The organism is Aquabacterium sp. (assembly GCF_041915145.1).
Taxonomy (GTDB): domain Bacteria; phylum Pseudomonadota; class Gammaproteobacteria; order Burkholderiales; family Burkholderiaceae_C; genus Aquabacterium.
In genome coordinates this window covers 1-47,802 of record NZ_JAYSBZ010000018.1, presented here as the reverse complement: position 1 = coordinate 47,802, position 47,802 = coordinate 1, and the positions used below count along the sequence as shown (strand labels likewise).

The following is a 47,802-nucleotide window of genomic DNA, read 5'->3' as shown; positions in this document are numbered from 1 at the left end:
GCGCCATCGCACCAAGAACCAGCCACCACCAGCTTCAAGCAACGAGATCAAGTAATCTTCAACCCGGACTTCCGCCTCAGTGGTACGGCGGGAGGGGGCAGGTCACAACCAAAAGGTGAAATCCGCTGCAAGTTGGCTACATGAGCGCAGAAAAACAAAAAGGGTTAGCAAGCGCGAACCTGCTAACCCTTGTGTTTCTTGGTGCCGGAGAAAGGAATCGAACCCTCGACCTTCTCATTACGAATGAGCTGCTCTACCGACTGAGCTACACCGGCAACCGAAGCGCGCATTCTATTCTAAAAACGGGGCATTCGACCGCCCCGATTCTTCGATCAAAGCGTGAGCAGATATTGCACCAGCGCTGACACGTCACCGCTGCTCTTTGCGCACCAGGGGTGCGGTGTGGCGGGCAGCCCGATCGGAGCATTCGAGCCCATTTCGGCCGGGCCATATTCGCGACGCATTTTCTGGTAGTCCCAGTAGTAGTTGTCGGCGTCCCAGCTGACCTTGACGAAGTACTTGTGCCGCTCGACGAACCGGTTGCGCGCCGGAGCAGTCGTGTAGTCCAGCAGCGAGTTCTTCGACACCGGCACGCGGAACACATCGCCCTTGCGGTTCAGGTCGGGCACCGGCGTCGGCTGATCGGGCGTGCCGGCTGCCGGCCGCACCGGGGCGTGCAGCGTGTAGTACTGGTTGTAGAGCCCCGAGCCTTCAACGCAGCGATCCGGGTTGACCAGATCTTCGAGGTTGCGCACGTGGCCGTCGCTCAGCAGCCCCCGCGAGCTGACCCAGTAGAGGTCGCGCAGGAAGGTGGCGCGGATCGACTGCTGCTTGCGCTGGAAGTCGGTCGGCGCGAAGAAGCGCCCCACTTGGTCGAGGCGGATCATGCGCTCGTTGGTGTTGGCGCCCACCTGATCGCTGTGGCAGCTGGCACATGCCTGTGTGAACAAGGCCTTGCCTTGCGCCACCACGGCGCTGACCGCCGGGTAGCTTTGCCAACCGCTTTGCACGAAGGCCCCTTCGGTCGTGGCGCTGCTGCCGGTCTGCGTGGCGAGCTTGCCGTTGGTCTTGAGCCAGCGATAGAGACCCACGTTGCGCAAGTCATCGTCATTGGCGTCGAGCGTGGACATGTAGGCCGTGAGCGCCTTCAGCGAATTGGCGTCCATCGAGCCCATGGCACCGTCGGGCTCCTCGGCGTGGATGTACGAGCCTTCGAAGCCCACATACGACTCGGTGTGCGACAACGCGCGCCGAATCGGCAGATGGTTGGTCACGTTGGGGATGGCGACCGGGCTGAAGACGTAATCGTTGTCATACAACCCGCCCTCGCCCGCGGTGCGTATCAACTTGGCCTCGGCCGCGCCGGCCGGCATGTGGTAGATGAGCGAGGTCTTGTCGACCGCGGCGGTACCCGGCGCCCAGGCTGGCCCCGGCTCGTTGCCCGTGATGAACGAGAAGTTCGCGGTGGTGGTGAGCAGGTAGTTGGTGCCCAGCACCGACCATTTCATCGACCACAGCGGGTTGGGCAGCCCCGGAAACACCTTGGTCACGGTGGAACTGCCCTTGCCGTAGCTGATGCGATAGCCGTGGCACGACGCACAGTTGAAACCCACCCACTTGCCGTTGCCCAAAATGGGGTGCGACGACTCGGCATAACGGTAGCCCACCCAGCCGCTCGAACTGGTGTTGCCCTTGGTGAGCTGCGGCGCCAGCGTCAGGAACCCCGGTGTGGGATTGAGCTGCGGGTAAGGGTCGAAGTAGACGTCGGTGTAGGCCTCGGCCGGCACTTCCGACGCGTTGATCTTGTAGGCACCGAACAGCGCCGTCGGGTCGGCGGCCTTGCGGGTGTACGGGTCAGTGGCGCCGTAACTCAGGATGGCGTTCCAGTCGAGATTCTTGAACTTGTGGCTCAACCCCAGGTTGAAGTCATACGACCAGAAGATCTGCCGCCCGAGCGTCACCATGCTGCTGAAGCTGGGGTTGCTCACCGCCACCGGGATGCTCACGCCCTTGGTGATCTCAGACAAGGTGGACACCACATCGCAGTTCGCACTCGCGGGTGCTGGCACCCGGTAGACCTGCGCGTCGATCACGTTGTGCGGCCCCGACTTGAGCAGCGACAGGTTGTAGCCGGTGCGCTTTTGCACTTGCAGCTTGAGCGGTCCCTTGCTGGCATGCGCGGGCACGCGGAAGGTCACCTGCGTGTCAAACCAGCTCAGCACGTCTTTCGGCCAACTGCTGCGTACCGCGCCGGTTTCGTAATTCACCGTCGAGGTCAGATCGAGCTTTTGCTCGTACATCACCAGGTCGGTTTCGAGCACGCGCGAGTTGCCCACCATGATCTTGCTGAAGTCGATATCGGTGCCGGCACCAAAGCCGCTGCCGTTGAGCGTCACGATATCGCCCGGCTTGAGCGTGGGCGCTGCGCTGCTGCCGGCAGCCCAGACCTGTGCGCCGTTGACGATGATGCTCTGCACTACCGGATCGGCAAAGTTGGCCGCCGACGCCAAACGCTGTTGCTCACGCGCCGCGTTGAACGTGCAGATGGTTTCCTGGTTCGGAAAAGTCGGTGCCGCCGCCAACCCGGCCATCGGCCAGGCCACGCCCAGCACTACGGCGCCGCTGATCACTTGCGCGCTTATCTTCATGGGAGTCTCCTCGTGGTGGTCTGAAGCTGCGCAATATTGATGATGCGCAATCCACCCATCTGTCGCCAGTGCGACAAACACGGGATAGCCCTAGGGCTGCGGCCCGTTCAAGGGATCAAAACAAGCCCGGACGACTCTGCGTGAGCGCTTCTTCGTGCGCCGACACGCCGCCGAGTTGTTTGAGTTTGGCCAGATCGAGCACCTCGATATGGCCGTAGTGCACCCGCACGGCACCGTCTTGCTCAAAGCCTTTGAGGATCTTGTTGGCTGTCTGGCGCGACAGCGCGAGCATCAAGGCCAACTGCTCTTGGCTCACATCGATGCCCACCGGCACCGCTGCCGCTCTTTGCGGCATCCGCCCTTGAGCCAAATACACCAAACGCCGCGCCATGCGCGCATCAGCCGAGAGCAGCGAGAGATCTTCGATGCCGATAAAGGCCAACCGCAGCTTGAGCGCCATCAACAGCCCGAACTCGCGCCAATATTCAGGGCATTGAGCGAGGATCGCATCAAGCGCGGGCTGCGGCACGTGCAGCAAAACTGCCGCCCCCTCGGCCACCACATCGTGGGTACGCGGCAGGCCATCGAAAAGGGCAATTTCACCAAACCAGGCCAGCGGCTGCAGCAGAGTCAAGATGGCCTCTTTGCCAGCATCGGTGAGCCCGGTTACCCGCATGCCGCCTTCGAGCACGCAATACAAGCCGCTGGGCGCATCGCCGCGCAAAAACAGGGACTGCTTATCGACCAAACGGCGCAACTCTGCGTTGCGCAACATCTGATCTGTCAAACGCCTGGGCAGGCGACCGAACCACAGATCGCGCTCAAGCGCCAAGAGGTAATGCTGAAAACCGTCCGTGGCAAACATGCCCGCGATGGTCGAAGGCATGCCGGCACGGCACCATCGGGCCCAACCCGAGGGTGTCTCGTGCCCTACGAAATCATCAAACCTCGCGGTGATACGCCGTCACGCGATCCACCTCGTTTTTAGAGCCCAGCACCACGCTCACGCGCTCGTGCAGCTTGGTGGGCTGGATATCGAGAATGCGCTGCGTGCCGTTGGTGGCCGCGCCCCCGGCTTGCTCGACGAGGAAGCTCATCGGGTTGGCCTCGTACATCAGGCGCAGCTTGCCGGGCTTGTCGGGCTCGCGCTTGTCCCAGGGGTACATGAAGATGCCGCCACGGGTCAGGATGCGATGCACGTCGGCCACCATCGAGGCCACCCAGCGCATGTTGAAGTCCTTGCCGCGCGGGCCTTCCTTGCCTTGCAGGCACTCGTCGATGTAGCGCTTCACGGGCGGGGCCCAGTGGCGCATGTTCGACATGTTGATGGCGAACTCCTTGGTGTCTTCCGGGATCTTCACGCCGTCTTGCGTGAGCACCCACGAGCCCTGCTCGCGGTCGAGCGTGAACATCGCTACGCCGTTGCCCACGGTCAGCACCAGCGTGGTCTGCGGGCCGTAGACGCAATAGCCCGCGGCCACTTGCGCCACCCCGGGCTGCAAGAAGCTGTTGGCCGACACCGCGCAGCCATCGCAGTGCTTGAGCACCGAGAAGATGGTGCCGATGCTCACGTTCACGTCGATGTTGCTCGAACCATCGAGCGGATCGAACAGCAGCAGGTATTCGCCCTGCGGATAGCGATTGGGCACGGCGTAGATGTCGTCCATCTCTTCAGACGCCATCGCGGCCAAATGACCGCCCCACTCGTTGGCCTCGATCAGCACCTCGTTGGCGATCACATCCAGCTTCTTCTGGACTTCGCCCTGCACGTTCTCGGTGCCGGCGGTGCCCAGCACATCGCCCAGGGCGCCCTTGTTGACGTTGATGGCGATGCGCTTGCAGGCGCGGGCCACCACTTCGATCAGCAGACGCAGTTGCGACGGGATCCGCCCCTCCTCACGCTGCTGCTCGATCAGGTATTGGGTCAGACTGACTTGTTTGCTCATGTTCGACTCACTCTTGAAAACTCAATCTTGCAGGGCGCGCGTGACGATCTCGCGCACGTCGTCCGACAACTCGCTGCGCGCCGCCACGCGGGCGATTGCCTCGCGGGCCGCCGTGCGGTAGGGCTCGGCGAGCTGCTTCCAGCGGTCGAGCGCGCGCGCCAGGCGAGCCGCCAGTTGCGGGTTGATGGCATCGATCTCGATGACGCGCTCGGCCCAGAACACATAGCCAGCGGCATCGGTGCGATGGAAGGCGGCCGGGTTCATCAGGCACAGCCCCATCAGCAAGCTGCGAGCGCGGTTGGGCGTGCGCAGCGTGAAGTCGGGGTGCTGCAGCAGCGCCTTGGCACGCGCAAACACCTGCCCGTCGCGCTCGGACGCCGTGGCCTGCAAGGCAAACCACTTGTCGATCACCAGCTCTTCGCCGCGGAACATCTCGCGGAAGCGCTCCAGCGCCGGAGCCGCCAGCTCGGCGTGTGCATGCACCAGTGCCGACAGCGCACCGAGGCGATCCGTCATGTTGGTGGCATCCTTGAAGCGCTGATAGGCGCGGCCGGGCCACAGCGGGTTGGCGCGCAAGGTGCCATCGAGCGTCAGGTTCGCAAGTGCCAAGTTGGCCAGCGCGCGGCGGCCAGCGCTGACCGGGTCGGGCGAGTAGCCGCTGTGGATCTGGTTGGCCTCGAAGGCCACCACCCAGTCGTCGTGCAGGGCATGCGCCAGCTGCTGCTTGAGCGCCTCGCGCACTTGGTGAATGCGCTGCGGGTCGACCACGTCAAGCTGCTCGGCCAGATAGCTTTCAGACGGCAACGTGAGCAGCAGCTCTTTGAAGGCCGCATCCAATTCGTGGTGGCGCAGCACGTGGCGCAGCGCATCGACGTAGCGGGCGTCCAGATCGACGTGACCCGAGCCCTTGACCGCGGCCAGCATGCGGCGCTGCGCCAGTTGCTGGGCCGCTTCCCACCGATTGAACGGATCTTCGTCGTGCGCCAGCAGGGTGAAGAGCGCGTCGTCGTCGAGTTCGCATTCGAGCACCACCGGCGCCGAGAATCCGCGCAACAGCGAAGGCACCGGCTCGCCGGGCACGTGGACGAAGGTGAAGCTCTGCTCGGCCTCGGTGAGCACCAGCACGCGCTGGCTGGTGCCCGGCAGCAACTCACCGGCCATGTGCAGCAGGTGGTTCTTGCCGTCGTGCGTGAGCAGCCCCACCGACACCGGAATCACGAACGGCAGCTTGGCGGGCTGGCCCGGCGTGGCCGCGCAGCTCTGGCTGAGATGCAGCGTGTAGGTGCGCTCTTGTGCGTTGTACTCGCCGCGAGCCTTCACGCGCGGGGTGCCGGCCTGCGCATACCAGCGCTTGAAGCCGTCGAGGTGACGCGCCAGTTCGCTGTCGGGGTTGGCGTCGGCAATCGCCTGGGCGAAGTCGTCGCACGTCACCGCCTGGCCGTCGTGGCGCTCGAAATAGAGCTTCATGCCGTTGGCAAAGCCGTCGCGGCCCACCAGGGTGTGCATCATGCGCACGACCTCGGCGCCCTTTTCGTACACCGTCGCGGTGTAGAAGTTGTCGATGGCGAGATAGCTGTCGGGGCGCACCGGGTGGGCCATCGGGCCCGCGTCTTCGGGGAACTGGAACTGGCGCAGCTGGCGCACGTCTTCGATGCGCTTGACGGCGCGCGCCGAGGGGCTGCCGGCCATGTCCTGGCTGAACTCCTGATCGCGGAAGACCGTGAGGCCTTCTTTGAGCGAGAGCTGGAACCAGTCGCGGCAGGTCACGCGGTTGCCCGTCCAGTTGTGGAAGTACTCGTGGCCGACCACGCTCTCGATGTTGGCGTAGTCCACGTCGGTGGCCGTGGCCGGATTGGCCAGAACGTACTTCGTGTTGAAGATGTTCAGGCCCTTGTTTTCCATCGCGCCCATGTTGAAGTCGCTCACGGCGACGATCATGAAGCGCTCCAGATCGAGCGGCAGGCCGAAGCGTGCTTCGTCCCAAATGAGCGACGCGATGAGCGAGTTCATCGCGTGCTCGGTCTTGTCGAGATCGCCCCGGCGCACGTAAACCTGCAGCAAGTGGTCTTTGCCCGAGCGCGTGCACACATGCTGCTCACGCGCCACCAGGTCGGCCGCCACCAGCGCAAACAGGTAGCAGGGCTTCGGGTGCGGGTCGTGCCACTTGGCGTAGTGGCGGCCGCCGTCGATGTCGCCGCCTTCCATCAGATTGCCGTTGGACAGCAGCACCGGGTACTTGGCCTTGTCGGCCTTGAGCGTGACGCTGAACGTGGCCATCACGTCCGGACGATCCAGGAAGTACGTGATGCGGCGGAAGCCCTGCGCCTCGCACTGCGTGAAGAAGCCGCCGCTCGACGTGTACAAGCCCGAGAGCTGCGTGTTCTTCTCGGGCGCCACGGTGGTACGCACTTCGAGACGGAACGACCCATCGGGCAGGTTGTCGAGCACGAGTTGACCGCTTTCGACGCGGAACGACACCGATTCGTCGTTCACCAGCACGCGGGTCAGGTTGAGGTCTTCGCCATCGAGTCGCAGCGAACCGGGTTCGACGGCAGCATTGCGCTCGAGCGTCATCTTGTTGATGACGAGCGTCTTGGCCGGGTCGAGGTCGAACGTCAGGTCGACGGTCTTGATCCAGTAGGCCGGGGCGACATAGTCGGCGCGGCGAACGAGGGGAGCTGTGCCTTCACGCATCATGGTGGTTTCTCTTGTTCGAACGGTTGGCAGACAGGTCGGGAAGGGCCGAAGCCCGGCGCATCACGCGCCTTGCTTCAGGCTCGCTTCGATGAAAGCGTCGAGATCGCCGTCCAGCACCTTCTGGGTATTGGAGATCTCGACGTTGGTGCGCAGGTCCTTGATACGGCTCTGGTCCAGCACGTAGGAGCGGATCTGGTGACCCCAACCCACGTCGGTCTTGGTGTCCTCAAGCTTCTGCTGCTCTTCCTGACGCTTGCGCATTTCAAAGTCGTACAGCCGGGACCGCAGACGCCGCCACGCCACGTCGCGGTTGCTGTGCTGGCTGCGGCCATCCTGGCACTGCACGACGATGCCGGTCGGGATGTGCGTCAGGCGCACGGCGGAGTCGGTCTTGTTGATGTGCTGACCACCCGCGCCCGAAGCACGGAAGGTATCGGTACGCACGTCGGCAGGGTTGATCTCGATTTCGATCGAATCGTCGATCTCGGGGTAGACGAACAGCGAAGCGAAGCTGGTGTGGCGCCCACCCGACGAGTCGAACGGACTCTTGCGCACCAGGCGGTGCACACCCGTCTCGGTGCGCAGCAAGCCGAAGGCGTAGTCGCCCTCGACCTTGATGGTTGCGCTCTTGATGCCCGCCACGTCACCCGGCGTTTCGTCTTCCATCGTCGTCTTGAAGCCCTTGCGTTCGCAGTAGCGCAGGTATTGGCGCAGCAGCATGCCCGCCCAGTCGCAGGCCTCGGTGCCGCCGGCGCCGGCTTGAATGTCGATGAAGCAATTGCTCGGGTCGGCCGGGTTGTTGAACATGCGGCGAAACTCAAGTCGCTCGACGTCGGCGGCCAACTTGGCCGCATCGGCCGCAATGGCCTCGAGACCCGCATGGTCGTCGTCGGCCTTCGACATCTCGAACAGCTCGGTGTTGTCGGCCAGATTGCTGGTCAGCGATTCGAGAACCAGCACCACGTCTTCGAGCGACTTCTTCTCGCGCCCTAGGGCCTGAGCGTGCTTGGAGTCGTTCCAGACCGCAGGGTCTTCGAGCTCGGCGTTGACCTCGCTCAGGCGACGGGACTTGTCATCCCAGTCAAAGATACCTCCGAAGCTCTTGGGTACGCTGCGTGAGGTCGGCCAGTTGGGTGCCCAGGGCGTTGATGTGTTCGATGTCCATTTTTTCGTGTCCTCAGCCGGCTCGATCTGAACCGTAATAAGCCGGACATTTTCTCACGCAAGACACCCGAATCGCGCGTTCATGGCACCCCGGCCGACCAGAAGTTTTCGAGCAGTTCAGCCAGTTCGGCAGGTTGATCGTGGTGCAGCATGTGGCCGGCGTCTTGAATGGTGGCGCAACGCGAATCGGGCACGGCCTTCAAGCGCTCGTGAAACTCGCTGCGGGGGTAGGCGTCGCCCCACCAGCGCTTGGTCTCGTCAATACCGGCATCGACCACCAGCACCGGCGCGGTGATGGCGCCCCAGCAGGCCAGCGCCTCTTCTACCCGGTAGAGCTGCGGGTTGATGCGTTTGTGCGCCGGGTCGCCGTTGATCACCCAGCGCCCCGCCTCGGTGCGGCGGGCCCAGTGGTTGGCCAGCCAGCGAGCGCGATCGAGCGGCAGACGCGGGTTGTTCTTCTGCATACGCGCGGCCACGGCGTCGAGGCTGTCGTAGTCCTTCAAGTCGACCGGGTTCTTGAGCTGGTACAGCCAGCCGGCGTAGCGCCCGGGGGCATCCTTCGGGTCGGTACGCGGCATGCCGAAGCCTTCGAGGTTGACCAGCGTACGGATGCGCTTCGGGCACACCCCGGCGTAGGTCATCACGATGTTGCCGCCCATGCTGTGCCCCACCAGGTCGATGGGCTGCTCGGGCGTGCCGAGGTTCATGGCGTCGAGCAACAGGTCGAGGTCGCCCAGGTAGTCGCCGAACCAATAGTTGTCGGTCGCCGGCCCCTGCGTGAGGCCGAAGCCGCGCCAGTCGGGCGCGATCACGTAGCGGTCTTGCTGCAGGGCATCCACCACGAACTGAAACGACGCACCCACATCCATCCAGCCATGCACCATCACCACCGCCGGCCGCTCTGGCGTGACCAGGCTGGGGTCGCCCCACTCGTGCACGTGAACGTCGAGCATGCGGACCTTGACGAAGCGGCTGCGGGCCACGCGGCGCGGGTGATAGGCCGGTGAGACGGTGGGCTGGTCAGCAGACATCGACATCCTTCAAACAACAAGAAAAGCAGAGACCAATCGGGGCCTGGGCGTGATTTCGTCACTCAGCCCACAAGGGTTTGCGCCCTCGTGTCGGACAAAAAAGCACGATCGTTCGATAATGTGCCTCAAATTTGACAAACGAGCCGTCCTGAAAGGTCTTGCGCATGTCTGCCGCCCCTGCCGTCCACCTGTATTCGCTGCTGCAACAACGCCAGATTCAAGGCCAGACCCTGCGCTTTCCGGTCACCGCGGACTGGCAACAGGGCCGCACCGTGTTTGGCGGTCTGATGGCGGCGCTGGCGGTGCAGGCCATGCGCGACATCGCCGGGCCGCAGTGGCCGGCCGACGTGGCCTTGCGGGCGCTGCAAACCAACTTCATCGGCCCGATGACCGAAGGCGTGGGCGAGATCGACGTGCACACGCTGCGCGAAGGCAAGAACGTGCGCCAGGTACAGGCCACCTTGCGGCAAAACGGCGAAACCGCTGCCGTGTTCATCGGGGTGTTTGCCGGCCCGCGCGAGAGCACCTTGCCCGAGCTGAACCCGGCGATGCCGGCCATTGACGTCCAACCCGACGACGTGCCCGCCCTGCCCTATCTGCCCGGCCTGACGCCGGCCTTCACCCAGCACATCGACTTCCGCATGGCGCAGGGTGCGTTGCCCTTCACGGGCGGTTCGGGATGGGACACCAAGATCTACATGCAGCTGCACGCTGGCGAGATCGACCCGCAAACGGCACACCTCGACGAAGTGCTCGCGGTGATCTTCGCCGACGCCGCCCCCACGCCGGCGCTCGGCCGCCTGACCAAGCCCGGCCCGGCCAGTTCGGTGTCGTGGGCGCTGGAGTTGCGCCCGCTGGCACCCGGCTTGGCAGGCCAGGGCTGGTGGCGCGTCGACAAGGAGGCCATCGCCGTGCGCGACGGCTACGTCAACGAGCGCTCGGCCCTGTGGGCCCCGGACGGCACGCTGGCCGCCTACGGTTACCAGGTCGTCACGGTGTACGGCTGACGCGGCACGCTGCCCAGCGGTAAGCTCACCACGATGTCCGAAGCCGATCGCCCCCGCCCCGCCTCGCCCATCGCGCTGTTCTGGGCATTCTCGGGCTTGGCGATGCAAGGCTTTGGCGGGGTGCTGGCCATCACGCAGCGGGTGCTGTGCGAGCAGCGCCGCTGGCTCACGCAAGCCGAGTTCGTCGAGATCCTGTCGATCGGGCAGATCCTGCCGGGGCCCAACGTCTGCAATCTGTCGCTGATCATCGGCGACCGCTTCTTCGGCTGGCGCGGCGCCTTCGCCGCCCTGGCCGGAATGATGACTTTGCCGCTCGTCACGGTGCTGATCGTCACCGCGCTGTTTGGGCACGTTGCCCATGTGCCCGCCGTGGCCGGTGCGCTGCACGGCATGGGCGCGGTAGCGGCCGGTTTGATCGGCGGGACCGCGCTCAAGCTCGGCGCGCAAATCAAGTCGAGCCCGCTCGGGGTGGTGCGCAGCAGCGTGCTGGGCGCCGCGATGTTCGGCGCCGTGGTGTGGGCACGCGTGCCGCTCTTGCCGCTGTTGCTCACGGCCGGGCCGCTGGCGTGCGCTTGGGCCTGGTGGGTGCTGGGCCGACAAGCCGCCGCCCAGCTCAAAGGCTCACGCTCATGAGCACCGCCGCCGTTGGCGCCCTCGCCCATCTGCCGTGGGACTTGTGCCTGACTCTGCTGGGCCACTTTTTCATGATGTCGCTGATGTCGATCGGCGGCGCGGTCACCGTGGCGCCCGAGATGCACCGCCTGCTCGTGGTGCAGCACCACCTGCTCACTGATGGCCAGTTCACCACCGCGATGGCGCTGGCGCAGGCCTCGCCCGGCCCCAACGTGCTGTTCGTCGGCGTGCTCGGCTTTCAGGTCGCCGGCATCGTGGGCGCCTTGGCGGCCATGCTCGGCATCATGCTGCCGTCCACCACGCTGGCGCTGCTGGTGGCCCGCTGGGGCCGGGCGCGCGAAGACTGGCGCGGCGTGCAAGCCTTCAAGGTCGGCATGGCCCCGCTCACGCTGGCCCTGGTGGCCGCCACCGGCTGGCTGCTGGCCCCACCGGCCGCCGACTGGCGCGCCCTTGTACTCACCGTGGTCACAGCCTTGATCGTGTGGCGCAGCAAGCTGCACCTGCTGTGGTTGATCGGTGCGGGCGCCCTGCTCGGCGCGCTGGGCTGGGTCTGATCACGCTCGAAACCATTGAAAGGACACCGATGACCTCACCCACCGTACCCGTCACGCACAACCCTGGCAGCAGCCGCTTCGAGGCTACCGTTGATGGCCTGCTGTGCCGCGCCGACTACGAGCTTGATGGCACCGTGATGGCCATGACGCACACCGTGGTGCCGAGCGCACTCGAAGGCCGCGGCATCGCCGCCGCACTGGTGGCGGCTGCGATCGCTTGGGCCCGCAGCCAAGGCTATCGAGTGCGCCCCGTTTGCTCCTACGTTCAGGTCTACATGAAACGTCACCCTGAAGCGCAAGACCTGCTGGCGAAGCCCTGAGAGAGCACATGCACGAGCCCATCGACGGGCCATCCAGCACGCCCCATGAGGCGCCGCTGCGGGTGCTGCACACCGACGAGCACCTCGTCGCCATCGACAAACCACCCGGCCTGCTCGTGCACCCCTCGGGGCTCGACGCCCACGAACACCGCAACGCGTGGGACGTGCTGCAAGCGCAACTCGGGCTGCGGCTGTGGCCCGTGCACCGTCTGGACAAGGCCACGTCCGGCGTGCTGCTCTTCGCCCGCAACGTGGACGCCGCCCGCCAGCTGACCGCGGCGTTCGAAGCCGGGCTCGTGCGCAAACGCTATCTGGCGCTGGTGCGCGGCTGGCCGCCTGCCGAGGGCGAGATCGACTACGCCTTGGCGCGCGACCCCGAGCTGCCCTCAGCCGGCCAGGTGCGCCTGCCGGCCGTCACGCGCTACCGGCGCCTGCTGTGCCATGAGTGGCCGTTCCCGGACGGGCGGCACGCGTCGAGCCGCTATGCTCTGATCGAAGTCGAACCGCTGTCGGGCCGTCGCCATCAGATCCGCCGCCACTTCAAGCACATCGCCCATCCGCTGGTGGGCGACAGCACCCATGGCAAAGGCGCACACAACCGCGCCGTGGCGGCCTGGCTGGGCACACCGCGCCTGTGGCTGCACGCCAGTCGGGTGGAGCTACCAGGCAGCGGCGGTCAGGCCCCCATCGTCATCGAGGCCGCAACGGGGCCGGAGTGGCAGCCCCTGTTGTCGCCCCACGACGCCGAGTAAGCAGCGCTCAGGGCAGTCGCGTCAACGCCTGCATGTAGGGCGCGTGCACCATCAGCTCGTCCCACGTGAGCGGGGCGGTCTGCGGCAGCAAGTCGAGGCGGCGTGCCTCGCTCTGCGGGTTGGCCTCCCACTTCCCCTTAGCCAAGGCGCGGTCGAGGCCGTCGAGCAAGTCGTCCACCGGCTTGCCGCCGTTCAAGGACTGGTTGCACAGCAGCACCAGGTCGCACCCCGCGTTCAGGGCCGCGATGGCCGCCTGCGTGTGGTTACCCGCCACGCTGGCGCCTTCCATGCTGAGGTCGTCGCTGAAGATCGCGCCCGTGAAGCCGAGCTCGATGCGCAAGATGTCTTGCAGCCAGCGCGACGAAAAACCGGCCGGCGCCGCGTCGACCTTCGGATAGATCACGTGCGCCGGCATGACGCTGGTGAGCGAGGTGCTGAGCCACTCGTAGGGCTTGGCGTCATCGGCCAGGATGGCCTTGAGACTGCGCTTGTCCACCGGCACCTCGGTATGCGAATCGGCCTTGACGAAGCCGTGCCCCGGAAAGTGCTTGCCGCAGTTGGCCATGCCCGCCAGCAGCAGACCGTGCATCAGGCTCTTGGCCAGCATCGTGGCCACGCGCGGGTCGCGGTGGAAGCTGCGGTCGCCAATCACCGAGCTCTCGCCGTAATCGAGATCGAGCACCGGCGTGAAGCTCAGGTCGACGCCGCACGCGCGCAGCTCGGCCGCGAGCACGTAGCCGCAAGCCGTGGCAGCGTCGGTGGCGGTCAGGGCGTCTTGCATCCACAACTCGCCCAGCGCGCGCATCGGGGGCAGGTGCGTGAAGCCGTCCGTCTTGAAGCGCTGGACGCGGCCACCTTCGTGGTCCACGCAGATCAGCACATCGGGCCGCAGCGATTTGATCTCGGCGCACAGCTCGATCAACTGCCCACGGCTGGCCCAGTTGCGCCCAAACAGGATCAGGCCGCCCGTGAGCGGGTGCAGCAAGCGGCGGCGGTCGTCGGCGTTGAGTTCGAGGCCCGCGATGTCGAGCACCAAGGGAGCGTGAAGCGATGCAGTGGTCATGGTGTGGGGTTCAGGTTTTTTCGACGACCACGTAAGCGGCCGCCATATTGGTTTCGTCAGACAGGCTCACGTGCGCGCGCAAGCCCTGCTCGGCAAACCAGGTCGCCAGCTCGCCGTTGAGCACGATGACGGGCTGGCCTTTGTCGCCATTGAGCACTTCGCAGCGCTGCCAGGTCACGGGATGGCTGATGCCGGTGCCCAGCGCCTTGCCAAAGGCCTCCTTGGCCGCAAAACGCGTGGCCAGGTAGGTGACGCCGCGCTTGCCGCCATGCGCCAGGCGCTCGCGGTAGACCACGATTTCGTTGGCGCCCAGCACGCGCTCGGCAAAACGATCGCCGTGTCGCTCGATCGATTGCTCGATGCGCGCGATCTCGCACAAGTCCATGCCGATGCCGACGATCATGGCTGGGCCGGCTGCGGCGCAAACGCGCGCTGGATGCAACGCTGGTAGTCGCGCACGGTCTCGGTGTAGCCCAGCTCGAGCGCATCGGCGATCAGCGCGTGGCCGATCGACACCTCGCTCACGCCGGGCACGGCGCGCAAGAAGTCGGTGAGGTTGTCGCGGCTCAGATCGTGGCCGGCGTTCACCTCCAAACCCGCCGCCAGCGCGGCCTCGGCGGCCTGCACGTAGCGAGCCAGCACGGCAGCCCCCTCGGGCTTGCCGTGCGCGCTGGCGTAGGCCTCGGTGTAGAGCTCGACGCGATCGGCGCCCGCCGCGCGGGCATGCGCCATGGCTTCAGGGATCGGGTCCATGAACAGGCTCACCCGCACGCCGAGCGACTTGGTTTCGTCGATCAGGGGGCGCAGCTTGTCGATATCGGCAGGCAAGCTCCAACCATGATCCGAAGTGAACTGCCCCACCGTGTCGGGCACAAACGTGGCCTGATGCGGACGCACCTGCCGGATGAAGTCCATCAGGTTGTGAAAGGGGTTGCCCTCGATGTTGTATTCGGCATGTGGCCACTCGCGCAGCAGCTCAGCCAGCTCGAAGACATCGGAGCCCCGAATGTGGCGCTCGTCGGGCCGGGGGTGGACGGTGATGCCCTGCGCCCCGGCCTCCAGGATCAACCGGGCCGCCCGTGTAACGCTCGGGATGCCGAGGTGACGCGTGTTGCGCAACAGAGCCACCTTGTTCACGTTCACGGACAAGGCAGTGCGGCCATCGCGGCCAACCGCATGAGCAGCAATCAAAGGATTCATCGGATTCGAAACGCCAATCGGTTCAGGTCTGGGCCAACTCGATCATCAGCTGCCGGGTGCGCAGCGTCTGAGACCCCAGGTGATATTGGAGCAGCCCGCGCAGCAAGCCCTTGAGTTCGGTCAGCGCCAATGCGCAGACCTGCTGCAACGCCGCCCACTGCTGATGCGCCAGCGCCTGCTCCAGCGAGCACCATACCGCACCAGCGGCGCCCGGCAAGGCGCCGTCGTCGTCGCGAGCCGCCACCAGTCCCACCTCGGGCAACAGCGAATAGGCACGCTGCGGGTCGAGCGGCTGCAGGGTCTGCGTGATCTGATCAAGGGCCGGCAGCACGCCATGCTCGCGCAACAACACCAGCTCGAAGGCGCGCAAGGCCGATTGCACCTGCGCCAAATCGGCCGAACCGAGATGCGGCAGCGTCAGCGCATAGGCATCGAACAGCGTCGGGTGGGCGTCGTTGCGCGCCAGCAGCTTCATCAGCAGTTCGTTCAAGTAGAAGCCCGACAGCATCGCCCCGCCGCCCAGCATCAGCCCGCCGCCCTGCCACTCGGCCGACTTGAGCGTCTGCACCTCGGCCTGCTCGCCTCGGCGCGTTCCGAAGTTCACGTTGAGGCGCTGAAACGGCAGCAGCACGGCGCGCAACTGCGAGTAAGGCCGCTTGGCCCCCTTGGCGACCACGGCCACGCGGCCATGCTCGCGGGTGAACAGATCGAGGATGAGACTGGACTCGCTCCAGTCGTAGTGGTGCAAGACGAAGGCCGCCTCGCTCGCGGCATGCGCCCGTGCAGCGGGCCGCGTCGCAGATGCACGCGCTGGTGCACGCGGAGCCGCCACGGTTTTACTCGTAGCCGTAGGTGCGCAGGTGGGCCTCGTCGTCTGCCCAGCCCGAGCGCACTTTCACCCAGAGCTCCAGGAAGACTTTCGCGTCCATCAGTTGCTCAAGGTCCTGGCGCGCCTCGGAGCCGATGCGCTTGAGTCGCTCGCCCTTGTCACCGATCACCATGCCCTTGTGGGCATCGCGCTCGACAACGATGGACGCCGAGATGCGCCGCAGGTTGCCCTCTTCCTTGAACTCGTCGATGACCACGGTCGAGGTATAGGGCAGCTCGTCGCCGGTCAGGCGAAACAGCTTCTCGCGAATGATCTCGCTAGCCAGAAAACGCTCGTTGCGGTCGGTGAGCGCGTCTTCCTCGTGCCACCAGGCCTGCTCCGGCAGATAGGGGCGCACGATGGTCAGCAAGCGCTGCACGTCGTCGTCGCGCTGCGCCGTCAGGGGCACGAACTCGGTGAAGGCATGACGTTGCTGCATCTGCTGCAGCCAGGGTGCGAGATCGGCACGGCGCTTGATGGTGTCCAGCTTGTTGGCCACCAGGATCACCGGCTTGTTCTTCATGGCCGTGGTGGTCAGCAAGGCCAGCACCTGCTCATCGGCCGCACCGAACTTGCCAGACTCCACAACGAAAAGCACCACATCTACATCGGCCAACACACCGTGCACGGTGCGGTTGAGCGTGCGGTTGAGCGCGGCGCTGTGGCGGGTCTGGAAACCCGGCGTATCGACGAACACGAACTGCGAGTCGCCCACCGTGCGGATGCCGGTGATGCGGTGACGCGTGGTTTGCGCCTTGCGCGAGGTGATCGACACCTTCTGGCCCACCAGGGCATTGAGCAGCGTCGATTTGCCCACGTTGGGGCGGCCAACGATGGCAATCAGGCCGCAGCGCTGCGGGGTGGCATTGGCATCGGCGCTGGTATCGGCGGGCCCGGTAGACGTCGGCTCAGTCATCGCGAAGTTACTTCCTTTTCTTTCAAGCACGCCAAAGCCTGACGCGCTGCTTCTTGCTCGGCCGCGCGGCGCGAGCGTCCTTCGCCGGTCTGGCTGATGGCATAGCCTGCCACCTTGCACTCCACCACGAAGGTCTGATCATGCGCTCGTCCGCGCGTGGCGGCAATGCGGTAGTCGGGCACGGGGTGCTTGCGGGCCTGCAGCCATTCCTGCAGTTCGGTCTTGGCGTCCTTGCCCCAACCGTCGATGCGGGTCTCGGCCACGATCGGGGTGAACAGGCGTTCGACCAGCTGCCGCGCTGGCTCGAATCCGGCGTCCAGATAGATCGCCCCGATGATGGCCTCGACGGCATCCGCGAGCATCGACGGGCGCTGCGCCCCCCCACCCTTCGCCTCCGCCTCGCTCAAGCGCAAGATGGCAGGCACATTGAGTTGCAGCGCCAGGCGGTGCAGCATGTCTTGCCGCACCAGGTGCGCTCTCACGCGAGTCAAACCGCCTTCGTCGGACTGATCGAACCGGGCATACAGCAAACCCGACACCGCCAGGTTGAGCACCGCATCACCCAGAAATTCGAGGCGCTCGTTGTTGTCGGCGCCAAAGCTCTTGTGCGTCAAGGCACGCACCAGCAACGCTGGGGTCTTGAATTGATAACCCAGGCGCTGCTGCAGCGCGGTCAAACCTTGAGTCACCACCGCCCCCATTGAAACGCCTGCATGGCTGCGGGCGTCTGCTTCATGGCCATCGACGTTATTTCGATTGCCCCTGGTACTTGATCACCAGATAGACCGGATCCATCAGCTCGATTTCCTTGTCGTAGGCGAACTTGACCACGATCTTGTCGTTCTCTTTGCCGATGTCGAGATCCTTGGCCGAAATCGAAATGCCGTACTCGATCGACTTCTGCTTCTCGAACGCGGCACGCACCTCGGCCACGCTGGTGCCACCGTCGGCCGCGATCTTGTTGACCACGCGTTTGATCGTGGCGTATTCATTGATCGTCGGGATCACCTTCATGGCGATCAGCGCAAAGAACCCGAGAAAGACCGCCCAGAACATCAAACCGAACAAGGTGATGCCGCGTTGAGAGGCACGCGACGCGCAGTGTGCAGCCGAGATGGCACGCGAATTCATGCTGGTGCTCCTAGATTGGTTTGAAATCAGCGGAAACTGCCGATCCGCTTCGGATCAGAGAAATTCATCCAGATGAAGAAGGCCTTGCCGACGATGTTTTCGTCCGGCACGAAGCCCCAATAGCGCGAGTCTTCGGAATTGTCGCGGTTGTCGCCCATCATGAAATAGTGACCGGGTGGCACGGTGCACTCCACGCCTTCCAGGCTGTAGCGACAGTTGTCCTTGTACTCGAACTCGTGCACGCCCATCACGAATGGCGCGCGCTCCTTGTTGTTGAGAATGCGATGCTCGACGCCATCCAGACGCTCGGCATATTGCTGCGAATAATGCATTGAATCAGCGTCATAGAACTCGGGCAACGGGTTCTTCTCGATTGGCTTGCCGTTGATGGTCAGCCGCTTGTTGAGATAAGCCACCTTGTCACCCGGCACGCCCACCACGCGCTTGATGTAGTCGATGCTGGGGTTCTCGGGGTAACGGAACACCATCACGTCGCCACGCTGCGGCTCGTGGTTGGCCAGGATCTTCTTGTTGATCACGGGCAGCCGAATGCCATAGTGAAATTTGTTCACCAGAATCAGATCACCAACCAGCAGCGTCGGAATCATCGAACCCGATGGAATCTTGAACGGCTCGAACAAGAAGGACCGCAGCATGAACACCACCACGATCACCGGGAACAAGCCTGCGGTCCAGTCGAGCCACCAAGGCTGCTCGAGCACCTTGCGCTTGGCTTCGGCGATGTTGCCGTCGACCTGGCTGATACCTTGCTTGCTCAGCTCCACCCGACGTGCGGCGTCGCTGGCTTCCAGCGCCGTTGCGGCCTGCTGGCGACGCGGCAAATACACGAAGCGCTCGGCGAGCCAATAGGCCAGCGTGACCACAGACAGAATCAGTAGCAGCAGCGAGAAATTGCCGTTCCACTTCCCTACGTACCAGCCCCCCAGATAAATAACCAGGGCGCCGTACAACAGTCCGGTAATTGTGCTCATTCGGTAAATCAATCGTCGACTTGCAGGATGGCCAGAAACGCTTCTTGGGGCACCTCGACGCTCCCAATCTGCTTCATGCGCTTCTTGCCGGCTTTTTGCTTCTCAAGCAGCTTGCGCTTGCGGGTGATGTCACCGCCATAGCATTTTGCCAGCACGTTCTTACGCAAAGCCTTGATGTTTTCTCGCGCGATGATGTTGGCGCCAATGGCCGCCTGGATCGCCACGTCGTACATCTGACGCGGGATCTGCTCCCGCATCTTGGCCGCCACCGCGCGACCTCGGAACTGACTTTGCGACCGGTGCACGATCATCGCCAGCGGGTCGACACGATCACCGTTGATCAGGATGTCGACCTTCACCACGTCGGCTGCGCGATATTCCTTGAACTCATAGTCCATCGAGGCATACCCACGCGACACGCTCTTGAGCTTGTCGAAGAAGTCGAGCACGATCTCGGCCAGCGGCAGCTCGTAGGTCAGCATGACCTGCTTGCCGTGGTAGGCCATGTTGAGCTGGATGCCGCGCTTCTGGTTGGCCAGCGTCATCACCACGCCCACGTAGTCTTGCGGCATGTAGAGATGCACCGTGACGATCGGCTCGCGGATTTCGGCGATCCGCCCCTGCTCCGGCATCTTGCTGGGGTTTTCGACTTCCAGCACCGTGCCGTCGTTCAGCTCGACTTCGTAGACCACGCTGGGCGCGGTCGTGACCAGGTCTTGATCAAACTCGCGCTCCAGGCGCTCCTGGACGATCTCCATGTGCAGCAGGCCCAGGAAGCCACAGCGAAAGCCAAAGCCCAGCGCCTGCGACACCTCGGGCTCGAAGCGCAAAGAGCTGTCGTTGAGCTTGAGCTTTTCGAGCGCGTCGCGCAGTTGGTCGTATTCGCTGGCCTCGGTCGGATAGAGTCCGGCGAACACCTGCGGCTGGATCTCCTTGAAGCCAGGCAGCGCCTCGGTCGCCGGGCCTGCGTTGTTCGGCAGCTTCTTTTCGATGGTGACGGTGTCACCCACCTTGGCTGCAGCCAACTCCTTGATACCGGCGATGATGAACCCCACCTGCCCGGCGCGCAGCACATCTCGGTTCTCGCTCTTGGGCGTGAACACGCCCAGATGCTCGACCGGGTAGACCGTATTGGTCGCCATCAAACGAATCCGGTCGCCCTTTTTCAACTCTCCATCAACCACGCGCACGAGCATCACCACGCCGACGTAGTTGTCGAACCAGGCGTCGATGATCATGGCTCGCGGAGGGCCGTCAGGGTTGCCCTTGGGCGGCGGCATCCGGGCGATCACCGCTTCGAGAATGTCGTCAATGCCCATGCCGGTTTTGGCCGAGCACGGAATCGCGTCGGTGGCATCGATGCCGATCACATCCTCGATCTCGGCCTTGGCGTTGTCTGGGTCGGCTTGCGGCAGATCCATCTTGTTGAGCACCGGCACCACCTCGACGCCCAGATCGAGCGCGGTGTAGCAGTTGGCCACCGTTTGCGCCTCGACCCCCTGGCTGGCATCCACCACCAGCAGCGCGCCTTCACAGGCGGACAGCGAACGGCTGACCTCGTAGCTGAAGTCGACGTGCCCCGGCGTGTCGATCAGGTTCAGGTTGTAAACCGTGCCGTCCTTCGCCTTGTATTGCAACGCCGCCGTCTGGGCCTTGATCGTGATGCCGCGCTCACGCTCGATATCCATCGAGTCCAGCACCTGAGCCTCCATCTCTCGATCACTCAAACCGCCGCAGCGTTGGATCAGACGATCTGCGAGCGTCGACTTGCCGTGATCGATGTGGGCAATGATGGAGAAATTACGAATGTGGTCCATGTGATCAATCTTCTGCACGTTCAACGTGCACGCACGAGCTTTCAACTCGGTGGTTCGTCTGGCCTCGTGCACTCAGCGTGCGTGGCTACATGCCGCTGTGTAGACAAAAAAAAGGCACGTCGAACTCGTGACGCGCCTTCCAACAAAAAATGTATGGCAACTGCTTTGTTGGGCTTTCATTGTAGCCAAAAGCATCGGGCTGAAAACCGCGCCAATGCTGGCATGCCGCTTGTTGCGGGTCGCCAACAGGGCATTTCATCAACAGATTATCCACAAACCCCTGTGGACGATCTGTGGAACAAAAACGGGGTCACAAGACCCCGATCACGTCCAGCCGGCAGCTGCTCAAAATTTTGAATGCGCGGCATGCATTGTAGCGTCCGACGCATCCAATCCAGCCTTCTCGCCATGTTAGTGGAAACCAACTTCTCATGGTGAAGCTCAGTTATCAACAAGCAAGAAGCCCGGCAAGTCGCCAAATATTTGCGCGATTTCACATTGAGAAAAGACCTGTTCGAGCAATCGGATATGCCGGAACGCTGGAAGACCCTTGTCATTGCTCCTTGGTCGGACGCAGCAAGGCGTACTGCGCGAGATCGCCACGACGGAACAGCACGTTCACGATCTTTGTGCGATCCAGTTGTTTGAGCACCGCCAGAAACTGACGCGCGTCCGTCACTTCCTTGTTGCCGATCGCCAAGATCACGTCGTCCGCACGCAAACCAGCCGCGGCGGCCGCCCCTTCGGCGCGCTCGATGCGGACACCGCCTTTGATCTTCAGGTCTCGCTTTTGTGCATCGGTCAGATCGACAACCGTCAAACCAAAAGGAGCCGGGACACCCGGCGTCGAACGTTCGTCGGCGGCAATGGCCGCCGCCTTGCCGGGTGCGGGCGTGTCCGCCACGACCACGGCAATATCGCGCAACGCGCCCCGGCGCATGACTTGCGCGACAGACTTGGTACCCGGCTTGGTGTTCCCTACCAGTCGGGGCAGATCGCTGGCCTTCTCGATGACCTTGCCATCAAACCGGGTGATGACGTCACCAGCCTCGAAACCCGCCTTGTCCGCCGGCCCACCCGCTTCGACGGCACGCACCAATGCACCCGCGGGTTTGGCCATGCCCAGCGACTCTGCCACGTCTTTGGGCACCTGGTCGATTTGCACGCCGATACGACCACGACTCACGCGTCCGCTGGCGCGCAGTTGGTCTGACACGCGAATGGCTTCGTCAATCGGAATCGAAAACGAGATCCCCATGAAACCACCCGAGCGACTCAGGATCTGCGAGTTGATGCCCACCACTTCGCCGCGCAGATTGATCAGCGGTCCACCCGAGTTGCCCGGGTTGATGGCCACGTCCGTCTGAATGAATGGCAGGAAGTCGCCAGTGTCACGCGCCTTGGCGCTCACGATGCCGGCAGTGACGCTGTTGTCGAGTCCGAAGGGTGAGCCGATGGCCATCACCCACTCGCCCACCTTCAGTCGGCTCACATCACCGATCTTCACGGCAGGCAAGCCACCGGCTTCGATCTTCACCACCGCAACATCAGTGCGCAGATCCGCCCCCACCAACCGCGCCTTGAATTCACGCTTGTCGGTGAGCGTGACGTAGACCTCGTCGGCACCGTTCACCACATGTGCATTGGTCATGACATAACCATCCGCACTCAGGATGAAGCCCGATCCCAGTCCGCGCTGCTGTTCGGGTTCGCCATCGCCTTGCGGACCGCCGTTGCGTGGGTCGCGGCGCGGGTCAACACCCGGCGCGCCAAAGAAACGCCGAAGAAATTCCTGGAATTCAGCTTGCTGGTCAATTTCGCTGCCTTGTCGCATGCGCACTTTCTGCGTGGTACGAATGTTCACCACCGACGGACCGACCTGCTCCACAAGTTCAGAAAAGTCCGGCAAGCCTCTCATCACGGGCGTCGACTGAGCCCATGTCGAGACCGGCACCATGCCAATGCCTCCGCCAGCGATCAACATGGCGGTCGCGATCAACGTCATGTTCAATCGATTCAACCCCGCTAACTTGATCATCCTCATCACCTTTTCAACTCAGGGCAACACTCAGCCGACCAGTTCGACGGCGCGCCCCAAAAAAAATCAGCCTGTTCTGTTGCAGCGCTGCTGGCACCATCCACCACGAGCGTCCCATCGACTTTGACCCGATCACTGGCCTGAACCATGCGTCGAAGACAAAGCGCGATAGAGGGGCGTGCGCGCGTCGCGATCAGGCGCGAAAAACTGCAGCCCATAAGGTCAAAAGGCAGCGTATTCCGCTGCCCGTGCGCCGATACATGAAAAAGCGCACATCTGAAATTGAAATGCGAAACGAATCAGCGCGCCGGCCCCTCGTAGGTCACGCTGCGCAAGAACCCCGACGATTCGCCAAGTACCGCCGCACCAGAAAACTCTTGATGCGCCGCCAAGTAGCGATCAAGCTTGGCGTCGCGCAGTACGTTGTCGCTGACCGCCAGCACCGGATCGCTCTGCCCGGTCAATGCTGCGGAGTTGGCAGGCGCCAGACCTTGCGCAAGCGACGATTCAGCCCCGCCACCCAACGATGACGTGGGCAAGGTCACCAGCGACACCTGCTGATCGATCAAAGAATCAGGTGCCGGCTGCCGCACCGCGACAAGCAAGCCAGCCATGGCGACAAAACCCGCGGCAACCGCGATTGGCGCCCCCCACATTCGGCGACGCCCGCGCATCAGCAAGACATTGCGCAAGCCGCTCGCATCACCAGGAACATCACCAGCAAGAGAGGCGGGAGCCAAAACAACAGGCTCAGCGGCCAAGCGCTCGCGCACGCGCTGCAAAAACAACTCGTCTGCCTTGGCAGCCCCCAATTCGTCCGACCGCAATACATCGCCAATCAAGTGATAGGCATGCCAGCGCACACGCGCCATCGAGTTATGCCGCCAGGATGCACAAGCCTGCTCCACTGCTTGAGCATCTGCCTCACCATCAGCAACAGCCGACAGTGCCTCGAACATCCGCATGGCTTCACGATCTGAACCCGTCATAGCAGCAGCTCCATGTCACCAACGCTCACCCTCGCGGGTGTCCAGCAGTGGACGCAAACGCTCGGCAATCGCCTCGCGCGCGCGAAAAATCCGCGATCTAACCGTCCCGATAGGGCAATTCATCGCGGAAGCGATTTCTTCGTAACTCAGCCCCTCGATTTCACGCAGCGTGATGGCCTGCCTCAAATCTTCAGACAGCGCCTCAATTGCCGCGTTGACGGCGGCTGCGATTTCCCGGCTTGCCAGTACAGCCTCGGGCGTCTCGCCATCAGTTAGTTCATTTTCGACGCGAGAAGTTTCATCGTCGTCGTCCCCTGATATGCGGGATGAGTCGATGACAATCGGGTCGCGCTTGAGTTCGACCAGTGCTTTTTTGGCTGTATTGACGGCGATTCGATAAAGCCAAGTGTAAAACGCGCTTTCGCCTCGAAACTGTGGGATTGCCCGATACGCGCGAATAAAGGTTTCCTGCGCCAGATCGGCAACCAGATCGACGTCTCGAACCATCCGCCCGATCAGCCGCTCAATGCGCCGCTGATACTTCACGACCAGCATTTCAAACGCTTTGGAATCGCCGCGTTTGACTCGCTCGATCAACTGCGCATCAGCATCAGGCGATGTCATGCAAGCTGGATCAGCAAAGGCGCATGAAGCACCAAGCACCGGTCTGCTTGACGCGACTCACACGCGCCGAAACACCAGACTGCCGTTGGTGCCGCCAAAACCGAAGTTGTTCTTCAACGCCACATCAATCTTCATGCTGCGCGCCTCATTGGCACAGTAGTCGAGATCGCACTCTGGATCTTGATTGAAGATGTTGATTGTGGGCGGTGAAATCTGATGATGAATGGCCAGCACACTGACCACCGATTCCACGCCACCCGCGCCACCCAGCAGGTGGCCAGTCATAGACTTGGTGGAATTCACGACCAGCTGTTTGGCGTGATCACCAAACGCGTTCTTGATAGCGTTGGTTTCATTGACGTCGCCTAGAGGGGTCGAAGTGCCATGTGCATTCAAGTACTGCACTTCATCCACATTGACCCCTGCGTTGCGCAAGGCCAGTTGCATCGAGCGCCGGGGGCCATCAACGTTGGGAGCGGTCATGTGATGAGCGTCAGCACTCATGCCAAAGCCGGCTACTTCAGCGTAGATCGTAGCGCCACGAGCCTTTGCATGCTCATATTCTTCAAGCACCAGGACGCCTGAACCTTCACCCAGAACGAAACCGTCGCGATCCTTGTCCCAGGGGCGAGACGCTGTTTTAGGATCATCGTTTCGGTTGGACAGCGCGCGCGCTGCCGCAAAACCGCCAACACCCAGAGGGCACACAGTTGCCTCAGCCCCGCCCGCAATCATGACGTCAGCATCACCGTACTCGATGGTGCGCGCTGCCAGACCGATGGCGTGCAATCCCGAGGTGCACGCGGTCACCAAGCCGAGATTTGGCCCCTTGAAGCCGAAGTAAATGGAAACTTGACCGGCGATCATGTTGATGATCGATGCCGGAACAAAAAACGGTGACACGCGACGCGGGCCGCGGTTTAACAATTCGGAGTGGGTATTCTCGATTTCGGGTAACCCACCGATCCCTGACCCCAACAGACAGCCAATACGCTCGGCCAACGCCTCGCTCAGAGCCTCGCCAGTGGGCAAACCGGCATCTCGCACCGCCTGAACGGACGCCGCCACCCCATAGTGGATGAAGGTGTCCATGTGCCGCGCCTCTTTTGCCGGGATGTAGTCCTCGACATTGAAACCTTTCACCTCGCCAGCAAAGCGGCAAGCGAAGTTGGTCGGATCGAACTTGGTGATGGTATCGATGCCGGACTTGCCAGCTACGAGATTCGCCCAGGATTCGGCCACGGTATTGCCCACGGGGGTTACCAAGCCGAGGCCAGTTACGACAACGCGACGACGGGTCATGCGGTACGGATGCTAGTTAAACAACTCAGGCCAACAACGCCTGGGCTCAAGCCTTCATGTGCGACTTGGCGTAATCGATCGCCAGTTGCACGGTAGTGATCTTCTCAGCCTCTTCGTCAGGGATTTCGATGCCGAATTCGTCTTCAAGTGCCATCACCAGTTCAACGGTGTCGAGCGAATCGGCGCCCAGATCGGCGACGAAAGCTTTTTCGTTGGTGACTTCGGTTTCGGGCACGCCCAGTTGTTCAGCAATGATTTTTTTGACACGGGCTTCAATATCGCTCATAGCTCCTCCAGGAGGGTGATGCAAAACAAAAACGGGATTCTACGGGGTGCTGGCGTCATTCCGACGACACCCCGCAAAGGAATATCGAACGGTATACCAAGTTCAAGACATGAACATGCCACCGTTGACGTGCAACTCGGTGCCTGTGATGTATCCGGCCTGCGGCGACGCCAAGAACGCCACGGCCTCTGCAATGTCTTCCGGCCGACCCAGATGCCCCAGCGGGATCTGCGCCAGCAACGCTTCTTTCTGCGCGTCAGGCAGACTGTCGGTCATGTCGGTGGCAATGAAGCCGGGAGCCACCGAGTTCACGGTGATGTTGCGACTGCCCAGTTCGCGAGCCAGCGAGCGTGTCAACCCGGCCACGCCGGCCTTGGCCGCGGCATAGTTCGCCTGCCCTGCATTGCCGCTGGCTCCCACCACCGAGGTGATATTGATGATGCGACCGTAGCGCTGCTTCATCATGGGACGGATCACCGCGCGACTCAGACGGAAGACAGCCTTCAGATTGGTGTCGAGCACGGCGTCCCAGTCGTCATCTTTCATGCGCATTGACAGAGTGTCTCGCGTAATGCCGGCGTTGTTGACCAGCACATGCAAGGCACCGTGCTCCTTGACGATGGCATCGACGACCGCGTCAGTAGCCACCACATCGGTCACATTCAAGACCGCCCCTTTAGAGCCCGCGTAAGCCGACAACGCCTCGGTGATTCCTTGCGCGCCGTTGTCTGTGGTGGCTGTGCCGACCACCACATAGCCGCGCGCGGCCAACGTTTGCGCGATGGCTTTGCCAATACCTCGACTCGCACCCGTTACCAGCGCCACTTGCTTGGCAGAAACAGATTCGCTCATCACTTGTTCCTATTTACCTATTGAGACTGTCACAACGCGTTTGCAACTTTGGCGCCGCAGTCAGCCGAGCAATGCCTTGGCTTCTGCCAGCGATGCCGGGTCAAAGATGGTGGCGCTGACCAGATCGCCATCAATGCGCTTGACCATGCCCGCCAAGACCTTGCCTGGCCCGCACTCCAACACGTGCATCACACCACGAGCCTTGATGGCCTGGACAACCTCAACCCAGCGAACCGGCCCGAAGGCTTGGCGATACAAGGCATCACGAATGGCGGCGGCGTCAGCGGTCACAGCCACGTCGATGTTGTTGATCAAATCGATCGTCGGCTTAGCGAACGGAGTTGCCAGAAGTTTTTCTTTCAATCGCTCGGCGGCCGGCTTCATCAAGCTGGAATGAAACGGTGCGGACACCGGCAACGGCAGTGCGCGCTTGGCCCCGGCCGCCTTCAAGGCTTCGCAGGCCTTGTCGACACCAGCCTTGGTGCCGGCAATCACGGTCTGCTTGGGGTCGTTGAAGTTGACCGCCTCGACGACCTCGCCTGTTGACGCAACCTGCGCGCAACCTTCGCGCACGGCTTGCGCATCCAGCCCCAAGATCGCAGCCATGCCGCCCTGCCCTTGCGGCACAGCCTCTTGCATGACTTGCGCACGAAAGCGCACCAGCGGCAACGCATCAGCCAGCGTCAGCACGCCCGCCGCGACCAGAGCGCCGTACTCGCCCAAAGAATGACCCGCCACAACCGACGGACGCGCGCCCGTCTCGGCCAGCCATGCTCGATAGCACGCAACACCGGCCGCCAGCATCACCGGCTGGGTATTGGTTGTGAGATCGAGCTGCTCCTTGGGGCCGAGCTCAATCAGCCTGGCAACATCCTCACCGAGCGCAACAGAAGCTTCATCCAGCGTGGACTTGACCGCAGGATGATCGCCCCAGGCATTCAACATCCCAACCGACTGAGACCCTTGACCAGGAAAAACCAAAGCGAAATTCGACATCAAGCAAAAACCTCGTTAGATCGAAACTCAAAGAAACCGCTGGCGCAGACCAACCTGCCACGAGGGCTGACTCGTCAATAGTCGACGAGCACAGCGCCCCACGTGAAGCCACCGCCGACCCCTTCGAGTAGCAAAGTATCGCCACGTCGCACGCGACCACTGCGCACGGCATGATCCAACGCCAGCGGAATGGAGGCCGCCGATACATTGCCGTGCTGATCCACGGTGACGATCAATTTATCCAGTGACAACGACAGCTTTTTGGCAAGCCCCTGCATGATTCGGATGTTGGCCTGATGCGGAATCAGCCAATCGATATCCGCCTCAACCCGCCCGGCCTTGCCGAGAACGGCGCGCACGCCATTTTCCAGCACATTCACGGCGAGCTTGAATACAGCCGGCCCGTCCATCTTGATCGTGCCGCCGCCCACGACTCTGCCACCCTCGACATGCCCGGGCACGCACAAGATGTCGGCATAACGGCCATCGGCATGCAACTCGCTCGCAAGAATGCCGGGCTGCGAAGCGAGCTCCAGCACCACCGCGCCAGCACCGTCCCCGAACAGCACGCAAGTGGTGCGATCGGAAAAATCGAGCAATCGCGAGAACACCTCGGCGCCAATCACCAGCGCCCGGGTAACGTTGCCTGCGCGGATCATGGCGTCTGCGACGGTCATGGCGTAGACAAAGCCTGAACAAACCGCCTGCACGTCGAATGCCGCACAGCCGTGCACACCCAAGCGTTGCTGGATCAGGCAGGCCGTGGACGGAAACACCATGTCGGGCGTCGACGTGGCCACCACGATCAGATCGATGTCCTGAGCCGACAAGCTGGCTGCCGCCAACGCTTGGCGCGCGGCCTCGGCGCCAAGATCGGCCGTACCCATATGCGAATCGGCAAAGTGCCGGGAACGAATGCCCGTGCGCTCCTGGATCCAGGCGTCGGAGGTTTCGATTCCGTGCTGCGCCAACCGGGCGACCAACTGGTCGTTGGTGACACGGTTCGACGGGAGACAGCTGCCCGTTCCTGCGATACGCGAAAAACGGGCGGCGGAAGAATGGGTCATGCGGTGTGGGCGACTTGGGGAGCCCCACCACTTTCTTCAGAGGACGCAGGCAGGGCCTGCATGGTGTCAAGAATGCGGTCGTGGACTCGGTCGAGCAGACGATTTCGTGCCGCATCATAAGCGCGGTTGAGCGCCATCTCGAACGCAAAGGCATCGGCCGAGCCATGGCTTTTGAAAACCAGCCCGCGCAAACCCAGCAAAGCCGCCCCGTTGTAGCGACGGTAATCGACGCGCCGCTTGAACCGGCTGAGCACCGGCAAAGCCACGAGCGCCGCCAGTTTGGTGAGCGGATTGCGCGTGAACTCTTGCTTGATGATGCTGGTCAGCATGGCCGCCAGGCCTTCTGCGGTCTTGAGCGCGACGTTGCCAACGAAACCATCGCACACAACCAGATCGGTCGTGCCCTTGAAGATGTCATTGCCTTCGACGTTTCCGTAGAAGTTGATCAAATTGTGGCTGGCTGCGTTGCGCAACAGCTCGCCTGCCTGCTTGATCGTGTCGTTGCCCTTGATGATTTCTTCGCCGATGTTCAGCAGGCCAACCGTCGGATTGGCCTTGCCCTCCACCGCCGCGACCAGCGCGCTGCCCATGACCGCGAATTGCAGCAAGTGTTCGGCGGTGCAGTCGACGTTCGCGCCGAGATCGAGCACCGTGGTGTGACCGTCGAGTTGATTCGGCATGACCGTCGCGATGGCCGGACGATCAATGCCTTCGAGCGTCTTGAGCAGATACCGCGCCACCGCCATCAGCGCCCCGGTGTTGCCTGCCGACACGCAAGCCTGCGCCAAGGCGGCACCGTCCGGTCCGGGCTTGACCTGCGAAATGGCAAGCCGCATTGACGAGTCCTTCTTGCGGCGCAACGCCACTTCGACGGAATCATCCATCTCGACGACCTCGGTCGCGGCGACCAAGGTACAACGCTCCCAGCTGGCAGCGGGCTGCAAGGCGTCGGAGCGGCCCACCAGGATCAACTCGGCCTGAGGATGAGCGTCCAGGAAGGCCCGGCATGCAGGCAGCGTGACGGATGGGCCATGATCGCCGCCCATGCAATCCACAGCCAAACGCACCGGACTACGGGTCAAAGAGACCACATCCGCGACGGAATCGGTAGCAGCGAGAGATTGGTTCATCGAAGATCGAGCGCCTGAGCGCTTCAGCCAAATGCGGGCCCGGACACCGGCATTTTCAGACCAAACGTTGACTGAGCGCCCATGCGCCCAGCCGGAAGGTCGAACAAGCCCCGCGGCGCGGCCGTCAGGACGAGCGCAACAAAGCGACCCGGACGACCAGCCAGACCCTGGTGAATTCGATGTTTCAGCAACTCAGTACGACGCGCCCTGATGGCGAGCGCCTGACGAGATACTGAGCTGGAGGTCACCCGAGAAGCTCGGGCTGACCAGATGCATGCAAGCACGGCAAACCTGCCGTGACCGCCGCTACGCTCAGGCAGCGTCGGCTTTGGTCTTCAACACCTTGCGACCGCGATAAAAACCGGTCGGGCTGATGTGGTGACGCAGGTGCGTTTCACCCGTGGTGGGCTCGATTGCCGTGCCGGGGTTGGTCAGGGCATTGTGCGAGCGGTGCATACCGCGCTTGGAGGGCGACTTCTTGTTCTGTTGAACGGCCATGATGGACTCCTGGGATTGACCCGGGCGTCATTACCCGGAAAATCGAAAATTCTAGCATGGGCAGATGGGCTTTCTCCAGCCGACCAGCGGGAACGGCAAATTCGGCTCAATGCTGGCCGGACGAATCACCCTTTTTCAGGGCTGCCAGCGCCGCAAACGGGTTCGGACGCCCGCCGTCGTCTGCCTCGCCCGGTTCAGGCTCTGCGGCCACATCGGGCAGCTCATCAACCACCACCGGCAACGGTTGCGGACACACTTCGTGCCGAGGCACAAGGGGCAGCTCGAGGATCAACTCATCCTCGATCAAGCAGCGCAAATCAAAGGCCCGGCTGAGCACCAGCACGTCGTCGTCCGACTCGGCATCGAGTTCGGCCGCAGCTTCTTCATCGGCGACAAAGCGCACCGACCGCTGCACGACCAGTTGCTCGTCAACCGCATGCAGGCAACGTTGGCACTCCATCGGCAGCGTCAACTTGGCGTGCAGATGCAGCCAGATTTCGTGCGCGCCGCCGCGAATGGCTCGCTGCTCGCCTTGCACATCCCACTCCACCGGCTGAAGCGCCTCCGGGGGCACTTCGGCGGGTACGTAGGCGCGCAGCCGATCCAGCTCGCTGAGCGACCAGACTCCGCCCAACGTGGCTTGGGCACGCGCGAAAGCGGCCACGTCGAGCTTGAGCGGATTGAACTCGTTCTTCATGGCCGGCAGTGTATGCCGGCGCCTGTCGCCACGATGCCATCCGGGCAGGCCGGGCATCCGGAATGGGACAATTCGGACATGAGCAAGACCGACCACCTGCCCCGGCCCACCTTGGTGCTGGGCTCCACATCGCGCTACCGCAAAGAGCTTCTGCAACGACTGGGCACGCCCTTCGAGGTCGCCGCCCCCGATGTCGATGAAACCCCTCGGGCCGACGAAAGCCCGGCGGCCTTGGCGCCTCGCCTGGCCCTGGCCAAGGCACGAGCGATAGCGCGGCAATTCCCGCACGCGGTAGTAATTGGCTCGGATCAGGTGGCCGACCTGCACGGACAACCCATCGGCAAGCCCGGCAACCACGAGCGGGCCACCGCGCAGCTGCGCATGATGAGCGGACAAGCGCTGGTCTTTCACACCGCGCTGGCCGTGGTACGCCGCGACACCGGCTTCGAGCGCGTGGTGGACGTGCCGGTGCGTGTGAAGTTCCGCACGTTGTCGGATGCCGAAATCGAAACGTACCTGCGCGCCGAACAGCCCTACGACTGCGCGGGCAGCGCCAAGTCCGAGGGGCTGGGCGTGACCTTGCTGGAAGCCATCGAGTCCGACGACCCCACGGCGCTGATCGGCCTGCCGCTCATCCAGACCTGCGCGCTGCTACGCGAAGCCGGCTGGGATCCGCTGATCGAATTGACCCGGGTCAGAGCCGGGCAAAGCGACAAGGCCCGCCCATGACCACAGCCACATCGCCAGCGACCGGGCGACTGTTTCTGGTTCCCAACACTTTGGATCTGGGCGCCGGGTCCGACCCGTCCGCATTGCCGGACATCCGCCAGGTGCTGCCGCAGGGCGTGCTGACCCAGGCAGCTGCCCTGCGCTACTGGGCCGCCGAGAACGCCAAATCGACACGCCTGTTTCTGAAGCGGGTCGACGCCGTGGCGCCCCTCAGCGGCCCGCTGCAAGACGTGGCCATCACCGAGCTGCCGCGCCCGCCCAAAGGTCAACGCAAGGACGCCCCCGGCGCATCGGCCGATGCCGAACTCAAACGCCTGCTCGCTCCGGCACAGAACGGCCACGATATGGGCTTGATCTCAGAAGCAGGTTTGCCCGGCGTGGCAGACCCCGGCGCCGCGCTGGTCAAGGTGGCACACCAGCACGGCATCCCGGTGGTGCCTCTGGCCGGCCCGAGCTCGCTGGTGTTGGCGGTTGCCGCCAGCGGCCTCAACGGGCAGAGCTTCGCCTTCGTCGGCTACCTGCCGGTGGATCGCGCCGAGCGGGCCCAGCGGCTGCACGAGCTGGAGCAGCTGTCGCGCCGTGCCAACCAGACCCAGCTGGTGATCGAGACGCCCTACCGCAACGCCGCGCTGCTGTCGGCCCTGACCGAACACCTGCACGAGCGCACCTGGCTGAGCGTGAGCTGCGGGTTGACGCTGGATGGCGGATTCACCCGCACCGACCCGGTCGCCAAGTGGCGCAGCCGCCCCACAGCCTTGCCCGATCACATTCCGGCGGTCTTTGCATTCCTGGCCAGCTGAATGCCCCCCCTCTGCCGCCCCGGCCCCATGGCACGCGCGCTCAGACTACGGCGACAATCGGGGCTCGGGCGCATGCCGGCTTGACGGCCGGACTACCCTGACGTGTCCCCACCACTCGACCTCCTGGCTTCACCCCCTGCCTGACCCGACCATGGCCGTCCCTCCGAACATTCCGACCGCCCCCCGCACCAACCCTACCCACCCGACACCGCATGCCCTGCGCCTGGGCTACCTGGGCCTTCTGCCCTTCGTGCTGGGCGTCATCCTGATCGGCCTGCTGCGCCCCGACGCCCATCTCGAAGAGCATCACTTCGTGGTGGACGCCCTGTCGAAATACGCCGCAGTGATCGTGTCCTTCCTGGCCGGCATCCATTGGGGGCTGGCCATGCGCGGCGGCGCGCCGAAGCTGGACGACCGCCTGACTTGGGGCGTCGTGCCCTCGCTGGTCGCCTGGATCGCGGTCGTCATGCCGCCTTATGCCGGCCTCGTGGTGCACGGCGTGACCCTCATCGTGTGCTACCTGAACGACCGCAAGCACTACCCCTCGTGGGGCGCGGCGGCTTGGCTCACGCTGCGTTTTCGCCTGTCCGTCGTCGCTTCGCTGAGCTGTTTCATCGCCGCAGCCTGGAGTTGATGTGACCGCGCCGCTCGCCGCCGTGCGCTACCAGATCGAGGTAGCCGACACGCATGCCCACCTGTTTCGCGTCACGCTGAGCGTGCCCCAACCGGCCGCCGAGCAGGTGCTGAGCCTGCCGGTGTGGATCCCCGGCAGCTACCTGGTGCGCGAATTCGCGCGGCATCTGTCGCAGCTCGAAGCGCGGCAAGGCACGCGGGTCGTGCCCCTGGAGCAACGCGACAAGACCACCTGGGTAGCCACCTGCAACGGCCGCGGCACGCTGACGGTCAGCTACCTCGTCTACGCCTTCGACAACTCGGTGCGTACCGCCTTCTTGGACGCGCAACGCGGCTTCTTCAACGGCACCAGCGTGTTCTTGCGCGTGCACGGCCGCGAGGCGCAGCCGCATCAGGTGTGCATCGGCGGCCTGCCCAAGGGCTGGTCGGTGGCGACCGCGCTGCCGGCAGCCAAGGTCAACGCGCTCGGCGCGGGCGACTACCAGGCGGCCGACTACGACGAGCTGGTCGACCACCCGGTCGAGCTGGGCACGTTCTGGCGCGGCAGCTTCAAGGCGCGCGGCGTGCCGCATGAGTTCGTGGTGGCCGGCGCCTGGCCGGGCTTCGACAGCGACCGCCTGCTGGCCGACGCCCGCAAGATCTGCGAAGCGCAAATCGTGTTCTGGCATGGCAAGGGCAAGCCGCCGTTCAAGCGCTATGTGTTCATGCTCAACGTGGTGGACGAGGGCTATGGCGGACTCGAACACCGCGCCAGCACCGCACTGATCGCCTCGCGCCGCGACCTGCCCCGCGTGGGCGACCAGCGGCTGAGCGACGGCTACGTCACGCTGCTGGGCCTGATCAGCCACGAGTACTTCCACACCTGGAACGTCAAGCGACTGAAGCCGCGCGAATTCGAACCCTACGACTACACGCAAGAGAACTACACGCAACTGCTGTGGTTCTTCGAGGGCTTCACCTCGTACTACGACGACCTGCTGCTGCGCCGCGCCGGCCTGATCGACGAGCCGCGCTACCTGCAGCTGCTGAGCAAGACCGTCAACCAGGTGCTCGCCACGCCGGGCCGCGCGGTGCAGAGCGTGGCGCAAGCCAGCTTCGACGCCTGGGTCAAGTACTACCGCCCCGACGAAAACACCGCCAACGCCACCGTGAGCTACTACACCAAGGGCTCGCTGGTGGCGCTGGCCTTCGACCTGACGTTGCGGCAGCACGGCGGCACGCTGGACGGCGTGATGCACCGGCTGTGGGCCCTGCAACGCGGCATCGCGGAAGGCGACATCCGCCAGGCCCTCGCGGCCGAAGCCGGCCGCCCGCTCGATGCCGAGTTCGACGCCTGGGTGCACGGCACCGGCGAACTGCCGCTCGGAAAGCTGCTGGGCCACCACGGCTTGAGCTGGCAAACCACACCCGTGAACCAGCCGCCGCGCACCCCGCAAGAGCTGGGCATGCGACTGAGCGAAACCCCAGCGGGGTTGAAGGTGCAAGCCGTGATGCGCGGCTCGGCCGCCGAGGTATCCGGCGTGGCTGCGGGCGACGAATTGCTGGCGCTCGACACCTGGCGCCTGCGCAAGCCCGATGACCTGAGCACCTTGCTGGCCGCCCAACCTGCCCCGGCCGCGCGAGCCACCAAGGGCAAACTGGCCACGGCAGTCAGGCCGACCCTGCTCGTGGCACGCGACCAGCGCCTGCTCTCGCTGCCACTGCAGGCGCCCAGGGTGCCGGCGCAAGGCCTGGTCAGCATCAAGCCTGACGCGACCGCCACCGAGACTGCGCAACTCGCCCGGCAAGCATGGCTGGGGAGCACGACGCCGGCATGATGCCGCTCAAGCATCGACGTGTCGCGGTGCTGCTGGTGCTGGCGGTGATCGCGGCGCACGTGTTCTTCACCGACGCGCTGCTGACTCAACTGGCCGAGCTCGCCCCGGCGAGCCGCGCACCCGACCGCATCGACGTGAACTTCGTCAGCGAGGTGCGCTTGTCGGCCCCGCCGCAAGCCATCGCCCCGCCGCCCACGAAAAAGCTGCCCGGTCGCCCCAAGCGCAAGGCCCTGCCGCCGCCCGACGAAGCAGCGTCCGCCCCGGCGCCCGTCGCATCGGCACCCGACCTCGGCGCATCCGGCCCCAACGCGGTGGCAACCGCGGCCAGTGCCGCCTCGCAGCCTGAAGCGCCGGCTTCGTCAGCCAGCAGCGCCCAGGCCGCCGCATCGGCGCCGCAACCGGCGGCATCCAGCGCGACGGCGACGGCCAAGCCCTTCGAATGGCCCGCGTCCACTCGCATCAAGTTCAAGCTCACGGGGCAATATCGCGGCGAGGTGCAAGGCAGCGCGCAAGTCGACTGGCTGCTGTCGGGCACGCACTACCAAGTGCATGTGGACACCATCATCGGGCCGAAGTTCGCGCCCATCTTCAGACGGAGCGTGAGCAGCGATGGCGAGATCAGCGAGCAAGGCCTGCACCCGCGCCGCTACGACGAGGAAACCAAGGTCGCCATCGCCTCGCCCAAGCGCAAATACGTGCTGTTCGAGGGCGACGAGGTCGAATTGAGCGAGAGCGGCAAACGCGAGCCCAGGCTGCCCGGCGTGCAAGACGCTGCCAGCCTGTTCGTCCAGTTCACCTACTCGTTCACCACCAACCCGAGCCAGCTTGCGGCAGGCAACGTGGTCGTGATTCCGCTGGCCCTGCCGCGCAAGCAGGAGCCCATCACCTACGACGTGATCGGCATGGAAACGCTCGACACCCCGCTGGGCGCGCTACCCACGGTGCACGTCAAGCCACGCGTGCCCCCGCGCCCGGGCAAGCCGGATCTGACCGTGGAGCTGTGGTTCGCGCCGAACCTCGAATATCTGCCGGTACGCATGCGCGCCCACCAGGACGAGCAGAACTACCTCGACATGCTGATCGATGGCCCGCCGCTGCGCGGAGAAACCAAGCTCACAGGCCAGAAACCAGCAAGTCCGGCAAACCAGTGAGCGCGCATCGCCGCAGCGCCAGAATTCGTCGCGGCCACCGTGCGGCTAAGCAGTGTCCGGCCCGATCAGGACTTGCCGCCCGACAAGCGCTTTTCGAGTTCGGGCACGCTGGCCGCGCCACGCAGGCGCGAACCGTTTTCGAAGAACAGGGCCGGCGTGGCCTCGACGCGCAGCTTGCGCGCCAGGGTGAGGTTGCGCTCCAGCGGCGAGTTGCAGGTCATGCCCATGAAGCGCGACGGGACCACGCCGTCGAGCATCCAGTCGCGGTAGGCCTGGGTGGCGTTCTTCGAGCACCAGATGTTCTGCGCCTTCTGCGGCGAGTCGCCCCCCAGAATCGGGATCAGGAAGGTGTAGACGGTCACGTCCTTGAGCTGCTGAAGATCGCGCTCCAGCCGCTTGCAGTAGCCGCAGTTGGGGTCGGCAAAGATGGCCATGCGGCGCTTGCCGGTGCCGGCCTTCCAGACCACCGCGTCTTGCAGCGGCAGGCTGTTGAAGTCGAACTGCGTCAGCTTGGCCTGGCGCTCTTCGGTGAGGTTGCGCTGGCCCTTGGTCTGGATCAGATCGCCGTGGATCATGTACTCGCCGTGCTCGTCGGTGTAGACGATCTCGCCGCCCGCCACCACGACCTCATACAAGCCCGGCATGGCGGACGGCCGAACGTCCTCGACCTTCGGCAGCTCAGGCAAGCGCTGTGGCAGCTTGGAGCGGATCTCGGCTTCGTCGGCGCGTGCCAGCGTGCCGAGCAAGCAGGTTGCGGCCAGCGCAATCAGGTGATGCTTTTTCATGAGGTTCCTAGATGGAGATGGGCCAGCCCGTGGTTCAGTCGTGGTTCAGTGCGGCTCGCCCCGACGCATTCGTCAGGCTATCAGGTGTTGATGTCAGGCGATGCGGTCAGGCATCCATGGCCTGACCGATGAGCCGCTTCTTGATGAAGGGCAGGTGCTGAAGCAGAGTCAGCCCCTTGTTGCGAAGTTCCCGCGAAGCTAGGGATTGATGCGCAAAAAGATGCAGCAAGCCATCGGTGACACCCGCCATGGCCGCCGTGGGCCAGGCGCGCTCGCGGGCATAACGCCGCAGCACGCGCTCATCGGCTGGCGAACGCCACGGCTCGTTCTGCCGCACGGCGCCAAGAATGCGCGCCAGCGCCGCCACGTCCGCCAAGCCAAGGTTCAACCCTTGCCCGGCCAGCGGATGGACCTGGTGCGCGGCATCGCCCAGCAGCACCCAGCCCGGACCAGTCCACTGCGACACGCGCATCAAGCGCATCGGCCACGAAGCGCGCTCGGCCCCTAGCCGCAAACGCCCAGCCGCCCCGCCGGTGGCCTGGTTGAGCGCGTCTTCAAAGGCGGCATCGTCGAGCGCCAGCAAGCGTTCGGACTCGGCACGCGGCAGCGACCACACCAGGCCGTACGACTGCGCCGGCTGCGGACGGTTGAACGGCAGCAGCGCCAGGATGTCGGGCGAGCGGAACCACTGCCAGGCCACGCCGTTGTGCGGCCGATCGGCGATCAAGCGCGTGGCGATCGCCAAGTGTCCGTATTCGAAGCGCTCGACGCCCGCGCCCAGCGCATCGCGGGTCGATGACCGCGCGCCTTCGCAGATCGCGGTCAGCGCGACCTCGGCATCGCCGGGCGCCTGGTCGAGCTGGCTCACGTGAGGGGCGTAGCGCAGGGCGTCGCCCAGGGTGTCTTCGAGCGACTGCGCATCGACGATCCACGCAAGTTCGGTTTCGTGCTGCTCCCACGCCGAGAACTCCAGATGCCCGGACGCATCGCCGAACACCCGCATTTCGACCACGCGAGCAGCATCGGCGCGCTGCACGGCGTCCCACACCTTGAGTTGCTGCAACAGGGCCACCGAGCGGGCGTTGAGCGCATAGGCGCGCAAATCGGTCGCTGCTGTCGCGCCGCCAGGCGCCAAACGCGGACGTTGCGCCCCCACGATGGCCACGCGCCACCCCTGGCTGGACAAGGCCAGCGCCAGCGCACGCCCCACGGCACCGGAGCCGCGGATGCAGATGTCGAAGCGAGGTTCAGGAGAAGTTGTCGATGCGGTCATGTGCGGATTCTAGGCAGCCGCGTCGCCAGCCACCGACTGGAACGCACAGCGCGCACCAAGGGTTTCACCCCAAACTTGAAGTGCACACTGAAGTGACAACGGTAAGTCACTGATTCAATTGAATTTTTGTGGGCATCCCGCAACATTTATTGCCTCTTTCGACGGATTTTTCCGCCGGGCTGCCCACCCCTATTGGGGAGGGTGTTTTCTCTCCGAAAAAAGGCATATCTGGGCACATGAAATGGGGGGCCGGCTGAGGGCTACACCTGGCTCCACCCTCTTGCGCAACAAAACGTTCCTGCGATCATGCGGACACCTTTCGCCACAAGAGGTTGCCGATTTCGCTGTATGAGTCCGCTGACCGCGCACCATCCTGTCGTTGTGGCCCAGGCCTTTGCGCAGCCTGCTTCGTCTCGCGAGGATCGCCTACTCACGCTGATCGAACGCCGCAGTGCCGTCGTCATGTTCGCCGTTGCCGCGGCGGTCATGCTTTTGTTGTGGCTGGCCGAATCGGCTCAAGGCATCATCGAACCGCATGACCGCTGGGCCGCGCCCTTGCTGGCCCTGTTCATGGGCGCGCTGTTTCTGACCCTCTTGCGTCGCCCCTATAGCCTGATGTGGGTGCAGCGCCTGGCCGTGCTGGGCATTGCCGGCTACCTCGGCTTCAGTGCCCTGACCATGTTGATCGGCACCCGCCCGATGAGCCCGGTGTGGCTGAGCACGCTGTTTCAGTGCCTGCCTCTGCTGTATCTGTTGCTGCTCGCCACCTGGACCAGCACCTGGGCGCTGACGCTGGCGATCACCGTGTTTTGCGCCGTGGGCAGCCCCGCCCTGCTCGTCACGCTGGCGCAGCCCGACTTGAACTGGCACGGCGCCGGTTGGTCGATATTCGTGAACGGGGCAATCGCCCAATCGGTGTTTCTGGTCGGCTTGGTGAACCTGGTGCGCGTGCGCCGCAATGTGGCCGCGGCCGCCAGCAAACTGCCCGAATTCGAGCCGACCACGCCGGCCGACGTCGACCGCATGGTGCACAGGCGCACCGCCGAACTCAGTCAGGCCAAAGCAGCTGCCGAGGCGGCATCGCAGGCCAAGGGCCGCTTCCTGGCCGTGATGAGCCACGAACTGCGCACCCCGCTGCACGCGGTGCTGGCCTCGGCCGAACTGCTGCGCGACGGTCGCCACAGCCAGGCCAGCGCCCGTGACGAGTTACTGATTGACACCATTCGGCGCAGCGGCACCCATTTGCTGACCTTGATCGACCAGGTGCTCGACCTCTCGCGCATCGAGGCCGGCAAGCTCGAGCTGGCGACCCAGCCCCTCGACTTGCGCGACATTGCCGCGCAAGCCGTGCAAGCCGTGACGCAGCAAGCCCAGGCCAAGGGTCTGGCCCTGCACAGCAGCATCGACGCCGACCTGCCGCTCTACCGCAGCGGCGATGTGTTGCGGCTGTCGCAGGTGCTGATCAACCTGCTGGCCAACGCCGTGAAGTTCACGCAGCACGGCAGCGTGGCGCTGCGCATCGAGCGCGGCGGGCGCGGCGACGACGTGCGCTTCTTGGTCACCGACACCGGCCCCGGTCTGAGCCCTCAGCAGCAGCAGCGCGTGTTCGAGGCCTTCCATCAAGTCCAGCGCCCCGCCGGCGAGCAGTTGGGCGGCGCCGGGCTGGGCCTGACCATCACCCGCGAACTGGTCGGCCTGATGAACGGCCAGTTGGACTTGCACAGCACGCTGGGGGTGGGCACGCAAGTCGAGATCGTGCTGCCGATGCCTCGCGTCGAAGCTCCGGCTGCGCGCCCGGCCCCCATCGACGGCCCCTGCCTGAAAGGCCTGCACGTGCTGGTGGTGGAAGACGACCCGGTGAACAGCATGCTCGCGTCTGAGATGCTGTCGGCGGCCGGCGCCACAGTGGCTGTGGTCGAAACCGGCGCCCAGGCTCTGGCGCATCTGCGAGAAGACGGCAGCGATGTCGTGCTGATGGACTGGCATATGCCCGAGATGGACGGCCTGGAAACCACCCGGCGCCTGCGCCGTGGCGAAGCGGGCCGCGCCGCGCAAGACGTGCCCGTGATCGGCCTGACGGCCAGCGCCTTCACCGACGACCGCGACGCCTGCCTGGCCGCCGGCATGAACCACGTGCTGACCAAGCCGATCGAAAAGCTCAAGCTGCTGCAAGACGTGCGGCTGTGGGCCGATGCCCGCGTGGCGCGGCACTGAGCCCCTTAAAATCGGGCTCTCGCCACGCGGCGGCCCCGCCAGATCGGGCCCGCCGCGTGCCTCACTCCCCACTCTTTGCGCACCCGTTGCGCTGCGGACGCCTCCATGAGCCTCAAATGCGGCATCGTGGGCTTGCCCAACGTCGGCAAGTCCACCCTGTTCAACGCCCTCACCAAAGCCGGCATCGCGGCCGAGAACTACCCTTTCTGCACCATCGAGCCCAACGTCGGCGTCGTTGAAGTGCCCGACCCGCGCCTGGCTGCGCTGGCCGAGATCGTCAAGCCCGAACGCATCCTGCCGGCCATCGTCGAATTCGTGGACATCGCCGGCCTGGTGGCCGGTGCCTCGCAAGGCGAAGGCCTGGGCAACCAGTTCCTGAGCCACATCCGCGAAACCGACGCCATCGTCAACGTGGTGCGCTGCTTCGAGGACGACAACGTGATCCACGTGGCCGGCAAGGTCGACCCGATCGCCGACATCGAAGTCATCCAGACCGAGCTGTGCCTGGCCGACCTGGGCACGGTCGAAAAGAGCCTGCACCGCTACAACAAGGCCGCCCGCTCGGGCAACGACAAGGAAGCCGCCGCGCTCGTGAAGGTGCTGGAGAAGTGCCAGGCCGCCCTGGACCAGGCCAAGCCCGTGCGCTCGATCGACTTCAGCAAGGAAGAGCTGGTCATCTTGAAGCCGCTGTGCCTGATCACGGCCAAGCCCGCCATGTTCGTCGGCAACGTCTCGGAAACCGGCTTCGAGAACAACCCCTTCCTCGACCGCCTGCGCGAGTACGCAGTGGCCCAGAAGGGTGAAGTCGTGGCCATCTGCGCCAAGACCGAGGCCGAACTCTCCGAAATGGAGGACGAAGACCGCGCGATGTTCCTCGCCGAGATGGGTCAGACGGAGCCCGGCCTCAACCGCCTGATCCGCGCTGCCTTCAAGCTGCTGGGCCTGCAGACCTACTTCACCGCCGGCGTGAAGGAAGTGCGCGCCTGGACCATCCACGTCGGCGACACCGCCCCGCAGGCCGCGGGCGTGATCCACACCGACTTCGAGCGCGGCTTCATTCGTGCCCAGACCATCGCGTTCGACGACTTCATCACCTACAAGGGTGAGCAAGGCGCCAAGGACGCCGGCAAAATGCGCGCAGAAGGCAAGGAATACGTGGTCAAGGACGGCGACGTGCTGAACTTTTTGTTCAACGTCTGACCCGGCCGCCTCGGCACCGAGGTCCGCCATCAACCCCGCAGCGGCGGGGTTTTTTGTGCCCGCGCTAGGCACGTGCCAGATCGGATGGGTGTGCATTCCGCCACACCTTGATATGGCACCGAAATCTCACGCAGATCCGGACTTCAGTTTGGGTGGCGGCGGCCGATAGTAAGAACGATGTGGCGTGCGGCGCCACTCGCAAGGCATGCCCCGACACGGAGGGCTGCGACCCGGCCGCAGCAAAGGATCAAGCATGGAAACGACTCTGCAAAACCGCCCAGCCGAAACCGGCACGTCTGGCCGCCCCGATCTGCGCGGGCTGTCGCGCAACGATGCCGCCCGAGACAAATCGCGCACGGCCGACGTGGGCCGCGAAGTGCTGACCTTCCGCCTCGGCGCCGAGGAATACGGCATCGACATCCTGCGCGTGCAGGAGATCCGATCCTACGAACCCCCCACCCGCATCGCCAACGCGCCGGCCTATCTGAAAGGCGTGGTCGATTTGCGCGGCGTGATCGTGCCGATCGTGGACCTGCGCGTGAAATTCAACTGCTTGAACGCCGAGGGCGAGGCCGAGATCAACGCCTTCACCGTGGTGATCGTGCTCAACGTGCGCGGTCGCGTGCTGGGCGCGGTAGTCGATTCGGTGAGCGACGTGATGCAGCTGTCGAGCGAAGCCATCAAGCCCGCGCCGGACATCAGCACCGCCGTCGACATGAGCTACATCACCGGCATTGCCCACATGGGCGAGCGCCTGTTGATCGTGATGGACATCGAGTCGCTGATGAGCAGCGCCGAGATGGGCCTGATCGATCAAACGATCGCTCACTGAGCCCGTGCGCCCCGGACGGGGCCATGAAAAAAGGCTTCGCACCGCGAAGCCTTTTTTACTTGCGAGCCACCCTTCAGTTCAGGGTGGACACGACCCCGCTGTCGCTCGCCTCACGCAGCTTGGCGCGCTGCGCCAGACGTGCCATCAGGGCCGAAGCCTGCCCCAAGGAGGGCAACTCGTCCATCGGCTCGTCGTGGCCGTTGAGGATGAGGTAGCGCACCGCCCCGCTGCCGTCGTCGAACAGGGCGTAGAGCGAGAAATCTCCTTGGCTGAAGCGAAATTCACGGCGTGTACTCATGCAGTTCATTGTGGCGAGTGCAGTGCAGCATGAGCCTGCTGAAATCCCTCAGGATCGGGTAAACGACGGGGCTCGAAGTGACGTATTGCGCGCTCCGGGCCGATTCAAAACTCGATCGCGCTGAAGTCGTCTTTCGACGAGCTGCAGTCGGGGCAGCGCCAGTCGTGGGGCACGTCCTCCCAGCGGGTGCCGGGAGGGATGCCCTCATCGGGCCAACCCTGAGCTTCGTCGTACACGAAGCTGCAGCTGCCACATTGCCATTGGTGCAATTCGGTTGCCACGGTGCTCATGAGTCGGACTCCTGTCAGGCTTGGGATTTCGATTGATGCCAACGCGCGAGCAAGCGGGCCCGAGCCGAAGGCTGGATGTTGGCGCGGCTCAGATCACCGCCGTAGTGGCGTGCCACGCGCTTGTCCATCATGGCGAACCACAGCGGCGGGAAGTAGGCCACGGTGATCATGCCGGCGTAGCCGCTGGGCAGTTGCGGCGCCTCGTCGAAGTGGCGCAGCGCCTGGTAGCGTCGCGTGGGGTGGGCGTGGTGGTCGGAATGGCGCTGCAGGTGATACAGCAGGATGTTGCCGACGATGTGGTTGCTGTTCCACGAGTGCTCGGGCTCGCAGCGCACGTAGCGGCCGGTCTTGTCCTTCTGGCGCAGCAGACCATAGTGCTCGACGTAGTTCACCACCTCCAGCATCGAGGCGCCATACAGACCTTGCAGCAGCAAGAAGGCCAGCACGCCCCAGCCCAGCCAGGCCACCAACGCACCGTAGAACACCACGGACATCGCCCAAGCCTGCAGGTTGTCGTTGTCGATGCTCCAGACGCTCTTGCCCTGGCGGTTCAGGCGCTCCTTTTCGAGCTCCCAGGCCGACTTCAGGCTGCCGAACACGGTGCGCGGCAAGAACACCCAGAAGCTTTCGCCCATGCGCGAGCTGGCCGGGTCTTCGGGCGTGGCCACGCGCTTGTGGTGGCCGCGGTTGTGCTCAACGTAGAAGTGGCCGTACATCGTGGGCGCCAGCGTCACCTTGGCGAGCCAGCGGTCGAGCGACTCCTTTTTGTGACCGAGCTCGTGCGCGGTGGCAATGCCCACGCCGTTGTAGGCCCCCACCGACAGCACCAGGCCGATGAAACCGTACCAGGGCAGGTCGTGAGTGGCCGCCAACCAGGCTCCGAACACGGTGCCCGCCAGCTGGAACGGCACGTAAGCCCAGACCAGCACGCGGTAGTAGATGTCCTTGTCGAGCTTCTCGACCACGGCTTCGGTGGGGTTGCTGAAGTCTTCGCCGAAGGCTGTGTCCAGGATCGGCATGATCAGGTGGATGAACACCGGGGCGAACCACAGGCACCACCATTGGCCGGTCTGCAAATACGCCACCAGCGACAACGAAAACACCGCCGGGATGGCCGGGCTCAAGAGCCACAGCCAACGCTTGTCGCTCCACTCTTTGCTTGATGAGGCAGAAATCACGCTCATGGTTGTCTCCAAAAAACGCACTCCTGACCCAGATCAAGAAGTGCTACACGATGGCGGAATTTTGTTGACCCAAGCCAAGAACGAGAACACTTGAAACACCGCCTTGATGCTGCGATCCGCCGCCGACCGACTCGCGTAATCCCTAGCCTCGGAGCATTGCGCAACCACGGCGGCGTTTCGCGATACGCCTCGGCTGATCGGCTCAAGCACAGTAGCGCCTCCCTCGCAGCCCACCCGATCTCGCCCCCTCCGCGCCCAGCATGGACACCCTCAGCCTGATTCTTGACGACATGCGCATGCAAGGCGCCGCCTTCGCCTACGCACGGCTGAGTGCGCCCTGGGCCCTGCGCATGAGCACCCCGGGGCTGGCGAGCTTCCACATCATGACCAGCGGCCAGGCCTGGCTGGCACGCGACGGCCACGCGCCGGTGTGCATGCAACAGGGCGACGTGCTGATCCTGCCCTCGGGCGAGCCGCATCTCATTCAAGATCAACCGCGCGGCCCGGTGGCGCACGCCATCGACCTGCTCGACGAGATTGCCCGCCGGCCGGGCGAAGAGCTCGATATCGGCGGTGGCGGCGGCGAGTCCGCCACGCTGGTGAGCGGCCACTCGCGCTACGACGTCATCATGGGCGCGCCGCTGGTGGCCGCTTTGCCGCCGCTGCTGCACATCCGCAGCCAGGGCGCCCTGCCGCCGCTATGGCTGGCGATCGGGCTGCAGTTTCTGGAGCAGGAGATCCGTTCCCGGCGCCCGGCTCAGCAGGCGGTGGTCAACCGCCTGGGCGATATCGTGCTGATCCAGTGCGTGCGCGACTACCTCGAAGCCCTGCCCGAGGGTTCGGGCAACTGGCTGGCCGCGTTGCGCGACAAGGCCCTGTCGGCCGCGCTCGGCCAATTGCATCGCCAGCCCGAGCGCAGCTGGAGCGTGAGCGAGCTCGCCGAGATCGCCCACCTCTCGCGCTCGGCCTTTGCCGACCGCTTCACCCAGGCGCTGGGCATGCCGCCGCTGGCCTACCTGACGCAGCACCGCATGCGGTTGGCGGCGCGGCAGCTGGCCGGCTCCAGCCAGCCCATCGGGCTGATCGCCGAGAGCGTGGGCTACCACTCGAAAACGGCGTTCAGCCAAGCCTTTCGCCGCGAATATGGCCGCTCGCCGTCGGAGTTTCGCGAGGCGCACCAACCTGAATCCACGGAAGCCAGAACCTAGAATGCCAGCCGCTCTGGACGAGTAGCCACTCGCCCGCTCGGTATTGGAATGTTCATGGAATCCCTGCTCGTCTCGACCGGTGTCGTGGCCCTCGCTGAAATCGGCGACAAGACCCAGCTCCTCGCCTTCTTGCTCGCCGCGCGCTTCAAGCGGCCCGTGCCCATCATTGCCGGCATCCTGCTGGCCACCATCGTCAACCACGGCCTGGCCGGCGCGCTGGGCGCCTGGATCACCGCGCACGTGTCGCCCGGCATCATGCGCTGGGTGCTGGGTGCGTCGTTCATCGGCATGGCGATCTGGACGCTGATCCCCGACGAGATCGAGGACGACGAAGCCACCATCGCGCAGCGCCTGGGCGTGTTCGGCGCCACCGTGGTCACCTTCTTCCTGGCCGAGATGGGCGACAAGACACAGATCGCCACCGTGGCCATGGCCGCGCACTACTCCAACCCGCTGCTCGTTGTGGCCGGCACCACGCTGGGCATGCTGATTGCCGACGTGCCCGCCGTGTTCGTGGGCGACAAGCTGGCCGCCAAGATCCCGATGAAGCTGGTGCACGGCATCGCCGCCGGCGTGTTCGCCCTGCTGGGCGTGGCGACGCTGCTCGGCGCCGGCTCAAGCTTGGGCTTCTAAGCCCCTCGCAAGCTGCGCGACGCCCGTCAGGTGGCCTCGCGCAGCGACTGCCCCACCGGGCGCGCCAGCACCTCACGCAAGCCCCACCAGCCCGCGCCCCAAGCCAGCACGGCACCCAGGGCCGCGCCCAGCGGCAGCCACCACAGTGGCGCGCCCCAGTCAAACTCGAACACCTTCTCGGCCAGCACCCAGCCCAGCGTGAGCGCGGCCGCCGAGGCCAGCCCGCCGGCCAGCGCGCCCACGCCGAGCAGCTCGGCGCCTTGCACGCGGCCCAGCAACTGGTTGCCGGCCCCCAGGGCGCGCAGCACGGCAAATTCTTTGGCGCGCGACTCGCGGCTGGCCACCAGGGCCGCCGCCAGCACGGCCAGCCCCGCCGCCAGCGTGAAGACGAACAAGAACTCGACGGCGCGGATCACCTGATCGAGCACGCCCTGCATCTGCGCGATCTGCGCGCTCACGTCCACCACCGTGAGGTTCGGGAAGCTGCGTGCCAGGCCCGAGTCAAAGGTAGGCGACCCCGGCGCCTTGAACGCCGCGATGTAGGTGGCGGGCACCTCGGGCAGATCGGCGCGCGGAAACATCACGAAGAAGTTGGCACGCATCGAGGCCCAGTCCACTTTGCGCACGCTGGTGATGCGCCCTTCGACCGGCTGCGCGGCCACCTCGAAGCGCAGGCGGTCACCCAGCTTCAGGTTGAGTCGCTTCATGATGCCTTCTTCGATGCTCAGCGCGTCGGGCTCCTCGGCCTGCCAGCGGCCCTGCACCACCGGGTTGTGCGCGGGCACGGCCGCCGCGTAGCTGAGGTTGAATTCGCGGTCCACCAGTTGTTTGGCGCGATCGTCGGCGTAGGCCTCGGGGCGCACGCTCTGGCCGTTCACGGCCACCAGGCGGCCGCGCACCATGGGGTACCAGTCGAAGCGACTCACGCCCTGCGCGCGCAGGTGGTCTTGAAACGCTTGCGCCTGATCGGGCAGCACGTTGATGACGAAGCGGTTGGGCGCATCGGGCGGCGTGGCCTTGCGCCAGCTGTCGATCAGGTCGGTACGCAGCAGCACCAGCAAGATCAAGGCAAAGAGCCCGAGGCCGAGCGAGGTCACCTGCACCAGCCCCATGCCCGGACGCGACGCCAGCTGGCGCGTGGCCAGCCGCAACCAAGACGGCCAGCGCCCCGCCAGCGGCGACAGCAGCAGGCGGCGCAAGAGCGCCATCACCGCTGCCGCACCGAGCGCAAACACGGCGGCCGCGCCCGCAAAGCCCCCCACCGCCCAGGCACCCAGCTTGGGTTCGGCGGCCACGCCCCACAGCAGCGCGGCAAAGCCCAGGCCCGCGCCCAGCATCACGCCCAGCGACGCGGCGCGCGGCTCGCCCAAATCGCGCCGCATCACGCGCAGCGCCGGCACGCGGGCCAGCTGCAGCACCGGCGGCAAGCCGAAGCCCACGCACAGCACCCAGCCCACGCCCACGCCAAAACCAGCCGGCCACCAGCCCGGCCCCGGCAGACTGGTGCCGACCAGGCTGCCCACCAGGGCCACGAAGA

Annotated in this window: 47 protein-coding genes and 1 tRNA gene; 15 read left to right on the top strand and 33 right to left on the bottom strand. The window is 64.4% G+C overall.

Annotated elements, in window-relative coordinates:
• Positions 1 to 199: 199 nt before the first annotated feature.
• From ACE3SS_RS05365 to ACE3SS_RS05335, 7 genes are all read right to left on the bottom strand, one after another.
• A tRNA-Thr gene (locus ACE3SS_RS05365) sits at positions 200 to 275 on the bottom strand.
• A gap of 57 nt (positions 276 to 332) precedes the next feature.
• Positions 333 to 2,648 (bottom strand): hypothetical protein, encoded by a 2,316-nt coding sequence (locus ACE3SS_RS05360; RefSeq protein ID WP_374592111.1) that lies wholly within the window; start codon positions 2,646 to 2,648, stop codon positions 333 to 335.
• Positions 2,649 to 2,763: 115 nt separating this feature from the next.
• Complete coding sequence (locus ACE3SS_RS05355; protein WP_374592110.1) at positions 2,764 to 3,534, bottom strand: Crp/Fnr family transcriptional regulator; 771 nt, start codon at positions 3,532 to 3,534, stop codon at positions 2,764 to 2,766.
• Positions 3,535 to 3,589: 55 nt separating this feature from the next.
• The gene (locus ACE3SS_RS05350; RefSeq protein ID WP_374592108.1) at positions 3,590 to 4,594 is read right to left on the bottom strand and encodes a class 1 fructose-bisphosphatase; all 1,005 of its coding nucleotides are present in this window, start codon (positions 4,592 to 4,594) and stop codon (positions 3,590 to 3,592) included.
• Between the two features lie 21 nt (positions 4,595 to 4,615).
• The gene (gene pepN, locus ACE3SS_RS05345; protein ID WP_374592117.1) at positions 4,616 to 7,288 is read right to left on the bottom strand and encodes an aminopeptidase N; all 2,673 of its coding nucleotides are present in this window, start codon (positions 7,286 to 7,288) and stop codon (positions 4,616 to 4,618) included.
• 63 nt (positions 7,289 to 7,351) lie between these two features.
• Positions 7,352 to 8,456, bottom strand: a protein-coding gene (prfB, locus tag ACE3SS_RS05340) for a peptide chain release factor 2 (protein WP_374592106.1) whose coding sequence is annotated in 2 segments (ribosomal slippage) — positions 7,352 to 8,374 and positions 8,376 to 8,456 — 1,104 coding nt in all. Because the reading frame shifts where the segments join, the coding sequence is not laid out codon by codon here.
• Positions 8,457 to 8,535: 79 nt separating this feature from the next.
• Positions 8,536 to 9,486 carry an alpha/beta fold hydrolase gene (locus ACE3SS_RS05335; RefSeq protein ID WP_374592104.1) on the bottom strand — a complete coding sequence of 317 codons (951 nt, stop codon included), beginning with the start codon at positions 9,484 to 9,486 and terminating at the stop codon, positions 8,536 to 8,538.
• Positions 9,487 to 9,650: 164 nt separating this feature from the next.
• On the opposite strand from ACE3SS_RS05335, the gene ACE3SS_RS05330 reads away from it, so the two are divergent.
• From ACE3SS_RS05330 to ACE3SS_RS05310, 5 genes are read left to right on the top strand one after another with little or no spacing between them, the layout of a single operon-like run.
• A complete protein-coding gene (locus ACE3SS_RS05330) occupies positions 9,651 to 10,493 on the top strand; it encodes an acyl-CoA thioesterase (protein WP_374592102.1) in 843 nt (280 codons plus the stop codon).
• A gap of 33 nt (positions 10,494 to 10,526) precedes the next feature.
• On the top strand, positions 10,527 to 11,126 hold the full coding sequence (locus ACE3SS_RS05325) for a chromate transporter (RefSeq protein WP_374592100.1): 600 nt from the start codon (positions 10,527 to 10,529) through the stop codon (positions 11,124 to 11,126).
• Positions 11,123 to 11,680, top strand: coding sequence for a chromate transporter (locus ACE3SS_RS05320; RefSeq protein ID WP_374592098.1), 558 nt, complete (start codon positions 11,123 to 11,125; stop codon positions 11,678 to 11,680). Before ACE3SS_RS05325 ends, ACE3SS_RS05320 begins: the two co-directional genes overlap by 4 nt.
• Positions 11,681 to 11,709: 29 nt before the next feature.
• The gene (locus ACE3SS_RS05315) at positions 11,710 to 12,000 is read left to right on the top strand and encodes a GNAT family N-acetyltransferase (RefSeq protein ID WP_374592096.1); all 291 of its coding nucleotides are present in this window, start codon (positions 11,710 to 11,712) and stop codon (positions 11,998 to 12,000) included.
• 8 nt (positions 12,001 to 12,008) lie between these two features.
• A complete protein-coding gene (locus ACE3SS_RS05310) occupies positions 12,009 to 12,752 on the top strand; it encodes a pseudouridine synthase (RefSeq protein WP_374592094.1) in 744 nt (247 codons plus the stop codon).
• Positions 12,753 to 12,759: 7 nt separating this feature from the next.
• On the opposite strand, the gene nagZ is transcribed toward ACE3SS_RS05310, so the two are convergent.
• From nagZ to ACE3SS_RS05210, 20 genes are all read right to left on the bottom strand, one after another.
• A complete protein-coding gene (gene nagZ, locus ACE3SS_RS05305; protein ID WP_374592092.1) occupies positions 12,760 to 13,815 on the bottom strand; it encodes a beta-N-acetylhexosaminidase in 1,056 nt (351 codons plus the stop codon).
• A 10-nt stretch (positions 13,816 to 13,825) separates the two neighbouring features.
• Complete coding sequence (gene acpS, locus ACE3SS_RS05300; protein ID WP_374592090.1) at positions 13,826 to 14,218, bottom strand: holo-ACP synthase; 393 nt, start codon at positions 14,216 to 14,218, stop codon at positions 13,826 to 13,828.
• Entirely contained in the window at positions 14,215 to 15,015 is an 801-nt protein-coding gene (locus ACE3SS_RS05295; RefSeq protein ID WP_374592088.1) for a pyridoxine 5'-phosphate synthase, read from the bottom strand. Before ACE3SS_RS05295 ends, acpS begins: the two co-directional genes overlap by 4 nt.
• A 22-nt stretch (positions 15,016 to 15,037) precedes the next feature.
• Positions 15,038 to 15,847, bottom strand: coding sequence for a DNA repair protein RecO (gene recO / locus ACE3SS_RS05290; protein WP_374592086.1), 810 nt, complete (start codon positions 15,845 to 15,847; stop codon positions 15,038 to 15,040).
• A 4-nt stretch (positions 15,848 to 15,851) separates the two neighbouring features.
• Positions 15,852 to 16,799 carry a GTPase Era gene (gene era, locus ACE3SS_RS05285; protein WP_374592084.1) on the bottom strand — a complete coding sequence of 316 codons (948 nt, stop codon included), beginning with the start codon at positions 16,797 to 16,799 and terminating at the stop codon, positions 15,852 to 15,854.
• The gene (gene rnc, locus ACE3SS_RS05280; protein WP_374592082.1) at positions 16,796 to 17,500 is read right to left on the bottom strand and encodes a ribonuclease III; all 705 of its coding nucleotides are present in this window, start codon (positions 17,498 to 17,500) and stop codon (positions 16,796 to 16,798) included. Before rnc ends, era begins: the two co-directional genes overlap by 4 nt.
• A 46-nt stretch (positions 17,501 to 17,546) precedes the next feature.
• Positions 17,547 to 17,930, bottom strand: coding sequence for a DUF4845 domain-containing protein (locus ACE3SS_RS05275; RefSeq protein ID WP_374592080.1), 384 nt, complete (start codon positions 17,928 to 17,930; stop codon positions 17,547 to 17,549).
• 26 nt (positions 17,931 to 17,956) lie between these two features.
• Positions 17,957 to 18,922, bottom strand: coding sequence for a signal peptidase I (gene lepB / locus ACE3SS_RS05270; protein ID WP_374592078.1), 966 nt, complete (start codon positions 18,920 to 18,922; stop codon positions 17,957 to 17,959).
• An 8-nt stretch (positions 18,923 to 18,930) separates the two neighbouring features.
• Complete coding sequence (gene lepA / locus ACE3SS_RS05265; protein ID WP_374592076.1) at positions 18,931 to 20,739, bottom strand: translation elongation factor 4; 1,809 nt, start codon at positions 20,737 to 20,739, stop codon at positions 18,931 to 18,933.
• Between the two features lie 553 nt (positions 20,740 to 21,292).
• Complete coding sequence (locus ACE3SS_RS05260; protein ID WP_374592074.1) at positions 21,293 to 22,744, bottom strand: Do family serine endopeptidase; 1,452 nt, start codon at positions 22,742 to 22,744, stop codon at positions 21,293 to 21,295.
• A gap of 332 nt (positions 22,745 to 23,076) precedes the next feature.
• Positions 23,077 to 23,766, bottom strand: a complete 690-nt coding sequence (locus ACE3SS_RS05255) for a sigma-E factor negative regulatory protein (protein ID WP_374592072.1) — start codon at positions 23,764 to 23,766, stop codon at positions 23,077 to 23,079.
• 15 nt (positions 23,767 to 23,781) lie between these two features.
• On the bottom strand, positions 23,782 to 24,390 hold the full coding sequence (gene rpoE / locus ACE3SS_RS05250; protein ID WP_374592070.1) for an RNA polymerase sigma factor RpoE: 609 nt from the start codon (positions 24,388 to 24,390) through the stop codon (positions 23,782 to 23,784).
• Positions 24,391 to 24,447: 57 nt separating this feature from the next.
• Positions 24,448 to 25,692: a beta-ketoacyl-ACP synthase II gene (gene fabF / locus ACE3SS_RS05245; RefSeq protein ID WP_374592068.1), complete on the bottom strand. Its 1,245-nt coding sequence runs from the start codon at positions 25,690 to 25,692 to the stop codon at positions 24,448 to 24,450.
• Positions 25,693 to 25,738: 46 nt separating this feature from the next.
• Positions 25,739 to 25,978 (bottom strand): acyl carrier protein, encoded by a 240-nt coding sequence (gene acpP, locus ACE3SS_RS05240; protein ID WP_374592066.1) that lies wholly within the window; start codon positions 25,976 to 25,978, stop codon positions 25,739 to 25,741.
• Between the two features lie 102 nt (positions 25,979 to 26,080).
• A complete protein-coding gene (gene fabG / locus ACE3SS_RS05235; RefSeq protein ID WP_374592064.1) occupies positions 26,081 to 26,830 on the bottom strand; it encodes a 3-oxoacyl-ACP reductase FabG in 750 nt (249 codons plus the stop codon).
• Positions 26,831 to 26,890: 60 nt separating this feature from the next.
• The gene (gene fabD / locus ACE3SS_RS05230) at positions 26,891 to 27,826 is read right to left on the bottom strand and encodes an ACP S-malonyltransferase (protein WP_374592062.1); all 936 of its coding nucleotides are present in this window, start codon (positions 27,824 to 27,826) and stop codon (positions 26,891 to 26,893) included.
• A gap of 74 nt (positions 27,827 to 27,900) precedes the next feature.
• Positions 27,901 to 28,893, bottom strand: coding sequence for a beta-ketoacyl-ACP synthase III (locus ACE3SS_RS05225; RefSeq protein WP_374592060.1), 993 nt, complete (start codon positions 28,891 to 28,893; stop codon positions 27,901 to 27,903).
• Complete coding sequence (gene plsX, locus ACE3SS_RS05220; RefSeq protein ID WP_374592115.1) at positions 28,890 to 29,939, bottom strand: phosphate acyltransferase PlsX; 1,050 nt, start codon at positions 29,937 to 29,939, stop codon at positions 28,890 to 28,892. The genes ACE3SS_RS05225 and plsX overlap by 4 nt, the downstream gene beginning before the upstream one ends.
• Positions 29,940 to 30,335: 396 nt before the next feature.
• Complete coding sequence (rpmF, locus tag ACE3SS_RS05215; RefSeq protein ID WP_374592058.1) at positions 30,336 to 30,521, bottom strand: 50S ribosomal protein L32; 186 nt, start codon at positions 30,519 to 30,521, stop codon at positions 30,336 to 30,338.
• A 106-nt stretch (positions 30,522 to 30,627) separates the two neighbouring features.
• Positions 30,628 to 31,218: a DUF177 domain-containing protein gene (locus ACE3SS_RS05210; protein ID WP_374592056.1), complete on the bottom strand. Its 591-nt coding sequence runs from the start codon at positions 31,216 to 31,218 to the stop codon at positions 30,628 to 30,630.
• 78 nt (positions 31,219 to 31,296) lie between these two features.
• Between ACE3SS_RS05210 and ACE3SS_RS05205 the strand changes: the two genes are divergently transcribed.
• The 5 genes from ACE3SS_RS05205 (at position 31,297) to ACE3SS_RS05185 (ending at position 36,348) form a co-directional block, all read left to right on the top strand.
• Positions 31,297 to 31,947, top strand: a complete 651-nt coding sequence (locus ACE3SS_RS05205; protein ID WP_374592054.1) for a Maf family nucleotide pyrophosphatase — start codon at positions 31,297 to 31,299, stop codon at positions 31,945 to 31,947.
• Positions 31,944 to 32,747, top strand: coding sequence for an SAM-dependent methyltransferase (locus tag ACE3SS_RS05200; protein WP_374592052.1), 804 nt, complete (start codon positions 31,944 to 31,946; stop codon positions 32,745 to 32,747). The genes ACE3SS_RS05205 and ACE3SS_RS05200 overlap by 4 nt, the downstream gene beginning before the upstream one ends.
• A 151-nt stretch (positions 32,748 to 32,898) precedes the next feature.
• Positions 32,899 to 33,381 (top strand): DUF3429 domain-containing protein, encoded by a 483-nt coding sequence (locus ACE3SS_RS05195; RefSeq protein ID WP_374592050.1) that lies wholly within the window; start codon positions 32,899 to 32,901, stop codon positions 33,379 to 33,381.
• 1 nt (position 33,382) lies between these two features.
• Positions 33,383 to 35,197: a M61 family metallopeptidase gene (locus ACE3SS_RS05190; protein WP_374592048.1), complete on the top strand. Its 1,815-nt coding sequence runs from the start codon at positions 33,383 to 33,385 to the stop codon at positions 35,195 to 35,197.
• Complete coding sequence (locus ACE3SS_RS05185) at positions 35,170 to 36,348, top strand: DUF3108 domain-containing protein (protein ID WP_374592046.1); 1,179 nt, start codon at positions 35,170 to 35,172, stop codon at positions 36,346 to 36,348. The genes ACE3SS_RS05190 and ACE3SS_RS05185 overlap by 28 nt, the downstream gene beginning before the upstream one ends.
• 65 nt (positions 36,349 to 36,413) lie before the next feature.
• On the opposite strand, the gene ACE3SS_RS05180 is transcribed toward ACE3SS_RS05185, so the two are convergent.
• Both ACE3SS_RS05180 and ACE3SS_RS05175 read right to left on the bottom strand, forming a co-directional pair.
• On the bottom strand, positions 36,414 to 37,133 hold the full coding sequence (locus tag ACE3SS_RS05180; RefSeq protein WP_374592044.1) for a DsbC family protein: 720 nt from the start codon (positions 37,131 to 37,133) through the stop codon (positions 36,414 to 36,416).
• Positions 37,134 to 37,239: 106 nt separating this feature from the next.
• Entirely contained in the window at positions 37,240 to 38,406 is a 1,167-nt protein-coding gene (locus tag ACE3SS_RS05175) for an FAD-dependent monooxygenase (protein WP_374592042.1), read from the bottom strand.
• Between the two features lie 348 nt (positions 38,407 to 38,754).
• Between ACE3SS_RS05175 and ACE3SS_RS05170 the strand changes: the two genes are divergently transcribed.
• The 3 genes from ACE3SS_RS05170 to ACE3SS_RS05160 all read left to right on the top strand — a co-directional run bounded on the left by ACE3SS_RS05170 (position 38,755) and on the right by ACE3SS_RS05160 (position 42,652).
• Complete coding sequence (locus ACE3SS_RS05170) at positions 38,755 to 40,620, top strand: ATP-binding protein (protein WP_374592040.1); 1,866 nt, start codon at positions 38,755 to 38,757, stop codon at positions 40,618 to 40,620.
• Between the two features lie 105 nt (positions 40,621 to 40,725).
• A complete protein-coding gene (ychF, locus tag ACE3SS_RS05165) occupies positions 40,726 to 41,820 on the top strand; it encodes a redox-regulated ATPase YchF (RefSeq protein WP_374592038.1) in 1,095 nt (364 codons plus the stop codon).
• 253 nt (positions 41,821 to 42,073) lie between these two features.
• Positions 42,074 to 42,652 carry a chemotaxis protein CheW gene (locus ACE3SS_RS05160; protein ID WP_374592037.1) on the top strand — a complete coding sequence of 193 codons (579 nt, stop codon included), beginning with the start codon at positions 42,074 to 42,076 and terminating at the stop codon, positions 42,650 to 42,652.
• 73 nt (positions 42,653 to 42,725) lie between these two features.
• On the opposite strand, the gene ACE3SS_RS05155 is transcribed toward ACE3SS_RS05160, so the two are convergent.
• From ACE3SS_RS05155 to ACE3SS_RS05145, 3 genes are all read right to left on the bottom strand, one after another.
• Positions 42,726 to 42,950 (bottom strand): hypothetical protein, encoded by a 225-nt coding sequence (locus tag ACE3SS_RS05155; RefSeq protein ID WP_374592035.1) that lies wholly within the window; start codon positions 42,948 to 42,950, stop codon positions 42,726 to 42,728.
• A gap of 104 nt (positions 42,951 to 43,054) precedes the next feature.
• Positions 43,055 to 43,219, bottom strand: coding sequence for a rubredoxin (locus tag ACE3SS_RS05150; RefSeq protein WP_374592113.1), 165 nt, complete (start codon positions 43,217 to 43,219; stop codon positions 43,055 to 43,057).
• Between the two features lie 35 nt (positions 43,220 to 43,254).
• Positions 43,255 to 44,424 (bottom strand): alkane 1-monooxygenase, encoded by a 1,170-nt coding sequence (locus ACE3SS_RS05145; RefSeq protein WP_374592033.1) that lies wholly within the window; start codon positions 44,422 to 44,424, stop codon positions 43,255 to 43,257.
• 260 nt (positions 44,425 to 44,684) lie between these two features.
• Here ACE3SS_RS05145 and ACE3SS_RS05140 point away from each other — a divergent pair, with 260 nt between their 5' ends.
• Entirely contained in the window at positions 44,685 to 45,632 is a 948-nt protein-coding gene (locus ACE3SS_RS05140) for an AraC family transcriptional regulator (RefSeq protein ID WP_374592031.1), read from the top strand.
• Between the two features lie 54 nt (positions 45,633 to 45,686).
• A complete protein-coding gene (locus tag ACE3SS_RS05135; protein WP_374592029.1) occupies positions 45,687 to 46,265 on the top strand; it encodes a TMEM165/GDT1 family protein in 579 nt (192 codons plus the stop codon).
• A gap of 26 nt (positions 46,266 to 46,291) precedes the next feature.
• Here ACE3SS_RS05135 and ACE3SS_RS05130 read toward each other — a convergent pair.
• The coding region (locus tag ACE3SS_RS05130; protein WP_374592027.1) for an ABC transporter permease at positions 46,292 to 47,802 on the bottom strand (1,511 nt) is incomplete at its 5' end.

Bases quoted from the DNA above. Each gene is read 5' to 3' on its own strand.
- nagZ (WP_374592092.1), bottom strand. From the start codon at position 13,815: ATGACCACTGCATCGCTTCACGCTCCCTTGGTGCTCGACATCGCGGGC.
- era (WP_374592084.1), bottom strand. From the start codon at position 16,799: ATGACTGAGCCGACGTCTACCGGGCCCGCCGATACCAGCGCCGATGCC.
- rpmF (WP_374592058.1), bottom strand. From the start codon at position 30,521: ATGGCCGTTCAACAGAACAAGAAGTCGCCCTCCAAGCGCGGTATGCAC.
- ACE3SS_RS05175 (WP_374592042.1), bottom strand. From the start codon at position 38,406: ATGACCGCATCGACAACTTCTCCTGAACCTCGCTTCGACATCTGCATC.
- ACE3SS_RS05205 (WP_374592054.1), top strand. From the start codon at position 31,297: ATGAGCAAGACCGACCACCTGCCCCGGCCCACCTTGGTGCTGGGCTCC.
- ACE3SS_RS05335 (WP_374592104.1), bottom strand. From the start codon at position 9,486: ATGTCTGCTGACCAGCCCACCGTCTCACCGGCCTATCACCCGCGCCGC.
- ACE3SS_RS05295 (WP_374592088.1), bottom strand. From the start codon at position 15,015: ATGAATCCTTTGATTGCTGCTCATGCGGTTGGCCGCGATGGCCGCACT.
- fabF (WP_374592068.1), bottom strand. From the start codon at position 25,692: ATGACCCGTCGTCGCGTTGTCGTAACTGGCCTCGGCTTGGTAACCCCC.
- ACE3SS_RS05255 (WP_374592072.1), bottom strand. From the start codon at position 23,766: ATGACGGGTTCAGATCGTGAAGCCATGCGGATGTTCGAGGCACTGTCG.
- ACE3SS_RS05135 (WP_374592029.1), top strand. From the start codon at position 45,687: ATGGAATCCCTGCTCGTCTCGACCGGTGTCGTGGCCCTCGCTGAAATC.
- ACE3SS_RS05200 (WP_374592052.1), top strand. From the start codon at position 31,944: ATGACCACAGCCACATCGCCAGCGACCGGGCGACTGTTTCTGGTTCCC.
- lepB (WP_374592078.1), bottom strand. From the start codon at position 18,922: ATGAGCACAATTACCGGACTGTTGTACGGCGCCCTGGTTATTTATCTG.
- ACE3SS_RS05275 (WP_374592080.1), bottom strand. From the start codon at position 17,930: ATGAATTCGCGTGCCATCTCGGCTGCACACTGCGCGTCGCGTGCCTCT.
- rnc (WP_374592082.1), bottom strand. From the start codon at position 17,500: ATGGGGGCGGTGGTGACTCAAGGTTTGACCGCGCTGCAGCAGCGCCTG.
- plsX (WP_374592115.1), bottom strand. From the start codon at position 29,939: ATGGGCGGCGATCATGGCCCATCCGTCACGCTGCCTGCATGCCGGGCC.
- ACE3SS_RS05155 (WP_374592035.1), bottom strand. From the start codon at position 42,950: ATGAGTACACGCCGTGAATTTCGCTTCAGCCAAGGAGATTTCTCGCTC.
- rpoE (WP_374592070.1), bottom strand. From the start codon at position 24,390: ATGACATCGCCTGATGCTGATGCGCAGTTGATCGAGCGAGTCAAACGC.
- ACE3SS_RS05355 (WP_374592110.1), bottom strand. From the start codon at position 3,534: ATGCCTTCGACCATCGCGGGCATGTTTGCCACGGACGGTTTTCAGCAT.
- ACE3SS_RS05160 (WP_374592037.1), top strand. From the start codon at position 42,074: ATGGAAACGACTCTGCAAAACCGCCCAGCCGAAACCGGCACGTCTGGC.
- ACE3SS_RS05210 (WP_374592056.1), bottom strand. From the start codon at position 31,218: ATGAAGAACGAGTTCAATCCGCTCAAGCTCGACGTGGCCGCTTTCGCG.
- ACE3SS_RS05195 (WP_374592050.1), top strand. From the start codon at position 32,899: ATGGCCGTCCCTCCGAACATTCCGACCGCCCCCCGCACCAACCCTACC.
- ACE3SS_RS05225 (WP_374592060.1), bottom strand. From the start codon at position 28,893: ATGACCCATTCTTCCGCCGCCCGTTTTTCGCGTATCGCAGGAACGGGC.
- ACE3SS_RS05260 (WP_374592074.1), bottom strand. From the start codon at position 22,744: ATGACGTTGATCGCGACCGCCATGTTGATCGCTGGCGGAGGCATTGGC.
- ACE3SS_RS05360 (WP_374592111.1), bottom strand. From the start codon at position 2,648: ATGAAGATAAGCGCGCAAGTGATCAGCGGCGCCGTAGTGCTGGGCGTG.
- ACE3SS_RS05180 (WP_374592044.1), bottom strand. From the start codon at position 37,133: ATGAAAAAGCATCACCTGATTGCGCTGGCCGCAACCTGCTTGCTCGGC.
- ACE3SS_RS05320 (WP_374592098.1), top strand. From the start codon at position 11,123: ATGAGCACCGCCGCCGTTGGCGCCCTCGCCCATCTGCCGTGGGACTTG.
- ACE3SS_RS05170 (WP_374592040.1), top strand. From the start codon at position 38,755: ATGAGTCCGCTGACCGCGCACCATCCTGTCGTTGTGGCCCAGGCCTTT.
- ACE3SS_RS05330 (WP_374592102.1), top strand. From the start codon at position 9,651: ATGTCTGCCGCCCCTGCCGTCCACCTGTATTCGCTGCTGCAACAACGC.
- pepN (WP_374592117.1), bottom strand. From the start codon at position 7,288: ATGCGTGAAGGCACAGCTCCCCTCGTTCGCCGCGCCGACTATGTCGCC.
- lepA (WP_374592076.1), bottom strand. From the start codon at position 20,739: ATGGACCACATTCGTAATTTCTCCATCATTGCCCACATCGATCACGGC.
- acpP (WP_374592066.1), bottom strand. From the start codon at position 25,978: ATGAGCGATATTGAAGCCCGTGTCAAAAAAATCATTGCTGAACAACTG.
- fabD (WP_374592062.1), bottom strand. From the start codon at position 27,826: ATGTCGAATTTCGCTTTGGTTTTTCCTGGTCAAGGGTCTCAGTCGGTT.
- ACE3SS_RS05310 (WP_374592094.1), top strand. From the start codon at position 12,009: ATGCACGAGCCCATCGACGGGCCATCCAGCACGCCCCATGAGGCGCCG.
- ACE3SS_RS05325 (WP_374592100.1), top strand. From the start codon at position 10,527: ATGTCCGAAGCCGATCGCCCCCGCCCCGCCTCGCCCATCGCGCTGTTC.
- ACE3SS_RS05350 (WP_374592108.1), bottom strand. From the start codon at position 4,594: ATGAGCAAACAAGTCAGTCTGACCCAATACCTGATCGAGCAGCAGCGT.
- ACE3SS_RS05185 (WP_374592046.1), top strand. From the start codon at position 35,170: ATGGCTGGGGAGCACGACGCCGGCATGATGCCGCTCAAGCATCGACGT.
- ACE3SS_RS05140 (WP_374592031.1), top strand. From the start codon at position 44,685: ATGGACACCCTCAGCCTGATTCTTGACGACATGCGCATGCAAGGCGCC.
- ACE3SS_RS05145 (WP_374592033.1), bottom strand. From the start codon at position 44,424: ATGAGCGTGATTTCTGCCTCATCAAGCAAAGAGTGGAGCGACAAGCGT.
- ychF (WP_374592038.1), top strand. From the start codon at position 40,726: ATGAGCCTCAAATGCGGCATCGTGGGCTTGCCCAACGTCGGCAAGTCC.
- fabG (WP_374592064.1), bottom strand. From the start codon at position 26,830: ATGAGCGAATCTGTTTCTGCCAAGCAAGTGGCGCTGGTAACGGGTGCG.
- ACE3SS_RS05315 (WP_374592096.1), top strand. From the start codon at position 11,710: ATGACCTCACCCACCGTACCCGTCACGCACAACCCTGGCAGCAGCCGC.
- acpS (WP_374592090.1), bottom strand. From the start codon at position 14,218: ATGATCGTCGGCATCGGCATGGACTTGTGCGAGATCGCGCGCATCGAG.